Below are 51463 nucleotides of genomic sequence, written 5' to 3' on the forward strand. Positions count from 1 at the left end.
TCTTGTCTTATTATTCTTATTGTCTTGTTTATTGTGGTTATTTGCGCGTTTTCGCGTCTTATTCTCTGAACATTCCTGTTCTTGCTTTCACGTCCTTGTGTGGTAGATTTTGCCACAATACTAAAGTGAAAGAAGTCGTATTTCTCGTATCTGTTTGTAAGCTTTTTCTTACAACAGGTAAGCATTGTCAGCATTTTGCAAATCACCCAAACTTACAGGCATAAAAAAGCCCTGTAGTCTCTCCCAAAACTACAAGGCTTAGCGGCTGTAAGTTTCCTCTTCTCACTCACGTCCTGTCAGTTCGCTGTCTTTCAACATTTATCGTTATTATTCTGCGATTATGCTCAACTATCCCTATTGAGCTTTTTATGTGAAGTCATCTTCTCAAAAAGATCTTGAAATCTCTATGCGCAAATTTCTCGAATCAATGTAAGCCATTTCGTACAAAACCATCTCTTATTCAGTTTTACTTAACAATCCAAAGCGTCATTAATTCTGGCTAATAAACCACTGCTGCGACGGGTACGAATCATCAAAGCTTGCTGCAAAGCTTGCACATCAACCAACAAACTTACGACTTTTTTAGCACGGGTAATGGCAGTGTAGATCAGCTCCTTACTCAGCAAGTTTTTTGCCGCAGCATCCAACACCACAGCTGTATGAGTAAATTCAGAACCTTGCGATTTATGAATAGTAAGTACAAATGCGGTTTCAATATTTTTAGGTAAGCGTGTTGCAGGCACCCACTTATTTAAACTTGGAAAATATACTTCAAACTGGCGCTGATCATTCTGCTCTCGCATAAAACAGATGCCAATATCACCATTCGACAACCCCAGTTGATAATCGTTATAGGTCATCATGACGGGGCGTCCTGCATACCAATCGCCATGTTTGGTTTGTTTTAACTGTTGCAACAAGCGTTTTTCAATCTGCAAATTCAGTTGTTGTAAACCCAAATGACCATGACGAATTGCGGTTAAAATACGGTAATCATCAAATACATTCACCACATTCTCAACATGCGCTTGAAATGCTGTACTTGATTGTTCCAAGCCCAAAGTATGTGCTTTTAATACCGCTACATAAGCCTGATAACCATACATCAGCTGATCATAATAATGCGCTAAATTTTCCGCTGAAATTTGCCCATTTTGCTGAGGTAAATATTGCAGTTGTAGGGCATCTATTTCGACTTGCTTAAATTGAATTGGCTTTAATTCACCTGCTGCCACGACTTGCTGTTCAAACTCAGCCAAAACCTGTGCAGGAGAATGTTCTTGCTGAATAAACTTCGCCATTGCGCCAATTTTTGCACCTTCAGCAAAACGACGTGTGGTCACTAAATTGACACGGTTATTTGCGAGTTCAGGCACTTGCTGTAAATCGGCCAATACTGTACCGACATCGACTGAAGCCAATTGATTGGCATCGCCCAACAGAATTAAACGTGCCTGCGCAGGAATGGCAGCCAATAACATCTGTGACAGGCTTAAATCCAGCATCGAAGCTTCATCGACTACAATCACATCGTAAGGTAAAGGTTGTTTGGCGTGAAAACGTGGCTTGCCTGTATTGCCCAGACCCAATAAACGATGCAACGTCACAGGTTGTAATTGACGCAAGGCATCGACATTAAACGCTTGTAAAGCTTGACTATTCAAAGCATTTTGCAAGGCTTCCTGCATCCGCTGTGCTGCCTTGCCTGTCGGTGCAGCCATCGCAATTCGAATATTGGGTAAAGCTTGATTGAGCACCGCAATAATATGCGCCAAAGTATAGGTTTTTCCTGTACCTGGCCCGCCTGTAATAATGCTCAAACTTTGAGTTGCCGCAGTCTGTAATGCTTTTTGCTGCTGGGGATCTTGCAACAAATTAAGCTGTTCAGCTTGTAATCCAAAGGACAAAGGTGACTGCGCCTGAATCCGTAAAATATCGCTAGCAACCTGATGTTCCAGTTTCCAGTAGCGATACAAATACAAACGCTGCCCATCAAATACAAACGGCGCAATTTGTGGATCAGGATTTAAAGCGCTACGCTGCAAGTTCATGTACAAATGCTGCAATGCCGCCACTTGTTCTGCAGTTGCAGGAATACAGCTATCGCCTTGCTGAATGGCATCGAGCACCTGTTGCATCAAAATTTGCGCTGAAGCATGAAAAGTGACATTGCTAAATGGCGGCTGACACAGGTAATCCATCCACGCCTGCATTGGCGTTTGAGCTGAATTTAAGTGAATATGCTTGTTTTCCACACAGTTATCCTCAAAGTTATCCACAGGATAAGCAATTGTTTTATTAAGTCGATGAGCTGACTTAGCGTTATTTTTTAAGTTCAAAGTAACCCAATATTTGATCTAATTGCAGAATAAATTCCGCATCTGGCCGCCAATGACAAACCCCTTGCCCTGCTTGTCCCTGCATGCCACGCAAATACAAATAGCTGGCTCCACCCAAATGTTGCCGAATATCATAATCTTGCAAACGACTGCCTAAATAACGGTGCAACGCCACCAAGTACAATGCCGCTTGTAACCAATAACTCGATTGAGTCATGTTGTGTTCAAGATTGGTTTTCTCATAATCGCGCTGATCGCCGCCCAAATAATTACTCTTATAATCGGCAATGTGATAACGCTGTCCATCAAAATAAACTAAGTCAATTGAGCCTGTCAGATAACGTGCAGTAGCGGCTTCATTTAAATCTTGAATAGGATGACCCACATCTTCAAACAATTGCTGAATCGCTTGAATAAATAAACGCTGATCTGCCAACGCCAAATAGAATGGAAACTCTGATAAATAATGTGCTGTAGATAAAGCCGAGAGCTGGAAAGTATCGTGCAAAGGCGTATTCAACACATCCTTCAGCCACTCGGTCATGTGCGCAAAAATATCTGCTTCCTGTACAGTCGCGCTGCCTTTGGCAGTGTCGAGTTTTGCAATCAAGTCTGCCAATAACACATCTGAATTAAACTCTTTATCGTTATGAAAACGGCGTTTAACTTCTTCTAAAATGTCGTCATGACTGGCTTGAAAGTCGATATATTCAAAGAGTTTATGTAAAAAACTTCCCGCTTGAGTACCACGCTGAAAATTAGCTTTGATCCATGCAATCGGCTGAGCCACCTGTACAACTTCCTGTTCCACGTCAACAGGTTCCTGATTGATTTCATCGGCAGCGGTAGCCTGTTCCTCGCTTACTAATGCCAAAGTGTCGCTACGCATGGCGGCAGGTAAATGTTGTGCCAAGCCACTAAAACTGGTTTTGGTCCGTGGATAAAAGCGACGCTGCGGAAAATCTGCAGCATCAATCTTAATTTCTTGCACTTGTTCAAGTTGTAATGCTGCCGCCAATTGTGTCAGAGGTGCTTCATCACAGCTCCACGCTGCAGCAATTTCTGCTGAACTTGGCGCTTGTAAACGCCAAACATTTAAACCATTTGATTTTAAGCTTTGATCTTTTTTCGTAGGATCAATTTGCTTCAGCATCGCATAGACCCGATAACTGGCGCGGGTGAGTGCCACATACCAAAGCCGATTCAACTCTGCCAAACGGCGCTCACTGTGCTGCTGCATTGCTGTGGCATCGATGTCTTTATGTTTAATGGCAATTACACGTTGTTCAATGCCTTGCGCTTCCTGTGTTGCAAACACCAAAGCAGACTTGTCAGATTTGGGGGACTGATCTGCCGACATCAAAAACACGACTTTAAATTCTAAGCCTTTGGACTGGTGAATGGTCATCAGTTTCACGCCTGCCGCATTGGAAAGCTTTCGCTCAATTTCCCAGTCGCGTTTAGCAGGAGATTCGACTTGCTGTAAATACCAGTAATACAGCATATAAGCCCCTTGATGACGCTCACTTTGACGACTCAGTAATTCGGTTAAATGGCGTAAATTCACCACATGCCGTTCATTGTCAAAACTGCGTTTTGCCACCAAGTTTTCCCAAACTTTAAATAAGTTCAGACAGTAATTCCATGCGGTTAAAAAGCCTTTATTGACCCACATTTCACGAATGCAATCGAAGTCATAAATAAACTGACCCAAACCTTGTTGCTCAAGCTCAATCAACTGTTGCAGGTTATAGCCCAACAAACGTGTCAGCAAGGCACGCTTGACCTTGGCTTCATCATAAGGATGTAAAATTGCAGTTAAAATTGCCGCCACATCTTTGGCTAAAAAGCCTGTAAAAACACTGCGCTGACTACTTCTATTAACCTGAATTCCAATCCGTTCAAGCTCGTATTGGGCTTGGTCAAGCTTTTTATGACTGGTCGATAAAATGGCAATATCATCGGCTTGCAAAGCAACTTTGCCTGCAGCATGATCAAAATATAAATCACCTGCAATACCTTGATTTAATAACGCGCGAATTTTCCATGCAATTTGAATGGATTCATCCTGATCATGTTCCACCGTCACCCAACGCAGCGGTGCAGGATTGACCTGTTGCCGATCCATTAAAGCAGGATGAGGACGTGAACCTGCAATCACTGGTTCATAAATCACCTTCTCACCAAAAGCGGGTTGGCGTTGAAATAGCTCGTCCACCACACAGACTAACTCTTTCACTGAACGATGATTTTGTCTGAGTGAGTAAATGCGACCTTGTTTTTTCAGCACGTCATCACGGGCATTGTTATAGGTCAGCATATCGCCACCGCGAAAACCATAAATCGCCTGCTTAGGATCGCCCACCATAATCATACAACCGCGCATATACCACTTCGGATTACGCCAAATTTGCGCCAGCATGTCGTCTTGGTCTTGGTTGGTGTCCTGAAATTCATCCACCAAAATTAGTGGATAACGGGTATGCACAAACTGTGCAAAACGCTGCCCGCGCTCTCCCTGCAAAGCTTCGGCTAAACTGCGAATTTGTTGGGCAAAAGTGGTTTCTCCTTTTTGCTGTAAAAGTTGCGGTAAACGCTGTTTGACGTGTTGTACCAAATAGAATTTTAAATTGGTATCCACCAATTCAATTTGACGCTCAAAATTAAGTTTGGCATCCACCACTGCTTTAATTTTACGGATCACAGGATGATCAAAAAAAGCATCTTGCACCTCTTGCGTACAGGCTGGATCTGTCTTTTTAAAATGTGGGGTTGCTCTTAGTTTCCTCTCTTTGGTGAGATAAAGTGCAAAGACTGCATTAAATAATGCAGCAAGATGTGAATTAAAATAATGTTCTAAAGGGTTGTGCTTAATTTTTTCAATCAGTTTTGGCAAAGCATCAGTAAACATTTGATGTAATACCGCCCCTCCATCACCTGCCACATTCTTATAAAAACCAGAAGTATATTTACCCTTATAATATTCTTTTAATTCTTCAATTTGCGTGATGTTGATACTGGCTAAATTCTGCAACGCCTCTGCTAAATCCTGAACCTCCAACTGTGCCTGATCTATACCTTGAATCTCTGCCGATGCAAAATTCAAACTGGTATTGACCAGATCTTCATATTCGGCTGCCGATTTCAACCGCCCACATAACAGCATATAGTCCACAACATGCTGGGGCTGTGCCTGAATCCATTCACGCAGGACATCATGCAGCAATTGTTCGGTATAAACCGATGCTTGTTCGGTAATATTGGCGCGCTCAATTTTGCCGCTTTCAAAGGAAAATTCACGCAATAATTTTTGGCTAAAGCTATCCAGCGTTCCGACAAATAACTCATCGAGTTGTGCAATCACCAACTTCAAACGTGAACTGGCATAGTCCAGTTTTAAGCAATATTCTTGCACAACATGTTTGAGTAAAGGGTCTTGTAGTTGTGCAATTTTCTCTGCAAGGGCGCGCTGATCTAAAGACTGGTTTAAACACAGGTCGATATATTGTTGGGTTTCAAGCAAGCGTGCACGAATACGACTTTTTAGCTCGGCTGCGGCGGCACGGGTAAATGTGGTTGCAATCACTTGATTAGGCAAATAATCTTTCAGGAAAATCCGCACCATTAAACTCGATAAAGTATAGGTTTTGCCTGTACCTGCCGATGCTTCAATCCAATGCAAACCTTTAAATTGCATCTCTTGAATTGGGTCATAACAAATTGGGAATGGGCTAGATGAGTTCACGCAGATTCCCCTTGTTTTTGAAGATTTTTCGCAGACTCATAATTTTCAATGATGGGCTGATACAGTCGATGGCTATATTGCTTAAACGCCTCAATCAACAACGGTTCAGTTTCACTGTCTTGAAAAATAAATGCCCAGTCTGGGTGGTTTTTCTCACTTTCATCAATAAAACCTCCCCAAGCACCGTCATGCCAATGTTTTACGAAGCTTTCCATATTCAAAACCTGATCGGACTGAGCTTCATCCCATTGGATTTCAAATTCTTTTTTATCTTTCATTTTTAAAACTAAAGCCGCAGGCAATAACACAGGATATTGCTGTGCGTGTTTCCAGAACTCAAACCACTGGGCTAAATACTCGTGTGCTTGCTGTGCATTGATATTGGCAAAATGAATCACCGCATCTTTACACACCACAATCCGCTCTAAATCTTGTTGTTCTGTATTCTGATAGGCCACCCAGAACAGATATTCCAACCACACTTCGGCATATTTACTTGGTCTGGCACTCGCTGCCACCACGCTACACCAAAGCTTTGTCGGCTGTTCAGGCACTTGAATACGGATATGCAAATGTGGATTTATTTTCCATAGCTGTTGCGTTGTTGCGGTTGCTTCATCTGCAAATTGCTGCAGTGTGTCACGTAAATATTGCTGTTCTTGCAGTCCCGTTTGAAACGTGGCATTTAAGGTTTTGCCCACAGGCAAGGTATCTTGCAACAAGCTTTCTGCATCTTGCTCGCCATGTTGCAGTAAAAAATCACGCACACTATATTTTTCCAAGCCATTTAAAATCAGCGGCTCGTGGTTCATTGCAGCAGTGTCGGATTGTAAATTTTCGACCCCAATCGCTTTTAAATAGGCACGCGCAGGGAAACACACATCTCGAATCCATTGCATACTGTCTAAGACCACCACATCTTGCGGCAATAATGGATATTCTCCAAACCATGCTTCACGTGGTGTGGTTTCTTGCTGCATTTGTTTAGCCACCCGATACCATTGATCTTTAAAGCGAACTTCACGGCTTTCAGCAAAACGCAGCTGATCGAAAGGTTGCAAACTATGTAAATAATAAAGAGATTTCAATTGCGCAGGAATTTCGACACCATTCAAGTTTAAGCGTGAATCGCTAGCGCCATCAGGATGTTTCACAATCAATGCCAAATGCTGCACAAATTCCTGCACCACCACGGATGGATCACGTACCTCACCATCGCTGACATCAAAACCGTTATAAAATAGCCAAACACTGTCTTGCGCCAACAATAAACTGTCTAAAAATGCCCCCTGATCATCCTCAATCCGTGAACGATCTCCCAGTTGTGGTTTTAATAATTGCATCAAATCAAAAGCCAATTGCTGATCACGACTTGGGAACACGCCATTGTCCAAGTTCAACATCACAATCAACTTATATGGCAGCGGACGAATTGCACCAATTTGGCTAAAGGTAATAGCGCCCGATGGACTGGCTTGTTCGAGTTGGGTTTCGAGCTGGGCAGAAATTTCTTGCAGAATATAATCCAGCGGTAAACTTAAATGACGCAAATCTTGACCCGACTGCACATCAAAATAACTGGCTAAAGTCAGCATACGGTCATGTTTTTGCACCAAACTAAACACCGATGCCAACACATCTACTCCTGCATCCTGAAACTCACTCAAGTCTTGCATCAGTTGTTTGAGCCAATATTCCACCGTTTTAGCTTGCCCCAATTCATGCTGAATCAGCCAATCACGGCGCTGTGCAAAATCCTGATAAATTTGAATCAGTTTAAAGATCAATTCAAAATCGCTACTTTGCACATCGGCATAACTTAAAGTATGCTGAACCACGCAATGCTCTGGCACTGCAACACCCAAAGCCAAACGATCTAAAGCAAACTTCAGGCTAAACCGATAATCTTGATCATCTGCACTCAGGCTGCGTTTTAAATGCTCGGCATCTAAACCACGTTTAAAACCTGCATTGGCCAACAACTCATTCATGCGCTCAATATTGTTTAAATTCAAGGCATAACGCTGTTGTGTGGCAGCTAAACTCAACCAGTCACCAAACTCCTCAAAGCTAAAACGTCCTTGTACCAACGCTATACGCCCAACCACCGCACGCCAAGCATTGTGAATATCTAAAGAGCTGATACCTGCTATTTGAATAGGCAAATACACACTATCTTGACTGAGTTGATGCCCTAAAGTAGCTTGATTCTGCTGTGCTTTTTGTTGTCCTTTCTGATAGAGATCACGCTCACTTGGCGGTGCAGCAAATACGCTGCGAATTAAAGACTCTTGTTCTTTGAGTTTCGGACTCAATACCAAAATATCACTGGCTTGGCGGCTGTCATCTTGTCCTAGCCATGCAATTAAACGATCTTTGAGTACCTCAAGCTGACGTAAACTTGAATGACACACATGAATTTGCAATGACTCATCGGCAGGATCTAAGTCATACGCCTGCGCGACTGGCTCAACCAAATTCAATACATCCGATTGAATTTTGCCAAGTAAATGTTGCGGCTCTTCTTCAGGGAAAAGATCATACCACTCGCCTTCATCACCACTCGACAACGCCGCCAATAAAGAAAAGTGATCGCGTGCCTGCTTACCAAAGCGTGTCAGCAAGGGATGATGTGACTCGCGCATATCGGCATTAAATTCGCCATTATATTTTTTGATATATGCAGCAATATCATCATCACTTACGGTTTTATTTTGACTTTCCATCTCACGAATAAAACGACTTTTGATTCGCGCATCCATGTTTAATTTCCACTTAGGATCGACCATGTCTGCCCAATATTCTTGCGATGGGTTGTAATGCAGAATAAAAATATCCATATACTGCGCCAAACGGCGGATAAACAGCAACTGACTTGGCGGCAAATCCAATAAGGTAAAAATCACCAACTGTTTGGGTAACTTGTTAATACACGAATTTGGATTTTCAGGCTCGCCCAAAGCTTGCCAAAATTGCAGATCAATCTCCTGCATTTTTTCAAAATCTGCATGAAAAATATGCAACCACAACCAACTTTGCCATTGCTCTAATTCTTCGGCTTGCTCTTGAGTAAATGCGGCTATTTCCAATGCCGCTTGTTTTTCTTCTTCGCTCTCAAAGTTTTTAGGGATATAAATTTGCTGCTTTAAGTTCAGGCGTTTCTGCTGTCCCCAAACCGCTAACCAATTGCTTTGACATTGGCAGACACCCTCGCAGCCTTTTTGGCAAAAACCACGATAAACCATGTAATTGCTAAATAAACGTGAAACTTTATCTGCCACCCAATACAGCATGTTTTGCTTTTTGAGCTGCTTTTCTAAACCCTGTGACAATTGCTCTGCGCTGTCATAAATTCGCTGAATCAAACGATGTAAAGCATGCTCGGCAGGAAGTGGGTTTTGTTCGTGTTGTATCCACGGTTGTAAGTCATAAAACACACGCCATTGCATCACAATACGCGGAATATTTGCCTGACGCACCCGATCTTTATCGTCTAAAACTGCCTGATAAGCGGCCCATTGAAAGGCACGAATACGATGATGAAATTCAGTATTGGCACTAATGCCTTTTTGCTCGGCTATTTTTTCCGTCAGCCACTTTTCTACTGCCACTGAAGGCACAATAAAATGCTGGGTTTGTAGCACCTGAAGCGGATTCGATGTCGGTTGACGTATGGTTTTCAGCATTTCATTGACTAAAACTTCTATACGTTGGCTTTGTATGACATGAATCGCCATAAGGTATCCTTTAATTTATTTTGAATAAGAATGTATTAAATGTACTAGAAGGCCGTTGATCTATCATTTGCCTCAAGCACAACAAAAGAATAAAGATTATTGGCTATACACTTACAACGGTGTATGCCACTTTACAAGCATACTTTTATTGCCTACTTTATTCAAAAAGTGCTTTGAATAAAGTGGTTTAATTTACCAAACAGCATACGATTATCCGCCATTTTAAGGTTGTACTTATGATAAAAAGAGAGACAATTCCAGACAGTATTGATCCAAGCCTAGACTTGGAAATGATTCGTGCAGAATGCCTAGAACTGGTCAAAAAACGTGCCTATTTTTCTGCAGGTGCAGCCGTCATTCCTGTGCCGTTCTTAGACGTTGTCATTGATGTGGGCATCTTGTCGCAACTGGTTCCAGAAATTAATGCACGTTTTGGCTTATCTCCTGAGCAAATCAGTGTGTACGACCCTGAAACCCGAAAAGTCCACTGGAGCGAATTGCGTAAACGCGGTGTAGAATTTTCAGGTTTAGTCGTAGCGCGCACTGCAGTAAAAAAATCCCTGAATAATGTTGCAGCCAAATACATTGCCAAACAAGTCACCAAGTTTATTCCATTGGGTGGTCAAATGGTGGCTGCAGGGTTAGGTTATTTTATTATGAAAAAAATTGCCGAAACGCATGTTGAAGAAAGCTACAAACTAGCAAAAAGCATTCAGCTTAAACAAGCCAAAGTTGTGAATGCTTAATTCTTAAATCAAGCTGACTCAACACACAGACTTTACATCCTCAAGGCAGATTATTCTGCCTTGAGTTGTTTTAAGATAGTTCTTAAAATTTCCAAACGTGCTGCATTTTTGTCATTACTTGGAATGATGTGCCACGGTGCATATTCAGTACTGGTACGCTGCAGCATATCTGCCGCAGCCACCAAATAATCATCCCATCGGCTACGGTTACGCCAATCTTCATCTGTAATTTTAAAACGCTTATGTGGGGTTTCCTGACGTGCTTTAAAACGCAGCTCTTGCTCATCTTTACTAATGGCTAACCAAAATTTAATCACGACAGTTTGATGGTCATTTAAGTCTTGTTCAAATCGGTTGATTTCGTCATAGGCACGCTGCCATTCCAGTGGACTAATCAAACTTTCTACACGTTCCACCAATACCCGCCCATACCAAGAACGGTCAAAAATATTGATTTTTTCTTCAGGCAGAATTTTCGTCCAAAAACGCCACAAATAAGGACGGCTGATTTCAAAGGCTTCAGGGGCGCTAATGGTATAAATTTCGTATTCACGCGGATCCAGTTTTTTTACAATCCGCTTAATCGCGCCGCCTTTGCCTGCTGCGTCCATCCCTTCAAAAACCAGGCTGACATTACGGTTATCAAAACGCAGTGCATCTGCCACTTTTTTAGTGAGTTTCTTTAACTCTGTTTTATACTCATCATCACTGACCGATTCAGATACGGGGTTGAGCAAAACTTCAGGAATTTCTGCAGCTTGCCAAGTACCCCCCGAACTGGTCGGATGCACAGGACAATGCTCTAAAGCACGTAAAATATGCTGTGCAAATTGTTGATCGCGGATGGTTTCATCTTCGCAATCAATCATAATCCAGTCATCGGTAAAGCGTTGGCGCAGCTTTTGCAAGCTGTCATATTGCTTTTTATTGCGCCAATCCAAGCCGTGCAATTTATGCCAATGCACTTCGCTCGGTTCCATATCATCTAGTCGTTTTTGTAGTGATTTCCACGATAAATCGAACCAGATTTTAATGACATCCACATGGTTATTTTTTAAGTCTTCTTCATAGGCACGCATTTTTTCGACATAGTTATCAAACATGGTGTCATCAATTTGTTTAGACACATGCATGGCTGTGCTTAATAAGTCACTATACCAATTGCCAAACATCACCATAATTTGACCTTCGGCAGGAATAAAACGTGCATAAGGCTGCCAAAGTGTCTGTTTGGGATTAAACGGGTGTGGCGCATCGGCTTTTACCCTTAAATAACGCGGATCGACCCATTCCCTAAGTTGTTTGACCGACTCTCCTTTCCCCGCCAATTCAATGCCGCTCACTAAAATCAGCAAACTTTTGGCATTTTTTTCACCTTTGGTATTTTTTAAAGCATATTGGGCTTCAATTAGCTCGACTGAAAGTTGTTCTTCTTCCATGAGTTTAAATTCAGTATGTGCTTGTGACATCATCTACCCTATTGTTGTGTTATTTAAGCTCTGCTGATCATTCGTCTATATTTACGATATTAGAATGAGCGACAGACTTTGATCAGTATACGAATATCGACCCATTTTTTAACAACTTTTCGCGTATTTTTGTAGATTAATCTCACACACTGACCTTTGCCGTTTGGAATTCTGTGTAATTTGTCATAGCGACGAGATCAAACTCACATTAAGATTTGCCCATTCAACTCAATAATGAGACACCCTATGTCTAAACTTGCTGCTTTAGATGAGCTGTTAGAACTGTATTATCAATTTAAATATCATAAAAATCCTATGCTTTTTCAACGCTTACAAGATGTTCAAGCATGGCAAAAACAGCGTATGCAACGCACCCATGCCACACAGTTTGCCGAAAAGCACAATGTCTTGATGGCTGAATATTTTTTAAACCGCTTATATGGCGGTCCAGATTTTGACGCTTTGGCAGGTCAAATTGCTCGCCTACTGAAATATGCACACAAAGCTGAAAAAATCATCCCTGAAAATGCAATAAAAACAGGGACTTCTGGGGTAAGTCTGGCGATTTTGGCAGTGCAGTTAGATGAACAAGTCGCGATACAATTGCTACAGGACTATCCTGAAAATATGCCTTTAAATGATGAGATGATGCGTCTGACTTATTTAAAGCTCGATCAGGGCGAAGCACGCTTAAAACAATTAAATATGTTGGATGAACTGGGTAAAAACCTAGATAAATATATGCGCTCTTTTGTGGTCTATACCGCTTTTAAAATGTGTAAAGGCGCGGCGCAAAAATACAGTTTTCAAATTATGTATGAGTTTATGCAAGATGGCTTTTTAGCCATGAAACCATTAAAGTCTGCAGAGAAATTTGTGAAGCAATTTACTACCACAGAACGGGAAATTATTGCCAAAGTACATGCAGGTGATTTACATCCATTTTCATAATCCCAATGTGTGAAATAACCAACACTTATTCAGCACACTTACGCTATCTTTGGTTTTTTCTGTATATTATTCATAACAATTGCATGATGATTACTGTACAAGTGCTTAGAATCTGTCATCATGCATACACTGCAGCCTTAAGCCTTTTTATCCTGAGGAGTGACTCCAATGTCGAATGAAAATCAAACGCCTACCGCTACTCCCGAGTCGGCACAACCAACAGACAAAGTGAGTCCATTCTTAACCGAACCTCTACCGCAAGGCGCTCCACAAGGTCAGCAACAATCTTTAGAACAAAAATTAACGGATACACCTGTTACGGGTTCAGTGCCAAAATATAATTTGCCGCGCGGTGCCAACACAGGCAATGTCGGTGCAACCACACACTTCGGCTACCAAACCGTCAGCAGTGAAGATAAAGCCCAGAAAGTCGCAGAAGTCTTCCACTCGGTTGCAAGCAAATACGACATTATGAACGACTTAATGTCATTTGGTATTCACCGCTTATGGAAACGCTTTGCGATTAATATGTCAGGTGTACGTCGTGGTCAGCGCGTACTGGACATTGCAGGCGGTACGGGTGACTTAGCCAAAGTCTTTAGCCGTGAAGTTGGCCCTACAGGTCATGTGGTACTGTCAGATATTAACGAATCTATGCTGAATGTTGGCCGTGACCGTCTAATTGATGCAGGCTGTACCAATGTCGATTTCGTGTTGGCGAATGCCGAAACTTTAGAACCATTTGAAGACAACAGCTTTGACTTACTGACTATTTCATTTGGTTTACGTAACGTGACCGATAAAGATGCAGCTTTGGCAGCGATGTACCGCGTACTCAAGCCGGGTGGTCGTTTATTGATTTTAGAATTTTCAAAACCAGTATTTGAACCGTTCTCAAAACTCTACGATTTATATTCATTCACAGCATTGCCATTGATGGGTAAAATTGTCGCAAACGACTCAGAAAGCTACAAATACTTGGCTGAATCTATTCGTATGCACCCAGATCAACGCACTTTAAAAGGCATGATGGAACAGGCAGGCTTCCAAAACTGTGATTACCACAACCTGACTGGTGGTATTGTTGCCGTTCACCGTGGTTTTAAACTCTAAGGCGTACCGCAATGTGGTCAATTCTCGCCCTTGGTGCAGTTGAGAAACTGATTCATCATGTTATTGATTTGGATGCGATTACTCGCATCCAGCTCAACCAACTACACGGCAAAATGTTGCGTGTGGTGCTCGATTCGCCACAGCTTTCTGTAGATGTCTTTTTTGATGACAACAAAGTTCGTTTAGAACCTACTGCAACAGGTCACAGCGAGCAGCCTTCTATTTTTGAGCATGAGAAGCGCTCTAGCTTCGCAAGGTTTGATCAAGCGCAAAATATCAGCCCCGCAACGGCCACTTTGCATGTTAAAAATGTGGTGCAATTGCTTAAACTGTTGCTATCCGATGAAGTGGGCAATATTCCCCTACAAGGTGACTATCATCTTTTACAAGATATTCAGCGCATTATGCAGCAGGCTGAACTAGACTTGGCCGCACATTTAAGCCCTTGGATTGGTCCTGCTTTGGCTCATGAAGTTGGCAAAATTCAGCTTGCACCCAAGCATTTAAAACGCAGTCTACACAGCCATTTGTTCTTTGCTGAAGATGCCCTAAAAGAAGACAGTGGTTTATTTGCCCCACGCTGGCAAATGGATGACTTACAACAAGATACGCGCATTTTTCAACAAAATTTAGACCGTGCCGAAGCCAAAATCCAACAGCTACAAACGCAGCTTGATGCACAGCCAGATACCGCTTCTAACACCTTAAACTCCACTCAGCCCTAGGGAATAAGTCTTTATGATTCCGCACGTTTCACGTTTACTCGAACTTTGGCGCATTGCCGCGCACTATAGACTCGACACGTTGTTTCCTGCGGAAGAACTACCAGAAAAGGCACGTCATGCGCTCAGTTTTATTCGCATGCACCCTGCGGCTTGGTCAAGTAAAGAACGTAAAAACCCGCTGAAGCTCAAAGAAGCTTTAGAAGAAATGGGACCATTGGCAATTAAACTTGGGCAATTGCTGTCTACGCGTCGTGACCTGATTCCGCCTGAAGTTTTACAGCAATTGGTATTGCTACAAGACCGTGTCAAACCGTTCGGTTCTGACGTGGCACAAATGCGAATTCAGCAATCCCTTAAGGCAGACATCAACACCCTGTTTGCCCGTTTTGATGAACAGCCTTTGGCAGCAGCCTCTATTGCGCAAGTCCATACCGCTGCCTTGCATGATGGTCGTGAAGTCGTGGTTAAAGTCACCCGCCCCGATATTCGCCAGCAAATTCTACAAGATTTTGAAATTTTGGAATGGCTCGGCGCAGCACTGGAAAAACGTCTGGAAGCGGCACGTGCTCTACATTTATCTGAAATTATTCAGGACTATCGTCAAATTATTCTCAACGAACTGGATTTGACCTTAGAAGCGGATAACACCCGCCGCATGCGTCACTACTTTACAGGCTCAAGCATGATGTATGTGCCTGAAGTCTATATGGACAGTAAAGATGTGATGGTGGCAGAGCGCATTACAGGTGTGCCAATTTCCGACACGGCAACCTTTGATCGTTTGGGGATGAATCGTGCCGATTTGGCAGAAAAAGGCCTCACGATTTTCTTTACCCAAGTGTTCCGTGACAACTTTTTCCATGCCGATATGCATCCTGGCAACGTCTTTGTGGAAACCATCAATCCGAATAATCCGCGTTTTATTGCGCTAGATTGTGCGATTATGGGCGAGCTGTCCAAGCATGACCAAATGACCGTAGCACGTATGTTGCTGGCGGTGATGAACAGCAACTTTATGCAGCTGATTCAAGTGGTACACCAAGCTGGCTGGATTCCACCGGGCACAGATCAAGATGCTCTCGCCCGTGAAATGCGCCGTACTGTCGGGCCAATGGTGTCTAAACCGATGCACGAATTGGACTTTGCAGGCATTCTGATTCAGGTCATGGATATTGCACGTCGTTTCCATTTGGAAATTCCACCGCAATTGATGCTACTCCTGAAAACATTGGTGCATGTTGAAGGCTTGGGCACAGACTTATATCCAGAACTGGATATCTGGAAACTGGCAAAACCAATTTTAACGGATTGGATTAAAGCCAATATGAATCCAGTCAAAAATGTCAAAGAAATTGGGCAGCAAATTCCCGACCTGTTACTGGGTGCGCAAGACTTACCAAGTTTAATGATTGACAGTTTAAATGGTTTAAAAAACCAATCGGCTTGGCATTCCAAACAATTGCATGAATTACAAAGCATGCGTCTACAAATGGAACATCAGCAAAAACGCAGCTGGATTTTTGGCAGCATTATGGCCATTTTCCTCTCCATTGCGATTATTGCACCGTGGTATGTCTCTATTGTTTTAATCGCGTTGGCAAGTTTCTTGGCGATTTGGCGTATAGCTAAATAAAGCCACATTGCTTGATAACAAACTGATTAGACGATAAAAAAATTAGAAAGCCTGTTTTAAAGCAGGCTTTTTTATCACGCTGATTTTCTCTAACTCATCCTAAAAACTACCGCATGACTCATCAGTCACCAAGTGATGCCTCTCGCCATTGTTGTAAATATCACCACACCTACAATTAATGCACATTTGTAGCGTTATAGATCAAGCATGACTCAGATTTTGCATAAACGTGCCCCTGCACTCAATATTCGCGCAGGACATCTGGCACGCCAACTGATTGAACAAGAAGGCTTACATGCCCAACACGTCGATATTATTCCAGGTGCAGCAGGCGGCCCCAAAGGTATTGGCATTCAAGGCTTAGACCAAGCTATTTTTGGCGAGTTTTTTGCCCAAGCCCCAAAGCGTCGTACTGTGGTCGGTTCTTCAATTGGCAGTTGGCGCTTTGCCAGTATTTTGGCGTGGGGCGCAAAACAAGGCACTGAACGCCTGTCCGATTTATATACCAACTTGTATTTTCATAAAAAAATGTCGCGCCAAGAAGTCGCTGAGATTTGTCAAAATATGCTGTTTGAACTGATTCAGGGACAGCAACAACAACTGATTCAGCACCCTGACTATCACCTCACGGTCATTTCCGTCAAAGCTCAGCATATTTTCCAAAGTGACCAAGCCTTGCCTTTGCTAGCATCTGTGGCTGGAATTATTGGTAGCAATGCCATTGCGCGCAAACATAACCGCTTATTTATGCAACGCGTCATCAGCCAACCTGCGCAAGGTCAGCAGTTTATGGTAGAGGATGATTTTGTCACCCATTACCAAGCCCTGAATGAGCAGAATGTCGCACCGTGGCTGCTCGCCTCAGCGTCTATTCCCGGGGTGATGTCTGCTATTCGTGACATTCCTGATGCGCCCGTGGGCAGTTATCGGGATGGTGGCTTAATTGACTACCATCTAGATTTACCTTACCAAAGTCAGGGCATTGTGCTGTACCCACACTTTACCGACAGCATTACCCCTGGCTGGTTTGATAAAATGTTGAAGCATCGTAAAGCCAATCCTGAAAATCAGGCCCGGACACTCTTGCTATCACCTTCGGCAGAATATTTAAGCAGCTTGCCTTTAGGCCGTTTGCCCGATCGTAAAGACTTCACCTTAAAAGGTTTAGATCAGGCACAGCGCATTCGCTTATGGAAACAATCGGTGGCAGAAAGTCAGCGTTTGGGCGATGAATTTCTGGAAATGGTGGAAAAACAAAACTTCCCTCAATTTATGCAAACGCTTTGACAGTACAAATCTGGCAAGATAATTTAGGTAAATTGTCTTGAATCACGTACACTATAGGGACGATGCAAAATCGTGCGCTCAGAAAATAGCGTCCATACAATTTAAATTAATTTTGGTGAACAACTCATGAATAACTTGCAATGGCTCGATGAAGTAAAATTTAACGAACAAGGATTAGTGCCTGCCATTGCACAGCATCATCAAACAGGACGTGTGTTGATGGTGGCGTGGATGAACCGTGAAGCCTTGGCACTGACTGCCGAAAAAAATCAGGCGGTGTATTTTTCACGTTCACGCAATAAATTGTGGCACAAGGGTGAAGAATCTGGACACTTTCAAACTGTGCACGAGATTCGTCTGGACTGCGATGCCGATGTGATTATCCTGCAAATTGAACAACATGGTGGAATTGCTTGCCACACAGGGCGTGAATCTTGTTTCTATCGCAAACTCACCGCCAATGGTTGGGAAATTGTAGATGCACAGCTGAAAGACCCGAATCAAATTTATGGTGAACAAGCCGCCAATGCTCACACCTTAGCCATGAGCCAATCAAAGGCACAAGCTGAACAGGTTGAAGTTTTGGCTTATTTAGGGCAAATGATGAGCGAGCGCAAAACCGCTAATCCTGACTCATCTTATGTAGCCAAGCTATACCATAAAGGCTTGAATAAAATTTTGGAAAAAGTCGGTGAAGAAACCGTGGAAGCAATTATTGCCGCCAAAGATTTCAACACCGAAGCCAATGCCAACAACAAAAATGACCTGATTTATGAAGTGGCCGATTTATGGTTCCACAGCATTGTCATGTTGGGTTATTTCGATATTGAACCGCAAGTGGTACTGAATGAATTGGCTCGTCGTCAAGGTTTATCAGGCTTGGTTGAAAAAGCCAACCGTAGCCATTAACGCGAAAAGCCAACCCTGATCTGTGTCTGTAATCACCAAGCCTCGCCCGACCTATGAGCAAGCCACTGCTATAGATAATGCACGTCTGGGCAAATCTTTTAAAGTGATTGCCTATGCAGGTACAGGTAAAACCACGACCTTACAAATGATCAGTGATGCCATGCCAGAACGGCGTGGCATGTACTTGGCATTTAACAAAGCCATTGCCGCAGAAGCACAAAGTAAATTTCATCGTCAGGTCGATTGTCGTACATTTCACTCGCTTGCATATCGCAGCGTTCCACGTGGAGTCACCGACAAATTACGCCTACCCCGTTTAAGTCCAAGTTTTATTGCCAAAGAGTATCGTTTAGAACCGATTACCCTTAGACGTATGATGGGCGGACGCTATGAAAAATATGTGTTGATGCCAAGTCGTTTAGCCAGTTTGGTGGCCAATGCCGTGAGTCATTTCTGCTCGACCAGTTCGCAATACCCTGCCCCACGACATTTACAAGCACCCAGTTGGTTGCATCCAGATGACATCGACACCTTACAAAAACATCTTTATCCTGCGGTAGAACGACGCTGGTTGGAGTCAATTGACCCGAATCATCAGGCAGGCATTGGACACGATATTTATCTGAAACTTTGGGCCTTGTCTGAACCCAACATTCCTGCCGATTATGTGCTGTTTGACGAAGCTCAAGATGCCGACCCGCTCATGCTGGGCATTTTACTCAAGCAACGTAATACTCAAGTGATTTATGTGGGCGATGCGCATCAGCAAATCTATGCTTGGCGTGGTGCAATCAATGCCATGCAGCAATTACCTTTGCCTGAATCACGACTGACCACATCGTTCCGTTTTGGTGAAGAAATTGCCCTGACCGCCAATGCCATTTTAGGTGGGCTGAATGAAACCGTGCCACTCTTGGGCAATCCAGAATTACATTCCAAAGTGGTCAACAAACCGCATACCAAAATGCGTGATGCGATTTTATGCCGTACCAACGCCCGTGCCATGGAACTGCTACTGGCAGGTTTAGTGCATGGCGATAAAGTCAGTCTGCAAGCCGACCATGTGCGCTTAAACCGTTTTGTGGATGCTGCCGCGATGCTCAAACAAGGCAAACGTGTGACCGACGTTCCGGAACTGGCATGGTTTAACTCTTGGCATGATGTACATGAATATTGTGAAACCAACGATGGCAGCGACATTAAACCTTTGGTCAAACTGGTGGATGATCATGGTACTAATCCACTCAAACGGGCGTTGGCAAAAATCACCCCAATTGACCAAGCCGACTATATTATTTCGACAGCGCATAAAGCCAAAGGTTTAGAATGGAATCGGGTACATATTGAAGACGACTACCAATTTAAACTGAACGACAAAGAGCATAAAATTAGCGATGAAGAATTAAGATTGCTGTACGTGGCATGCACACGTGCTAAAGTCAGTTTAAATATTCATCATATTTACGATTTGGTACAACAACTGAAAATAAAAATGCCGACATCGTTACGCAAAGCGGTGGGGTAATTGCAGCAGGTGCGCTATGAAAATTACATCGGTTCATTTCAGACACATCACCCATTTTGCAGACCTAAAACTCGAACTCAATTATCACGACCTGCCCATTACGCTTATTTTGGCAGACCAAAGTGCGGGTAAAACCTCGCTGTTACGATTTAGTTATCAAGCACTGACTTGGTTTGCCGCTCGCTATAAAGACTTACGCACTGCGGGTTTGGTCATGCAAGATCAAGATATTTTATTCAATCGCTTGCAAGCTAAAATTGATGTTTGTGTGGAAATTCCGGCAGACATAGGCAGTTTGGCAGAATCAAGTAACACGCAAATTGAAAGCACCCAACATTGTGACTGGCAACTATATAAAACCCTAAATAGTAGTGGTGTGGGAGTAAGCAAAGCAGAAACCGCCAAGCTTGAAAAAATGGTGCAGCTTTATCAACACGCCATTAAACACGACCCGATGCAGGGACTACCGCTGATTGCCTACTACCCTGCAGAACGCTTCGTGAATGAAGTCAATTTACTCAATAAAAATAATCCGCTGATTTTACAACCTGGACATGCCTACGAAATTGCCGCGATTCCATTCACGACATTCACTCGTTTTTTTGAATGGCTGCGGGAAATTTCCGATATTGAAAATGCCCAAAGTGCGCAGCTTTTACACAAGCTATATCAGCAACAACAAAGCGAACTCGCACAAACCCTGAATCAGTCCTTATTGCATGCCTATACCCAAATGCATGCACCGAGTTTACAAGCACTGAAAGATGCCATACAAATCGTGCTGCCTGAAATTGAAGACCTATATCTGCAATATCTACCTAAATTACAACTCATGGTGCGCTGTCAGGGCAAAGATATGCTGTATCAACAGTTGTCGAACAGTCAGCGCAACTGGATTGCTCTGGTAGGCGATATTGTACGTCGCCTCTGTTTGCTAAACCCAAACAGTTTGTATCCGTGTCGCGAGGGAGATGGCATTTTGTTGATTGATCAGATTGATCATCAGCTCGATCAACAACAGGCAGCACAAATACTGACCCGTTTACATCAAGCTTTTCCGCGCTTACAAATTATTGCTACAGGCAACCGCAGCGAACTTCTGGAACAAGCGGAACGCTTTCAATGTTTAAAACTGGAACATCAACAGCTGCATCCCATCGCATGGCAAAGTTTACAACCGCAGTTTGCAGAAATTTATGCAGATGTACTAGAAACCACTCACACGACAGAAGACGTCAGCCTACAAGAACAAAATCCAACACAATTAGGCACGGCTGAAATTTTGCAGCAGATTCAAAACCATTTAACTGCCGAACAAAAACAGGAATTGCTGCAACGCTTACAGCAATTGGATAGTGAGCCAACACCTGATCAATTGCCTGAATCTTAATTGCCGAAGTCTTTCAAGGCATACTTGGGCAAAAAGCAAGGAAATACTTTATCCCGCATATAACAGACGGTATATAATGACTTTGCTGTATGCAAAATAAATTGATGTTGTTTTATTCATGTAATAAAATCAGATTAATTTTGAACTTTTATAGTAAAATCCGATTTTGCTGTAGTTTTTAAAGTTGCGCAATACAACTTTTTTTATACCTTGAATAGTGTCTATTGACCTTTCAAACACGGTGAATGCTGTAAAAATGCAGCAGATGCAGATCAACTTCATCCATAGTTCAACTAGGTTGTAGATTGACGCATCTAAATATTTTTAACACAGCTTTAACCAAACCAAGCACAACCTTATTCGCTGCATCGTCAGCGAAAGATCAGCATATTTTTTGCTGCTTGAGCCGCCTAGCCATGTAAAATTATTTTTGCATGATCTTGTTTTGAGTTTAAGTTGCGACAATACGCTCATCAAAACAATAGACTACGTGTTTACTGACACGACTGATTGGCTTTCAAGATTGAATCTTTTGGATGGTGTGTTGCTGTCCTGTAATCCTTGGAAGATAAGATTCATCCTTTAGGTTTTCAACCTATTCACGACAATGGATATGAGTGTGCTACCGATTATTATATTGTTACCGTTAGTACTGGGCACAACCCTTGTCTCGTGGCTGAAACAATTTTCACGCGGGGTAACGGCTTTAGGGGCGATTGGCGTCAGTCTGAGCAGTCTTATTCTGCTCCTGACTCAAGCAAAAGCAGTCTTTAATGGCGAAACGATCATTCAAACATGGTCTTGGCTGCCACAGTTGGGGATTGATTTAAGCTTCCGTCTAGATGCGCTTGGTTTATTATTCTCCTTGCTGATCACGGGGATCGGCACACTCATTTTTATTTATGCCTATTATTATTTAAGTCCACAAAACTCGCTCAGTAAACTCTATGTTCTCCTCATGCTGTTTATGGCTGCCATGTTGGGAATTTCGCTCTCCAATAACCTGATTTTGTTGCTGACTTTTTGGGAACTGACCAGTATTTCCTCTTTCTTATTGGTGGGTTATTGGAGCAATTACGAGGCAGCACAACGCGGCTCACGTATGGCACTGACCATTACAGGCATGGGCGGACTCGCCATGCTCGGTGGTTTTGTGTTATTGGCGCAAATCACAGGCACCTATCAAATTGACCAAATCTTAATGATGACTGAACAAATTCAAAGTCATCATTTATTTGTACCAACTTTATTGCTGATTTTATTGGGTGCATTTACCAAAAGTGCGCAATTTCCGTTTCACTTCTGGCTACCCAATGCCATGGCTGCACCCACGCCTGTTTCTGCCTATCTACATTCGGCAACGATGGTCAAAGCAGGGATTTTCTTGCTGGCGCGCTTATTGCCAATTTTTGCAGGCGCAGCGTTATATCACAACCTAGTCACCTTTATTGGTCTATTTACCCTGTGTATGGCAGCATTCTTTGCCATTTTCAAAGAAGATTTAAAAGGCTTATTGGCGTATTCCACCATCAGTCATTTAGGTCTGATCATGTGCTTACTCGGCATTGGTTCACCGTTAGCAGTAGCTGCTGCAATTTTCCACATCATCAACCACGCCACCTTTAAAGCGGCCCTGTTTATGATTGCAGGAATTATCGACCACGAATCAGGCACACGTGATTTACGCAAACTTAGTGGCTTATGGCAACTATTACCCTTTACCGCCACCCTCACTATGATTACCGCGGCCTCTATGGCTGGCGTACCGTTGACCAACGGCTTTTTGTCCAAAGAAATGTTCTTCACTGAACTGGTAGCAAACTTATCTGGCCCTGTACTGTTGGTTTCTGCAATTGTTGCGACACTGGCGGGTATTTTTGCAGTGGCCTATTCAATACGTTTGGTACACGGCGTTTTCTTTGATGGTCCAATTGGTAAAGATGTCCCAAACAAAGAAGCTCACGAACCTCCGTTTGGCATGCGTGCACCCGCAACTTTATTGGCAGTTTTATGTATTTTAGTCGGCTTGATGCCTGCCTTATTGGTCGAGCATATTGTCAATAGCACGACTCGTGCCAGTACCCAACTGTCGCAGTTTGAAGGCACACATCTGGCAATTTGGCATGGCTTTAATCTTCCCCTGCTGATGAGTGTTATTGCACTGCTTGGCGGGATCATTTTCTATTTCTCGCTCGCCAAAGGTGGAAAAATCCGTGAAATTGACCTCGACCCACATTTAGGTCAATTCCAAGGCAAACTGCTGTTTGAATTATTCTTAAAACATTTGCTACAAGTTTCACGCAAAATCAAACGTAAAACCGAAAATGGTTCACTGCAAAGCTATTTGGTGTGGATCATTGCTTTTACGGTATTCATGGTCGCGCTACCATTATTCAATCAGGGATTAACAACTGGCACACGTGAACTCACACATGCGCCTATGATTGCCATTGTTTTATGGTTATTGCTGTTCTCTGCCTGCTGGATGATGCTGTGGTTCCACCATGAGCGCATCAAAGCTGTCTTAATCAGCGGTGCAGTTGGCTTGGTCGTCACCATGATGTTTGTCGGACTGTCTGCTCCCGACTTGGCACAAACTCAAATCACGGTTGATGTCGTCACCACTGTTTTATTGCTGATGAGTCTATCGCTGCTCCCACAATTGACCCCGTATGAATCTAGCCGTTCACGTCGTTGGCGAGATGCCTTCATTGCGATTGGTGGCGGCATTGGTATCGGCTGGATTGCGTGGCTGGTTATGACTCGCGACCACAATTCAATTTCATGGTTCTTTAATCAGCAATCCATTCCACTCGGTGGCGGAACCAACGTGGTCAACGTCATTTTGGTGGACTTCCGTGGTTTCGATACCTTTGGTGAAATTACCGTCTTGGGCATTGCTGCGATTGGTACGCTGTGTTTAATGGATGGTATGCGTGCGCACGGCACTATCATGACCCAAGGTTTAACCTATCGCTTTAATCCTTCACCGTTGATGTTACGTATTACCGCCTCATGGATTTTACCTATCGCCCTTGTGGTCAGCCTGTATATTTTCTTGCGCGGTCATAACTTACCAGGCGGTGGCTTTATTGCGGGCTTAATTACCGCAATGGCGTTGATCATCCAATACATTGCGCTTGGTCAAGACCACACCGAACAAATGCTCAAAGCTAAATCTGGACGTTTATACGAAATCTGGATTGGCGTGGGTTTAAGTATTGCAGGTCTGACAGGACTTGCCGCATGGTTCTGGGGACGTCCATTCCTCACCAGTGCACATATTTATGTCAATCCTCCGATTATTGGTGAAATGCACCTCGCTTCGGCTGCCTTATTTGATGTAGGCGTGTATGTCACGGTGGTTGGTGCGGTAATGTTGATGATTTCTGTCTTGGGCGACTCACGTCACTCAGGCATGTCTGGCCCACTTCCAAAGGAGTAATGCAATGATTAGTATTGAGTTTTTAATTGCGTCTGCCATTGGAATGTTAGTCGCGACAGGAATCTATTTAATTTTACGTGCCCGTACCTTTCCTGTGGTTTTGGGCTTGGCGATGATTGGTTATGCCGTCAATATTTTCTTATTCAGCATGGGGCGTATTCAGCTCAATGCACCTGCAATTTTGACTGAAGCTTCAAAAGTCACCGACCCATTACCACAAGCCTTGGTATTAACCGCAATTGTGATTGGTTTTGCCACCACCGCATTTATTGTGCAATTGGCGCTGCGTAGCCGTTATGAAACAGGGACAGACCACGTCGATGCCAAAGAAGAACATCCACTGCTTGACCCACGTGAGGATGAGCCATAATGACTGATTTCCTCCAATTTTGGCTACAGCATTCACCTATTTTTAGCATCCTGATTCCAACCTTTACCGCATTTATTTTAGTGCTATTAGGCAATCCGGGCTTTGGTTCACTCTCACATGACTGGCGTCAGCCATGGCGTCGTGGCATTAGCTATCTTTCTGCCACACTCGGTTTAGTCACTGCAATTAGCTATTTAATTCAAGTCAGCAGTGGGCAAATTATTATTTATAATTTGAGCGAATGGGCCGCCCCGTTTGGCATTATTTTAGTGCTAGATCAACTGTCTGCCCTCATGTTGGTACTGACTTATTCACTTGCCTTGCCATTACTGTGGTTTTCCAGCAAAAAATGGGATGAACGTGGTCGCTATTTTCATACCATGGTGCATTTCCTACTCATGGGACTTTGCGGTGCATTCCTCACAGGCGACTTATTTAACCTGTTCGTATTTTTTGAAATCTTGTTGCTCGCCTCGTATGTGTTGTTATTGCACGGTCAAGGCAAAGCACGTTTTCAACTCGGGATTCATTACGTCACCATCAACCTGTTGGCCTCTGCCCTGTTCCTAATTGGTTTGGGGATGATTTACGGTAGTGTCGGCAGTTTAAACATGACCGATGTGGCACGTCTTATTCCGCTACTCGATGCTGATGCACATAAAATTGCGGTGGCAGGTGGCTTACTGCTATTTGTGGTATTTGGTATTAAAGCCGCTATGCTTCCTGTCGGTTTCTGGCTTCCTAAAACCTATGCCGTGGCGACAACCCCTGTGGCAGCCTTATTCACCATCATGACCAAAGTGGGTGTGTATGCCATTTTGCGGGTTAATGGAACCGTATTTGATGATGCACTGAGCCATAAAATCCTACAAGACTGGTTGCTGCCGATTGGTCTAATTACCTCACTGTATGGGGTCATTGGCGCAATTGGTGCAGAGCGCTTACGTCGTTTTGTCGGTTTTATGGTGCTGTCTTCGATTGGTACGATCCTGATCGCCATTTCGATGCTGAACACACAGGCATGGTCAGCCGCACTGTATTACTTAGTACACAGTACCTTAATTGCAGCGGCTTTCTATTTGCTGTGTGGCTGGATTACCTCACAACGTGGCGCATTTAAAGATCACTTCAATATTGCCCCGCAAATGAAGCAACACAAAGTACTGGCAATCACATACTTCATGATCGCCTTAATGATGGCAGGTTTGCCACCGTTTAGTGGCTTTTTGGGCAAGGTCTTTATTTTGCAAGCCACCGCCAATATGGCACATCAAGGCTGGATTATTGGCATTATTCTCTTGGTCAGCTTGCTGAGTATTATTGCATTCACCCGTGTCGGCTTTATTTTATTTTGGCGCGCGACCAAACCTGAAGATGATGCGCAAACTGAAGCCTATTATGAATATCAGGCACTACCTGCGATTGCACCGCCCCGTAATGACCGTGTCATTTATTTTCTCCTAACGGGTTTAGTGCTGTACGTGGTATTTGCCAATCCAATTCAACAATATATGCTGAAGACTGCACAGCAGATTCAACATAATGCGGCCTATGAAGCACTGATTCTGAAAAAAGACCGTGCTGCAAATGTGATTAGCGTACAACCTTATGATCCATTGTACTTACCTGAAACCAAGTACGGTGGCGAAGCAATTGACACCAATGCACATTTAATTCCCTATGTGATTGATCCAAACACCTTGGAAGGCGAGCATATTTCTGACTATAAACAACGTCAGATTCAACAGCAAAATCGTGAGGAAGCACAGCAACCTAGCGATACTCAACTCAAACCTGCGGAGCCCTAAACATGCAAAAAACGAGACCAAAAACTTCGTTTTGGGATAACCTGCTGCCACACCCGTTTGTATCTGTCTTGGTGGCACTGAGTTGGCTGATGTTGGCGCATAGTGTTTCTGCAGGGAATCTGTTGATGGCACTGGTCTTGGCGCTCTTGATTCCCAAACTGATCCAGCCCTTTATTGCGCGTACACCAGACATCAACTGGACTGCGGCAATTCGCTTATTCTTTGTGGTGGTCTGGGACATTATGATTTGTAATATTCGTGTCGCAAAACTGGTACTTGGCCCAACAGACCGTATGCAGCCAAAATGGTTCCGTGTCCCTCTCGAAACACAACACGAACAGGTCAACAGTATTTTGGCGATGATCATTACCACCACACCAGGCACGGTTACAGCAGGTATTGACCAAGACCGTGGCGATATTTTGGTGCATGCCTTAAACACTGCAGATGAAAGTGTAGATATTCAAGACATCAAAAATCGTTATGAAAAACCGCTGATTGAAATTTTTGGTGCACAGTCAGGAGAAAAGCAATGATGATTCTGCCTTATGCACTTGGAATCTGCATGGTTGCGATTACGCTGTCCATGTTTATGTGCCTATATCGCCTGATTATTGGTCCTTCAATTGTAGACCGCCTGTTGGCCTTGGATACCTTGTTTTTAAATGCGACCTGCTTGGTGGTGGTTCTGGGTATCTATTGGACCAGTACTTCATTATTTGAAGGTGCGTTATTGGTGGCGATGCTAGGCTTTGTGTCTACTGCAGCACTGGCGCGTTACTTCACCAGTGGTCATGTGATTGATTAAGGAGAATGAACATGCAATTACTCATGGAAATTTTAGTGTCATTCTTTTTAATTATTGGCGCATTTTTCATGTTGGTGGGCGGCATTGGCATGGTTCGCCTACCCGACTTATTTATGCGACTGCATGCCCCTACAAAATCCAGCACTTTAGGACTAGGCAGTTTCTTAATTGCAGCCATTATTTATGCGGCATTTGAAGGACGATTTGGCTTTGCAGAAGTATTAATCACCCTATTTGCGTTTATTACCGCGCCTGTTTCTGCCAATTTAATGGCACAGGCAGCACTGCATTTACGTTTACGTTCGATGAGTGGCAATGTGCCTGAAACCTTAGATCGTCCATTACCGTGGCAACGCCAACGTCGTAATTTACGTCGATATGAAAAAAAATCTAATGATGATTTGGTGTAGAGCAAAAAAAGCATCGTATCCGATATGATCTTGCTTACATTGCAAAAGCTCAAACATGATAGATAAACATTCATTGATTCTGATAGACAAAAAAATGCCACCCGAAGGTGGCATTTTTTATTACTGAGTTATTCTTCATCTTGCTTAGGTGCTGCAGGAGGTAAATCTTTTACCGCTTCTGCAATCAAACCAAACATATAGTTACCATAGGCATTGGTTTTATCGTAGTGAAAACGCAAACGTGGGGTAATACGTGTCTTAATACGACGGCTTAACTCATGGCGCAAGAAGCCTGATGCTTTATTCAACACATCTAAGGTTTCTTTATTTGCCGTTTCGCTTTGCTCATCGCCTAATTCACGTCCCATGACGGTCACGTACACTTCCGCATATCCTAAGTCTGGGCTCACCTTCACTGCAGAGATGGTCACAAGACCACCTAAGCGTGGATCTTTCAGCTCTTGGCGAATCAGTTCTGACAGCTCACGCTGTACTGTATCCGCCATACGCTTCAGACGTTGACTACCCGCCATTAAAGACTCCGTTTAATCAATTGAACATCGTACACTTCAATCTTATCAAGTGGTTTGATGTCTTTATAGCCTTTTACTGCAAGACCACATTCCATACCTGCGCGAACTTCTTCCACCACGTCTTTATAACGACGAAGTGACTCAAGCTCACCTTGGAATACCACCACGTCATCACGTAATACGCGAATTGGTTTGTTACGGTGAAGTACGCCTTCAAGTACCATACAACCTGCAGCTGCACCAAACTTACTTGAGTGGAACACTTCACGCACTTCTGCAACACCCAAAATAGTTTCACGGTGTTCAGGTGCAAGCTTACCGCTCATCGCATCTTTCACATCATCAATTAATTGATAGATGATGCTGTAGTAACGAATGTCAATACCATCGGCATCGGCTTTTTGACGCGCAGTATTGTCAGCACGTACGTTAAAGCCCAGTAATACGGCTTCTGAAGATTCTGCAAGCGTAACGTCAGACTCGGTGATCGCACCTACGCCTGAACCAATCACACGTACACGTACTTCATCGGTAGACAACTCACCCAATGCAACAATCAAGGCTTCCAAAGTACCACGTACATCGGTCTTCAATACCACATTGACAAATGGAACGTCTTTTTTGCCCATTGATGCCATGATGTTTTCAAGACGCATCGCGCTTTGACGCTCTAGACGTTTTTGACGCTCACGATCCATACGCGCATCGGCAACTTCACGTGCTTTCTTCTCGTCATTTACAACAAGAACTTCGTCACCCGCCATTGGCGCTTCAGGTAAACCTAAAATTTCAACTGGAATTGAAGGACCTGCAGATTTAATACGCTTACCGTTTTCATCGGTCATGGCACGTACGCGACCATAAGATGAACCTGCAAGAACCAAGTCACCTACATTCAAAGTACCGTTTTGTACCAGAATTGAAGTCACTGCACCGCGACCTTTATCTACACGCGCTTCAATCACCACACCTTGCGCTGCACCTTCTTCAGATGCTTTCAATTCCATCATTTCTGCTTGAATTGAAATTAAATCAAGAAGTTCATCAATACCTTGACCTGAATGCGCTGAAACCATTGCAACAGGTACGTCACCGCCCCATTGTTCAGGTACGATTTCTTTGGTGGTCAATTCATTCAATACGCGGTCTGGATCAGCCGATTCTTTGTCCATTTTGTTAATGGCAACAATGATTGGCGTACCCGCTGCACGCGCATGGTCAATCGCTTCTGCAGTTTGTGGCATTACACCATCATCTGCCGCAACGACCAATACCACGATATCTGTTGCTTTCGCACCACGTGAACGCATTGCAGTAAACGCTGCGTGTCCCGGTGTATCTAAGAAGGTGATAATGCCTTTGTCGGTTTGTACGTGGTATGCACCAATGTGCTGGGTAATACCACCTGCTTCGCCTGCAGCCACTTTGGCACGACGAATACGGTCAAGTAATGATGTCTTACCATGGTCAACGTGACCCATGATGGTCACCACTGGTGGACGTGTCGTTTGAACACCACGTGCCTCTTCAGCCGCTTCGAGTAAGTTATCTTCAGCTTGCGTATCCGATACTAGAACTGGGTTGTGGCCCATTTCTTCAACTACAAGTGCCGCAACTTCTTGCTCAATCGCTTGGTTTTGCGTAACTAACTCACCCATTTTCATGAGTGATTTAATAACTTCGCGTACTTTAACTGCCATTTTTGCAGCCAAGTCCGCAACCACAATCGTTGCACCAATTTCAACATCATAAACTTGTTTTTTAACTGGTTTTTCAAAGCCGTGCTTGTTGGCTTGGCTCGTTTTCAAACCGCGTTTATGTGAGTTTTGGCTGAAAGACTGTTCTTCCTGACCACGACGACCACCTTTTTTCGGTGAACGTGTATTGGTGCTACTGGTACCACGCTTGATTTCACGGTCTTCTTTGGCAAATGAATCTTCATAAGCCTGACCCACAAGACCAGCCGCCAATGGAGAATCATCTACCACGCGAATAGTAGCTGTTGCATCTTCATTTGAGTATTTAGATGCCATCTGACGCATTTGCTCAAGCGTACGTTGCTGCGCTTCTTCAGCCGCTTTACGACGTGCTGCTTCTTCAGTCGCTTTCAATTGAGCTGCTTGCGCTTCACGTGCTTTCTTTTGCTCAGGCGTTTCAGTGACCTTCACTGCTTGCTTCACAATTGGCTTGTTGGTTGACTTACGTTTCACCACAACCGCAGCTTTCGCAACTTCTTGCTTGGCTGTTTCTTGCTTCGCTGCTGCACGCATTGCATCTAAAGCTTGTTTCGCTTTTGCAGCACCTGCTTGAGGCGCGTCTGCTTTCGCTTTGCTCTTTTCTGCCACGTCACGTGCTTGCTGTTCTGCTTGCGCTTTTTCAGCTGCTTCCGCCTGTGCTTTTGCCAGTGCTTCCGCTTTAATCTGTTCAGGATCAGGCTTTACAAATGTATGCTTCTTACGAACTTCTACATTAATCGTTTTCGCTTTGCCCGAAGTACTTGCCACTTTAGCGGTACTGGTGGTTTTACGTTTCAACGTGATTTGTCCTGCATTACCCTCTTGACCGTGAACCTTTTTTAAATGGTTCACTAGGGTACTTTGTTGTTCAGTGGAAATAATATCGTCAGCGTTACGCTGTGGTAAACCTGCGTCACGAACCTGTTCCAGGAGTTTCTCAACTGGACGACCTACACTGAGCGCTAACTCTTTAATCGACTTGTCCGTCATATATTACCTCCTAGTTAAACCATGATTCGCGCGCTTTCATAATCAATTGACCCGCTTTTTCTGTACCTAAACCTTCAATATCTTCGATATCGTCAGTCGCTTGGTCAGCTAAATCATCAACTGTGATGACACCACGAGCGGCAAGCGCATAAGCGATCTCTTGTGTCATGCCTTCCATTGCTAGAAGTTCTGCACTCGGATCTTGGATATTTTCTTGCTGTTGCAATGCGTCTGCCAATGCCACTTCTTTGGCACGACCTTGTAACATTTCAACAATTTCTTCATCTAAATCAATTTCGTCAAATGTTTCCGCAGGAACATACGCAATTTCTTCTAATGAAGTGAAGCCCATTTCTACCAATGCCATCGCCAAATCTTCAGCAATGTCTAGACGTGAAACAAACAAGTCTAAGTATTGTTGCGCTTCATTTTGCTGACGTGCGTGATACTCTTCTTCAAGCATCATGTTCAGCTTGTAACCTGTGAGTTCAGAGGCTAAACGTACGTTTTGACCTTGTGAACCAATGGCACGCGCTAACTGATCGCTAGTGGCGAAAATAATATCAGCAGTACGTTCTTCCTCATCAATCACAATACCCGATACATCGGCTGGCTCTAAAGCACTGGCGATATATTGTGCTGGATCATCAGACCACACCACAACATCAATACGCTCACCATTTAACTCTTGCTGTACCGCTTGGATACGTGTACCACGCATACCAATACATGCACCTACAGGGTCAATACGATGGTCGTTGGTTTTTACTGCAATTTTTGCACGTACACCCGGCTGACGCGCTGCTGCTTTAATTTCGATGATTTCTTCAGAAATTTCTGGAATTTCTTTTTTCATCAATGCAATCAGCATTTCAGGCTTGGCACGTGACAACAACAATTGTGCACCACGACCTTCACGGTTCACGCTGTACAAAATTGCATTCACACGCTGCTTAGGACGCAAAATTTCTTTGGCGATCATTTCTTCACGCGCCAAATATGCTTCTGCATTGTCGCCCAAATCAATAATAAAGCCATCTTTGGTTTGCTTTTTCACTTCACCGTAAATCAGCTCGCCTACTTTGGCTTCATAAGCATCTGCAACCAATGCGCGTTCTGCTTCACGAATTTTTTGCACAATCACTTGCTTGGCAATTTGCGCAGCAATACGACCGAAGTCAATTGACTCAACTTCAAGTTCGCGAATATCGCCAATTGACCACTTTGCAGGGTCTACATCAGAAATTGCATCTTGGCATGCAGGCATTTCATGATCTTCATCTGCCACCACTTCCCACTGACGGAAAGTGCTGTAGTCACCTGTTTTACGATCAATTTCCACACGTAAACGTGCTTCTTCTGAGTTTGTGCCTTCGTAGAATTTCTTTTTCGTCGCAGCAACAAGAGCCTGTTCAAGCGCCTCAAAAATTGCCTCACGACTTACACCTTTTTCGTTACTAACCGTTTCAACGACGGTAAGAATTTCACGTGCCATAAGTCACCTATTCGTTCAGATTCTTATTAATTTGATTAATCTTGGTAAATCAGGTTTGCTTTATCAATATTGTGACTGTCAATCTCCAATACTTGCTGTTTTTCCACTTCGACCTGAATGGTTTCATTTTCCAGATCTACAGCAACCAATTTCGCTTGAAATTTACGACGGTTTTCTACAGCACTGATTAAACGTAACGCAATGGTTTGCCCAATATATGCAGGCAATTGCTCTAATTGGAAAAATGGACGATCCCAACCCGGAGAGGATACTTCAAGTGCATATTCACCTGAAATTGGATCATGCACATCAAGCATTGCACCAACTTGCTGGGTTACACGTACACAATCTTGCACACCAATACCACGACCTTGCTCTAATTCGCCATCTTCATTTAAGACAGGTTCTGCATTTTCATCGACAGCTTTGTCGATATAAATACGTAACAAAGAACGCTTACCTTGTGGAATAAACTCGATTCCCCAAAGATCCACATCACATGCTTGCACTGCTGGCGCAATTAAGTCCTGAAGTGCTTGAGTTTTATTTGATAGCTTCATTTACTCTCGTCATTCTGCTGCGGTTCAATGGTCTTATTTGACCACTACACATTCATACAAACTATAGTAGTAGTGAAACATGACACTTTGACTTTAGGCCGCGCACGGCTTGTATCGACACTACACGATAGCCAATAAAAAAGGGCGTAATCGCCCCTATTCTTGCACAGTAAAACCAATATCCACTGTGCAAAAAGGCCCACCTAGTTGTGAGCCTCTTTAGAAACTTGGTTGCGGGGATTAGACTAAATCTAACCATCTTTGCTAGTTTATTATGCTGAATTCAATCAACTAAAACTAACGTACCACACCATTAGAAACTTGGTAGCGGGAGCTGGATTTGAACCAACGACCTTCGGGTTATGAGCCCGACGAGCTACCAGACTGCTCCATCCCGCATCAACGTGCAAAAATTATATACAAATATGAATAAGTTTTCAATCAAACTTAGCATTTTTGCCTGACTTAAGTTGCACCTTAGTCATATTTTGGTAGCGGAGCTGGTTTTGAACCAACGACCTTCGCCAAGTGATCAAGAGTTGAGCCCGACGGACAATCAACTAATCAAAACAGGCATTACCAAACCATTAAAAATGGTAGCGGGAGCTGGATTTGAACCAACGACCTTCGGGTTATGAGCCCGACGAGCTACCAGACTGCTCCATCCCGCAACAACATGTAAATACTTATCTCAACCTAAAATAATTTAAGTTGCCTACGCTTAATTCACGATAAGCTTAGGATTGATTGGTAGCGGGAGCTGGATTTGAACCAACGACCTTCGGGTTATGAGCCCGACGAGCTACCAGACTGCTCCATCCCGCATCAACAGATTTGCTGCTTAACACCAACTTATGTTTTCTGGATTATAAGTTGGTGCGGAAGGGGGGACTTGAACCCCCACGCCCGAAAGCACTACCACCTCAAGGTAGCGTGTCTACCAATTCCACCACCACCGCAGCTGTGACGCATTCTAGTCGCATCATGCGAAAAAAGAAAGTGCTAAATAAAATTATTCAGCGCTTTTAGGCGCAGTTGGTGAAGTTTCAGGCGATACTGGCTGTGCAGGGGCAGTCGTTTGCACAGTCTGCAAACTATATGCACCTGTGGTTTGTTTCTTGGCAAACACCGCTAAAGTTAAACTCGTTGCAAAAAACAACGCTGTCAAAATTGCAGTTAAACGCGTTAAAAAGTTGCCTGAGCCTGACGCACCAAATACGGTTGCCGCACCACCGCCACCAAAAGAAGCGCCTGCATCTGCACCTTTACCATGCTGAACCAAAATTAGTCCAATCATTAAAATGGCTAAGATAATATGTACTACCAGCACAAATGTTTGCATGCTGAACTCCTCATTATTGTGTATTTGCAAAGGCTTGCGCAATTTGATGGAACGATGCTGCATTTAAAGATGCACCACCGACCAAAGCACCATTAATGTCTGGGCAGGCTGCTAACTCTACGGCATTTTCTGGTTTTACACTACCACCATATAAAATCGGTAGAGTCACAGCATAAGCGGTGATTTGACTTAAACCTTCACGAATTTTTGCATGCATGGTTTGCGCATCTTCAGGTGATGCTGTCTTGCCTGTGCCAATTGCCCAAATAGGTTCATAGGCAATTACAATCTGTTGCCATTGCTCAGCGTCAACCACGGCAGCAATATCACAAATTTGTTGCAAAACAACTTGCTCTGCCTGACCACTTTCACGTTGTTGCAGACTTTCCCCCACACAATAAATAACAGTCAAACCACCCTGCAAGGCATTTTTAACTTTTTCATTCAAAATGCTTGGTGTGTCTGCAAATAGTTCACGACGTTCTGAATGCCCAACCAATACATAATCAATTTGACTGTCTTTTAGCAATTCTGCACTGACTTCGCCCGTATATGCACCCAAACCCGCAATACGAGACAGGTCTTGTGCAACGGTATAGACAGGACGTACTGCTTCACTCAAAGCAGCTTGAGTTTGTGTCAAAGCCAAAGTGACAGGTGCAATCCCCAAATGACACTTTTCAGCCTCTACAGGGCTGTCTTGTAATAATTTTTTAAATTCAGAAATAAGTTGCTGAGCATCGGCACGCATCGGATTCATCTTCCAATTGCCAACCACCCAAGGCTTAATCGTCGTAGCCGACATAGAATAACCTGCAAAAACAATTCATTTAATCGCGCACATTCTACACGCAAATCACATTTCTGCTGAGTTTTTTGTGCAAGCTTTGCATCAAACTGCTGCATGAAGTATCTTTTCATGGCAGGACTTACAATTTTTTTAGCAGATTAATGTAACTGGTTCATGCTTTTAGGCGATACTTAGGTGGTGACAGCACTTTCAGATATGGTATTTTTGTGCAACAAAAGTATAATTTTAAAGATACCAATTATAAACAATCTTGATTTTGAGGACGTTGGGGAATGTCAGTACAACAAGCTACACCTAAATTCACAGGTTTTATTCGACGTTTGGTCGAAGACGGGCTCGTTTCTGCTGAGACTATGCAAACCGCCATTATGGCTGCTCACAAAGAAAAAGTAGATATTGTTCCCTATCTAATTCAGAACTTAAATATTTCACCTCTGCTGATTGCTGAAAAAATTTCCAATGAGTTTGGTGAACCTATTTTTGACTTGAGTGTCTATGATTCCGCTTTAATTGTGCGTGAAGGCATCGATGAAAAGCTGTTCAGCAAATATTGTCTACTGCCTATTTTTAAGCGCAATCACCTGCTTTACGTTGCGACCAGTAACCCGACCAATATCGAAGCAATGGATGCCATTCGTTTCAACAGTAAAATGAATATTGAAGCCATTGTGGTCGAACACGATAAATTGGTAAAACTGATTGAACAAAACTTTGCGAGTGAGTCTGCTTTTGAATTTGAAGATGATGACTTCGATCTCAACTTTGAAGATGGTAACAGCGAACCAGAACAAGCTGCAGAAGATGAACCGCAGAATGATGAATCCCCAATTGTTAAATACATCAACAAATTACTGATTGATGCAATTCGCATGGGTGCTTCGGACTTACACTTTGAACCGTATGAAAAAACCTATCGAGTGCGTTACCGTGTCGATGGTGTATTACGTCAAATTGCCACCCCACCCTTACAGTTAGCTAACCGCTTGGCATCACGTTTAAAAGTGATGTCCCAAATGGACATTTCTGAAAAGCGTGTCCCACAAGATGGTCGTATTAAATTAAAACTATCTAAAAATAAATCCATCGACTTCCGTGTGAACTCGTTGCCAACATTGTTCGGTGAAAAAATCGTACTGCGTATTCTTGACCCATCTAGCGCGATGCTTGGGATTGACGCTTTGGGCTATGAACCAGAACAAAAAGAATTGTTCATGGAAGCCTTAGAAAAACCGCAAGGCATGTTACTGATTACAGGTCCAACGGGTTCGGGTAAAACGGTATCGCTATATACAGGCTTAAATATCTTAAACAGAGAAGATACCAACATTTCCACTGCCGAAGACCCTGTGGAAATTAACTTAGAAGGCATCAACCAGGTTAACGTCAACAATAAAGTGGGCTTAACCTTCGCTGCCGCTCTGAAATCTTTCTTACGTCAAGACCCTGATATTGTCATGGTGGGTGAGATTCGTGACCTTGAAACTGCAGAAATTGCAATTAAAGCAGCCCAAACAGGTCACATGGTTTTATCTACCCTCCACACCAACAGTGCGCCAGAAACTTTAACGCGTTTACGCAATATGGGCGTTCCTTCCTTTAACATCGCAACTTCGGTAAACCTCGTCATTGCACAGCGTTTGGCACGACGCCTATGCCCGCATTGCAAAGCTCCTTCCGATATTCCAAAACAAAGCTTATTGGAAATGGGCTTTACTGAAGCCGATTTGAGCAATCCAGAATTTCAGGTCTATCAACCTGTAGGCTGTTCTGAATGCCGTGAAGGTTATAAAGGACGTGTTGGTGTTTATGAAGTGATGAAAGTCACACCAGAAATTTCTAGAATTATTATGGAGGATGGTAATGCCATCCAAATTGCTGATGCGTCAGCAAAATCGGGGTTTAACAATCTGCGTCGTTCGGGGTTACTTAAGGTCATGCAGGGGGTGACTTCATTGCAAGAAGTCAATCGTGTGACCAGTGAATAGTTGTAAAATTTAAAATAAGGATAAATACGCATGGCTGTCAAAAAAGCACAGATGATGCCCACCTTCGTTTATGAAGGGATTGACCGCAAAGGGGCTAAGTTAAAAGGGGAAATTCCAGCGCGTAATATGGCCTTGGCAAAGGTCACATTGCGTAAACAAGGGATTACCATCAAGACGATTCGCCAAAAGAAAAAGAATATTCTTGAAGGCTTAATGAAAAAACGGGTGTCGACCTTAGACATCACTATTTTCACGCGTCAGCTTGCCACTATGATGAAAGCAGGTGTGCCTTTGGTACAAAGCTTTGAGATTGTTGCCGAAGGTCTTGAAAACCCCGCCATGCGTGAAGTGGTTTTAGGCATTAAAGGTGAAGTGGAAGGCGGGAATACCTTTGCTGGCGCATTGCGTAAATATCCTCAATATTTTGACAACCTATTTTGTTCTTTGGTCGAATCTGGTGAACAATCGGGTGCCCTAGAAACCATGCTAGATCGTGTCGCGATCTATAAAGAAAAGAGTGAGTTACTCAAACAAAAAATTAAAAAAGCCATGAAATACCCTGCAACGGTCATTGTGGTGGCCGTGATTGTGACCATTATTTTGATGGTGAAAGTCGTACCTGTGTTTGAAGAGTTGTTTAGCTCTTTTGGTGCGGACTTGCCTGCCTTCACTAAAATGGTGGTGAACATGTCACAATGGATGCAGAAATACTGGTTTATTCTGATTATTGTGATTGGGGTCATCATTGCAGGTTTCTTGGAAACTAAAAAACGCAGTAAAAAATTCCGTGACTTCTTAGACAAAGCGGCACTGAAAGCGCCTATTTTTGGTGACTTGGTCTATAAAGCGATTATTGCACGTTATAGCCGTACTTTAGCCACTACTTTTGCTGCTGGTGTACCCTTAATTGATGCCTTGGAATCTACCGCTGGGGCAACCAATAATGTGGTCTATGAAGAAGCCGTGATGAAAATTCGTGATGATGTTGCGACAGGTCAACAGCTACAATTCGCCATGCGTGTCACCAATAAATTCCCGTCTATGGCAGTGCAAATGGTAGCCATTGGTGAAGAATCAGGTGCGCTAGATGCCATGCTAGATAAAGTCGCAACCCACTATGAAAACGAAGTCGACAACGCAGTAGATGGCTTAACCTCAATGATGGAGCCGTTGATTATGTCTGTCTTGGGTATTTTAGTGGGTGGTTTAGTTGTCGCCATGTACCTTCCAATCTTCCAAATGGGTTCTGTGGTTTAATGCAAGAATTAATCGCGTACTTTATCCAAAATCCAACTGCGCTCTATATCGCAGTTGGACTTTTTAGTTTATGTATTGGCAGTTTTTTGAATGTGGTGATTTACCGCACCCCAAAAATGATGGAACAGGAGTGGCGTAATGACTGCCAAATGTTATTACATCCTGAACAAGCCATTATTGATGAAAGTAAAATCACCCTGAGCAAACCTGCATCGACCTGCCCCAAATGTCACAACCCAATTCGTTGGTATCAAAATATTCCTGTGCTGAGTTGGTTGGTATTACGCGGTAAATGTGGCAACTGCCAAAACCTGATCAGCGTACGTTATCCAATGATTGAAGTATTAACCGCTGTTTGCGCCCTGATTGTGCTTGCGGTATTTGGCCCAACTGTACAAATGCTGTTTGGTTTGCTGCTCACTTATACCTTGATTGCACTCACCTTCATTGATTTTGATACACAACTCTTGCCAGACCGTTACACCCTGCCTTTGGCTGCACTGGGTTTGGCAGTCAACAGCTATGCCATCTATACCTCACCGACATCGGCAATTTGGGGTTATGTAATTGGCTTCCTATGTCTATGGGTGGTGTATTACCTGTTTAAAATCGTCACAGGCAAAGAAGGCATGGGCTATGGTGACTTCAAGCTCCTTGCCGCTTTAGGTGCATGGATGGGGCCGATGATGTTACCCCTGATTGTGCTGCTATCGTCCTTAGTTGGGGCTATTATTGGCATTATTCTGTTAAAAGTGCGTAAAGAAAACCAACCCTTTGCATTTGGTCCGTATATCGCCATTGCGGGCTGGATTGCCTTTTTATGGGGCGAGCAAATCATGAAAGTATATTTGGGACAATAAGGACAGCACATGCGTTTTGTTTTGGGTCTAACAGGAGGAATTGGCAGTGGCAAGTCTGCAGCCAGTGCGTGGTTCGAGACCCAAGGCATTGTTGTGGTCGATGCGGATGTTGTTGCACGTGAAGTGGTTGAAAAAGGACAGCCTGCCTTAAAGCAAATTCGACAACACTTTGGCGATTGGGTTTTACTTGAAAATGGCGAACTAGATCGTCGCGCATTACGTGAACACATTTTCAAAGAACCAAGTGCACGACAAGCACTTGAAAAAATCACCCACCCTGCAATTCGTGAATCGATTATTCAACAATTAGATACTGCCGACAGTCCCTATGTGGTTTTGGTTTCACCACTCTTGTTTGAAACCAATCAACATCAATTGACCCGACATACATTATTGATTGATGCTACTGAAGCCCTACAAATTCACCGTGCTTCACAACGTGATGGTCAAACGGTTGAGCAAATTCATAAAATTATTCAAGCACAAATGCCACGTGCTGAAAAACAACGCCTAGCCGATGACATTGTGCTAAATGATGGGCATTTAGATCATTTGTATAGCAAACTTGAAGTATTGCATCAGCAGTATTTAAAGCGAGCGATGCAGTAAGCAAATTAATCTGACTGTTGTTTTTGCTGTTCAAGTTGAGCTTTTAAGCTGTCAGGTCGGGCCCACCAACGCCAAGGTTGCAAAGCACCAATCCCCATACCCACCAAGCCACATAAAATTGCTAAACTCAAAGGTTCACCCAATAAAGGGACAGCAAGAATCGCAGCGATAAACGGCGCCAAGGTCACAATACTGCCAGTTTTGAATGCTCCCAAACGCTTAATTGCCTCGACATAGCTAAGTGTTGCGATGATCACCACAAACACTCCATGAAAAATAGTTTGCAGCAATAAATGAATCGGTTCAGGTGTGCTGAGTTGTTTCGGGAAAAACAGTACGTAAATCGGGACATAGACGATTGCCGACCAAATTGCGACACCCGCCATAGCATGCCAAGCGGAAAGCTTCCATTGTCTTAATAAAACCGTAAACACACCCCACCAAATAGCGCTGATAAAAAACAGTCCATCCCCAAGTCCAAAGGCAACACCTGTTTCTTGATACATCAGCGCACTCATACCCGCAATGGCGGTCAGCATAATTACAATACTGATCCATGTATGGCGGTCAAAAGGCACTCGAAATAACATCCAAGCAGCAATGGCGGTACAAACAGGAATACAGCCATTCAAAAAAATGGCAGCATGCGCAGCAGGTACATAATGAAAAGCACTATACGCAGTCAGGCAATAGCCCACTCCACCAATCATTGCCAAAATAAAAGGCTCTTTTTTCCATAAAAATGCCGTATCTTTTTTCCAGATAAGAATCGGCATTAAAATACAAAAAGCCAAAGCAAAGCGTAAGGCGGTAATATCCCAAGCACTGATCTGCCATTGTGCATTCAGCCGAGCAGTTAGGGTAAAACCACCCCAAATGCACATGGTAACAAGCACCAAAGCATAACCTTGCTTTTGGGGAGATAGACGAATCACGGTGTTGAAAGCATCAATAAAATAGCAAATACAAAATCAGCAATTAAGCCTGACGCTGACGACAAGCTTCATACAAGGCCATACCTGTTGCAACACTGACATTCAGACTTTGCAGATTTCCTGCCATTGGAATAAATACGGTTTGATCACATTGTGACTGGGTAATTGGGCGTAAACCTGTATCTTCTGCGCCCATCACCACGCATACTGCTGTGCCTGTAAAGTCAAATTGCTGAATTGGCAAAGCTTTTTCATCCAGCATCGTACCCACCACGCGCACATTAAACTCTTGTTTCAAATGCGCCAAAGTACGTGCCAAATTGGTCACTTGGATAAATTTGACTTTTTCTGCACCACCTGCAGCTACTTTGCGTGCAGTTGGGGTCAAACTTGCTGAACGATCACGCGGCACAATCACGGCAGTAACCCCCATCGCAGCGGCAGTACGGATACACGCACCCAAGTTATGCGGGTCGGTGACTTGGTCGAGCGCCAAAAGTAAAGGCTTGCTATCAGCCTGCAACAAGGCATCCAAGTCTTTTTCATTCAGAGTTGGATGTGGGCGTACTGCAGCCACCACTCCTTGGTGAAAAGGCAAACCTGCCAGTTTTTCCAAGCTGTCACGGCTGGCTTTTTGCACACTAATGCCAAATGGTTCGGCAAGTTCTAAAATCTTTTGTAAACGCTGATCATCACGCCCTTTTAAGGTAAAAAGAGTTAAGACGCGCTCTGGCTCAAGCTCCAATAATGACTCCACCGAGTGAACGCCATAATAATATTCAGGTTTTGCCATGAACGACCTCTAATTAATGCACCAATAAACCAGCGAAAACGAAAAATCCTGCAAAGCTGACTTTACAGGATTTCAATAAGATCTAGTTTAACCGATTCGGGTGAAAATTTCTTGATTCAATTCCGCTTGATTGGGTGCTCAAGCAGGAGAAAAATGAAATCTTAATTCAATACCCTATTATCGGCTGATTAGCCTTCTAAGTGGCACACGTAATCGAGCACTTCATCGGTTTCGATGCTGAAACGGCTATTGCCAGGCACATAGAACGATTGACCCGCGCGGAATAATTCACTTTCTTCGCTATCGGCAATTTTGACACGACATTCACCTGAAATAATTTCCATACGTTCAGGTACATGCGTTTCGAAAGTCAAGGCTTGTTCAGTCGGTAAAATTACCCCTAAGGTTTTTTTGGTACCGTCTTCAAACTGCACAGTATGACTGATGCATAGACCACCAAAATAGACATTCGATTTTTTTACAACTGATACATGATCAAACTGAGCTGACATGCGTAATCTCCAGGTAACGCGTTTTTATATTTTTGACTGATGTAGTTTAATTCTGTCCTCAGAACTAATCAATCTGTGTTTACAAAGGGGCTAGCGTAAAGTTGACCATCCCCCAGACAATGCAGAGCACGCTATACATGCTGTCTAAGGTCTTGCCGCTCCTATCCACAAATATGCACCAAGCTCCCGCGACTAAAGTGCTAAAGCTGAATGTGAAATAGTTCACCCATTCTGCCTAGACAGGCACATCTTCCCCACCCAAACTGCACTTAAAACTCCCCAAGTAAAGCATGCCCTGATTCAATGACCATAAGATGAAATGATCTGGACTTTGCTGCATTTTTTGTTGTTTGCGCTGTAATTTAAGCTAGAATTAAATAGACTCGAAGATGCTTTGATTGAAAATAACAGCCGCAATGTGGCATATCAAAAAACTTGACTCTTTTTAACTGCCACTTTTCGCAGCTTGGATGCGTTTATGCTGACTCACTTAACACTGATTAACTTTGCCCTTGCCGATCACCTAGCCTTGGATATTGAAACTGGGTTTAACGTCCTAACTGGGGAAACTGGTGCAGGTAAATCCTTACTTTTAGATGCGCTTTCTGCCTGTTTAGGTGAACGTACCGATACCAATTATGTACGTTTTGGTGCAGATAAGGCTGATGTGACCGCGAGTTTCAGTTATCAGGACAATAGCCCTGAAGCACAATGGCTAAAAGAACATGAATTAGATGATGAGTCTGGTGAAATCCATTTACGTCGGGTGATTTTTGCTACAGGACGCAGCAAAGCATGGATTAATGGACGCCCAAGCAGTTTGTCAGAGCTGAAAGAAATTGGACGCTTACTAGTACAGCTATATAGCCAACACAGCCAACAACAATTGTTGGAACCGCCTTATCCAAAGCACTGGCTTGATCGTTATTATAATTTTTATACCCCTGCCCAAGCAGTACGTGATGCTTATAGTACCTGGCAAAAAAATATCCGACAGCATCAGGCGGCGCTGGATGCACAGGCAACTCGCAAGCAGCGCATCGAAACTCTAAACTTACAGCTCGAAGAACTCGAAGAACTGGTACAAATCGATTATAAGGAGATTGAACAAGAGTTTGATCGCCTAAGCCATCATGAACATATCATGCAGGACTGCAGTTATAGCTTAAATGCCTTAGACGAAGCCGAGCAAAACATCACACAGGAAATTGCTTCAATTATTCGCCGCTTGGAATCGCATGCGGGGCGCAGTGAGCAATTATCGGAAATTTATAATTCATTGTTAAATGCGCAAAGTGAATTAGATGATGCGACAGCCAATTTACGTCAGTTTATTGATCGTCAAAGCTTTGATCCAGAGCGCATGGAAGAACTGAATCAGAAGCTGGAAGTTTTTCATCGTTTGGCACGTAAATACCGCACTCAGCCTGAATTACTGAAACAAGAGTTCGATACTTGGCAAGCCGAACTCACGGCTTTACATGAACTGGAAGATCCTGAAACTTTGGCAGAACAAGTCGAAGTGGCACATCAGGACTTTTTAGCCAAAGCACAACATTTAGATGATATCCGTCGTGAAGCAGCTGCACCGCTCGCTAAACAACTAACCGAGCAAGTTAAACAATTGGCACTGCCTGAGGCACATTTTGAATTTAAATTTGAACCTTTAGAACAAGTTTCTGCGGAAGGGTTAAGTTTTATTCAATTATTGTTTACCGCCAACAAAGGTATTCCTGCACAGCCATTGGCACGCGTGGCTTCTGGTGGTGAATTATCGCGGATTGCCTTGGTTATGCAAGTCATGAATGCCGAAAAAACCGAAGCCGAAGTCTTGGTTTTTGATGAAATTGATGTCGGGATTAGTGGTGGTACCGCAGAAATTGTGGGGCGCTTACTCGCAGGTTTGGCGCAACACGTTCAAATTTTATGTATTACCCACCAAGCACAAGTGGCAGCACAGTCTGATCAACACCTTTTAGTGAAAAAGCGTCAGACCGACCCTGCCAGCAGCACCATTGTTGAATTAGAAGAAGATGCGCGTATTTTAGAATTGGCACGCATGACAGGCGGCGTTGAAATTAATGACACCACCCTGCAACACGCCAAACAATTACGCCAATTGAAGTTTCAACAGGCTTAAAAACCAACGCTGTCACAAAAAGAGCTTGGTGAAATCACAAAGCTCAAGTAACGTGTATCCTAAAGGAATAGGTTTTTCTAGAAGCAACTGTTTTTAAGGAGAATTGCTTAGGTGACTAAACAATATCTGACGCATCGCTGTCTCATAGCCCCGCCCGATATGAATGATGAGTTTTTTGCAAACACCGTCATCTATTTGGCACGTCATGATGAAGACGGTGCGCAAGGCATTATTATCAACCGTCCATCGGGTATCCAAATCAAAGAATTACTCAATGATTTAGATATAGACGCAGATAATGTGCATCCTCACGAAGTTCTACAAGGTGGTCCATTACGACCTGAGGCAGGTTTTGTTTTACACACAGGGCAGCCAACTTGGCATTCATCTATCGCTGTTGGTGAAAATGTCTGTATCACCACCTCTAAAGATATTTTAGATGCGATTGCCCACAACGAAGGCGTTGGACGTTACCAAATTGCCTTGGGCTATGCCAGTTGGGGCAAACAGCAACTGGAACAAGAAATTGCCCGTGGCGATTGGCTCATTTGTGAATCGGACATGGACTTGATTTTCAATTTACCTTATGACGACCGTTGGGATGCCGCTTATCGTAAAATGGGCGTAGATCCAACATGGTTATCTTCCGAGATTGGTCATGCCTGAAACAACACAAGCCCAAACCATTATGGCATTTGACTTCGGTACGCAAAAAATGGGCATGGCTGTGGGGCAGGCACTGATTGAAAGTGCGACCCCTCTCGCCCTCTTCCCCATGAAAGATGGCATTCCGCAATGGGAAAACTTGCTAAAAATTATCAAGCAACATCAGCCACAATTATTTCTAGTGGGCTTACCTTTAAATATGGATGATAGCGAGTCAGAACTGTCTACCCGTGCGCGTAAGTTTGCTAGACGCTTACGCCATCAAAGCAATATCAACACCCTAATGGTCGATGAACGCCTAACCACACGTGAAGCACGTGATGAGCTTGATCATTATCAAGCCCAAGGGCGTGGTAAAAAACTCGCTGCCGATAGTCTTGCCGCAGCACTATTGATTGAAAGCTGGTATCGTGACCCTCACGGCGTTCAGCCTTAAATCCTATTTCTGAATAGATAACATCGACAAATGCAAAAGAATTGGGACATTGATCGTTAGAATGCCTAAGACCATCTGTAAAAAGTCTATTGGTCTGGCGATTTTTTGATATAAAGTGACACCATCCTTTTGGTGTGAATGGGTAAATCCGCATGGCACTGTCTAGCTTTGGCAAGATTCTCACAGTCTTAGACTTATTTTCAACCGCACGTCCTGTCATTAATGTAGATACCATTAGTGAGGAACTCGGTTTATCTAAGCCCACCAGTTACCGCTATTTAAAAGAGTTGGTTTCAGCAGAGTTGTTGCAGCGCATGAGTGGCACATCGGGAGATTACACCCTAGGGCCAAAAATTGCGGTATTGGATTTTATCTCTCGCACGACCGATCCATTGGTCACCATCAGTATTCCGTTTATGAAAAAAATTGCGGAACGTACTGAATTTTGCTGTTTGCTGACCCAACTCAATCAAGATTCCTGCATTGATGTGCATCACGAAATCTTTAAAGATACGCCTTTGCTGTCTTATGGTCGCGGCTGCCCACGTCCTGTTTATGTCGGCTCATCGCCAAAAATTATTATGGCACATCTGCCTAAAGCTAAAATTTTAGACTATTACCAACGTTTTTCTAACGAATTGGCACAAGTCAATTTTGCACAAGATGAAGATGACTTTTTGCAGCAAATGCGCAAAATCAAAAAACAAGGCTATTATTTTTCTAACGGCGAACTCGATGCAGAAATTGCAGGCTTATCTGTACCGATTCGTTTTTCATCTAAAGATGCACCTTATGCATTGACGCTGCTGGCATCTAAAAACCGTTTTGAATTTGTCAATTTGCAAAAACTGATTGAAATTTTGCAGGATAATGCAGAACAAATTGAAAAACAGGTGGAAGTACTGAATACCAGTTTTAGTATAGAACTCACTTAAAGATTTAGGTTATTGATACCTTAAAGAACTGAATTTAAATACAATTAAAATTTATTCCTGAATAAGGATTTAGAGTGCTAAATCAAGTTTTATTCAATAGCCGTGTGAAAATAGCGAAAGGTCAGATTAATTCTGGGTTGTATAATTCTATTGGACTTCATTAAGGCATGTTTCCAATAGTGTTGTGTCGTGCCACGCATGACCAACAACTGACCGCTGTGCAACAGTAGCTCAACCTTGTTGGCGCGGTGTTTATGCTGAAAACAAAATTTACGGGTTGCCCCCAAACTCAAAGATGCAATGACAGCGTGTCTGCCTAAATTCGGCTCATCATCACTGTGCCAACCCAAGCCCTGCGTACCATCTTGATATAAATTGGCCAAACATGAATTAAAGGGATGCCCGACCCATTGTTCAATTTGCTGTTTCAATCGCCACAAAGCAGGCTGCCATAGCAGTGCCTGCTTAACTGCTCCCGAATAACGATATTGATACTGCTCATCGCCATACCATGCCACTTGGCGCTGTGTCCGATAATACTGACCAAAGAGCAGACCTTCATCAGGCTGCCATGCCAAATGTTGCAGAAAATACTGCAAATAACGCTCACTATGCTCCGCACTCAGCACCAAACCATAGTCCTGCACAATGCCGTCATAAGGCAGTACGTTGTCACAACGCTCAGGTGCAAACAATTCTAGATTCATGGTCATTCCTATGCTGAATAGCTTATTGTTTAATCTAAAACAAGGATCAGGACTGCTCACAAAATGACACAGCTTTTTGGCTTGTGAGTCGTGAAGTTCATCCTTAGACTTAAAATCATCGTTCTTATAACAATAATAGCTTATGAATTTATGGCATTTATTTCAAAAATTGTGTCCCTTCGTTCGACCTTATCAGCTCTTGGTGATTGCTACCTTAGTTTTAACGCTCATCGGCTCATTAACAGCTCAAGTCAATGCACTAACTTTACAATACGCTGTTGACCGTATTAACGCCTTAATTGAGGCAGGACAAGGTCTGTCTGCAGGCTGGCACATTTTAATCACCATTTCAGCCATTTTGCTGGGTAAAGAAATCATCAATGCCTTTGTGCAGTTTGGACAGAAGTTTTATGGTGAAAAACTATGCATTTTTGTGTCACAAGATTTGGCACAGGGCATTATTGAGAAATTTTTGCGTTATCGACTGGCCTTTTTTAATCAGGACAACAACCAAGCAGGTAAATTACAAACACGTATAGATCGTGGCATTGGTTCGCTCACCCGCTTAGTGCAAATTTTCTTTATTGATATTTTGCCACTCTTTACCAGTGCAATTGTGGCTTTGGGCTTAATGTATTATGCCAATTTTTATGTGGGTTTGGTCGCGACACTCATTGTGCCTATTTATTTTTGGCTGACCTATCAGCAGGCACAAAAACTAGGAAGCTGGCGACGTAATTTACGTGATGGACGTGAGAAAAAAAGCCAAGGGATTCTCAGCATCATCAACTCAATTACCGTGATTAAATCATTTAACAGAGAAAGCATCGAAGCAGAAAAACAACTCACCCTGCAGAAAAAACTGACCCACAATCAAATGCAGACTCGCCAAACCAGTTTTTTATTTGATGGTTTAAAAAGCTTTATTGAACAAATTGGCGTGGTGCTGATTATTATTTTAACTGCTTATTTTGTGTTAGATAGACAAATGAGCATCGGCATGATCATGTATCACGTGTTACTGTTTGGCAATGTTTCTGCCCCAATTCGCTCATTGCATCGTATTTATGATGAAGTCAATGATGCAATGATCTATTCAGAAAGCTTCTTTCAAATTTTGGAAGCCGAGCATGAAATTGAGCCAAGTGGTACGCTTAAACCAGTTATTCGAGGGCAGTTTGATCTGCAACAGGTAAACTTTTTTTATCCGAATGGACATCATGCACTCAAAGACATTCAAATGCAGATTCAGCCCAATAAAATTACCGCATTGGTGGGATTGTCGGGAGCAGGAAAATCTACCCTGATCAGTTTATTAGATAAATTCTATGAACCACAACAGGGAACAATTCAGCTCGATGGGATTGATATTAACCACATCGACACTCAATATTTGCGTGACCATATCGGCTTGGTTTTGCAAAAAAATCATATTTTCCAAGGCTCTATTTTTGAAAATATTCGTTATGGCAAAACTGATGCAAGCTTGGAAGATGTGATTCTGGCAGCCCAAAAAGCCTCTATTCACGAACAAATTTTGCAATTGCCTCAGGCTTATGACGCAGATGCCCTCATGCTTTCAGGCGGTCAACAACAACGGATTGCCCTTGCACGTATGTTCCTGAAAAATCCACCTATTATTTTTTTAGATGAACCGACTGCTAGTCTGGATGCCATTGCAACCGAACAAATCAAACAAAGCCTCGATGAAATTAAACAAGGGCGTACGGTCATCATCATTTCACATAGCTTATCGCAAATTATTGATGCCGATTACACCTATGTCATGAAAGATGGCAGGATTGCGGAACATGGCGAACATGATGCGCTTTATCATCAAAATGGGGTTTATAAAGAAATTTTTGATGCGATGGCAAAAAGTTTAAATATTGAAAAAATTGCCAAAACTTATGAGGATGATGCCGAGGAAGAAACCCATAGTTAATCAAAAAGTGCTTCAATCAGAAGCACTTTTTAATGAAGAATCACGATATTTAAGGTTGTTTCAAATATGGCCATGCCGCTTTTAAATAAATAAACATCGACCAAAGCGTTAGAATTACAGCAGTATAGAGCAACAAATAAGCCACCATTTCCAATGGTTGCCAGTTCAATAAGAACACTGAAATCGCAATCATTTGGAATGCTGTTTTATATTTCCCCACTGTAGACACCGCCACACTGGTACGTGCGCCGAGTTCAGCCATCCACTCTCGTAAGGCAGATACGGTAATTTCACGGGAAATAATTACAATCGCGGCAAAAGCCATAGAAATAGTCGGTTGCCATTGCACTAAAACAATCAATGCCGCAGCGACCATAAGTTTATCGGCCACAGGGTCTAAAAAGCGCCCAAATGCAGAGGTCTGATTCAAAGTACGTGCCAAATAGCCATCAAACCAGTCGGTCACAGCAGCAATCACAAAAATAGACGTCAAAATAATATGACGCGTCATGCCACCATCATAACCATTTACGCCCATTGCAGGCGGCCAATACGCCACCAACAAAAAAACAGGAATCAAGGCGATTCGAGCCAAAGTTAATATATTTGGAATGTTCAGGATACGACCTGTTGTCATAGACACCGCCAATGTTTCCCCTCTTTACGCTGCATATTCACAAGTTTTTTGAGGATTTGTCATCGTGAATAGGCTTCACTTTATACGAAATGCTAGTAGGTGTCACTAGGCAAACACGGTGATGGTCTGTCGGGCAATCGCTATTAGCCGATCCTGATCATCCCATAAGTGCGCATATTCTGTGGCATAACCACCGCTAGCATGATCGGTAAAAACTTTATATTTCATCCAATCTTGCAGCTGATTTTGCAAAGGATTGACATAGGTCACATGCCAAGTCAGTGAACTGGCAGGAGCGAGCTGCTCAAACATCGGCAGTACTCCAGGCGGCCACATATCAAAAGCCACCATCAAATCGGCAATGGTCATGGCACGATTCGTATGCTGTTTTGGGTTAAAACGCATCCAGCCTGCAAAATCAGGTTTATGACTAGCAGTAAACGGATATTGTCCTTCAGACCAAACCAAATCCATCTGCTGAAAACATTCAGGTGCTAAAGGATGATGCTGTGTAACAGGCAATTCCGTTGCAGGTGGAAAATTGGGCGCAGTACGTTCTTGTTGCACCACAATGCTGGATTCACGTGCCGCACCAAAACTGGCAATTAAAATGCTTTGTACTGCATCATCCTGCCATAAACGAACTTCGACACTGGTCACAGATTTGCCTTCACGCAGAATTTCCGCCGTGAGCCGTGCCCGACCTTGTTGCACAGGTCCGACAAACGTGACACTGCTGCTTAGCAAGCGCTTTTTCGGATCGGCAATACAAAGCTGGGCTTTTTGCATCATCAAACCTGCCACCAATCCACCATAAATAGTGCGCCCCTGTAACCACCCAAGCGGGATGTCTATCCATTCTTGCTCGGCAATGGCTTGATAGGTCTGTAGCAACGACATAGCTTTTCCTTAAACAATGTTGTGGTTGATATTACAGGGTTTCGATCTGATGTGAATGTTCAATGACGACAGAGTCAATGCACTTTTTTGCTATTTACCTTTGTAGAAAATACTGCTTTTTATGCAGTAAATAGGGTCTGTTGACAATTCGTCTATGTTTGCGACGTGAGAGATATATCTCGCAAGATTTTTAGCTAACCCCAGTTACGGATAAGCCAAAGATTTAATCACATGAATTTTAGGCTTATTCTTTTGGCAAAGTTGATACG

At 43.3% G+C, this 51463-nt stretch carries 40 protein-coding genes and 4 tRNA genes; 24 read left to right on the forward strand and 20 right to left on the reverse strand.

Annotation, left to right across the window (positions count from 1 at the left end; genetic code table 11):
- Positions 1-470: 470 nt before the first annotated feature.
- From recD to CF596_RS04120, 3 genes are all read right to left on the reverse strand, one after another.
- Complete coding sequence (recD, locus tag CF596_RS04110) at positions 471-2255, reverse strand: exodeoxyribonuclease V subunit alpha (protein WP_096901353.1); 1785 nt, start codon at positions 2253-2255, stop codon at positions 471-473.
- A 67-nt stretch (positions 2256-2322) separates the two neighbouring features.
- Positions 2323-6036, reverse strand: a complete 3714-nt coding sequence (locus CF596_RS04115) for a UvrD-helicase domain-containing protein (protein ID WP_096901354.1) — start codon at positions 6034-6036, stop codon at positions 2323-2325.
- 44 nt (positions 6037-6080) lie between these two features.
- Positions 6081-9821: an exodeoxyribonuclease V subunit gamma gene (locus CF596_RS04120; protein ID WP_096901333.1), complete on the reverse strand. Its 3741-nt coding sequence runs from the start codon at positions 9819-9821 to the stop codon at positions 6081-6083.
- 239 nt (positions 9822-10060) lie between these two features.
- Between CF596_RS04120 and CF596_RS04125 the strand changes: the two genes are divergently transcribed.
- Positions 10061-10567 carry a hypothetical protein gene (locus CF596_RS04125; protein ID WP_096901355.1) on the forward strand — a complete coding sequence of 169 codons (507 nt, stop codon included), beginning with the start codon at positions 10061-10063 and terminating at the stop codon, positions 10565-10567.
- A gap of 50 nt (positions 10568-10617) precedes the next feature.
- On the opposite strand, the gene CF596_RS04130 is transcribed toward CF596_RS04125, so the two are convergent.
- Entirely contained in the window at positions 10618-12036 is a 1419-nt protein-coding gene (locus CF596_RS04130; RefSeq protein ID WP_096901334.1) for a phosphate--AMP phosphotransferase, read from the reverse strand.
- Positions 12037-12282: 246 nt separating this feature from the next.
- Between CF596_RS04130 and CF596_RS04135 the strand changes: the two genes are divergently transcribed.
- The 14 genes from CF596_RS04135 to CF596_RS04200 all read left to right on the forward strand — a co-directional run bounded on the left by CF596_RS04135 (position 12283) and on the right by CF596_RS04200 (position 28410).
- Complete coding sequence (locus CF596_RS04135; RefSeq protein ID WP_004975910.1) at positions 12283-12987, forward strand: hypothetical protein; 705 nt, start codon at positions 12283-12285, stop codon at positions 12985-12987.
- Between the two features lie 168 nt (positions 12988-13155).
- A complete protein-coding gene (gene ubiE, locus CF596_RS04140) occupies positions 13156-14100 on the forward strand; it encodes a bifunctional demethylmenaquinone methyltransferase/2-methoxy-6-polyprenyl-1,4-benzoquinol methylase UbiE (RefSeq protein ID WP_004975907.1) in 945 nt (314 codons plus the stop codon).
- Positions 14101-14111: 11 nt separating this feature from the next.
- Positions 14112-14825 (forward strand): hypothetical protein, encoded by a 714-nt coding sequence (locus tag CF596_RS04145; protein WP_096901335.1) that lies wholly within the window; start codon positions 14112-14114, stop codon positions 14823-14825.
- 13 nt (positions 14826-14838) lie between these two features.
- On the forward strand, positions 14839-16458 hold the full coding sequence (locus tag CF596_RS04150) for an AarF/UbiB family protein (protein ID WP_096901336.1): 1620 nt from the start codon (positions 14839-14841) through the stop codon (positions 16456-16458).
- Between the two features lie 207 nt (positions 16459-16665).
- Positions 16666-17745: a patatin-like phospholipase family protein gene (locus CF596_RS04155; RefSeq protein WP_004975897.1), complete on the forward strand. Its 1080-nt coding sequence runs from the start codon at positions 16666-16668 to the stop codon at positions 17743-17745.
- Positions 17746-17871: 126 nt separating this feature from the next.
- Entirely contained in the window at positions 17872-18654 is a 783-nt protein-coding gene (hisIE, locus tag CF596_RS04160; RefSeq protein WP_004975893.1) for a bifunctional phosphoribosyl-AMP cyclohydrolase/phosphoribosyl-ATP diphosphatase HisIE, read from the forward strand.
- Between the two features lie 22 nt (positions 18655-18676).
- Positions 18677-20179, forward strand: a complete 1503-nt coding sequence (locus tag CF596_RS04165; protein WP_004975892.1) for a UvrD-helicase domain-containing protein — start codon at positions 18677-18679, stop codon at positions 20177-20179.
- 16 nt (positions 20180-20195) lie between these two features.
- Positions 20196-21569 (forward strand): AAA family ATPase, encoded by a 1374-nt coding sequence (locus CF596_RS04170; RefSeq protein WP_096901337.1) that lies wholly within the window; start codon positions 20196-20198, stop codon positions 21567-21569.
- Positions 21570-22176: 607 nt separating this feature from the next.
- Entirely contained in the window at positions 22177-25014 is a 2838-nt protein-coding gene (locus CF596_RS04175) for a monovalent cation/H+ antiporter subunit A (protein WP_096901338.1), read from the forward strand.
- A gap of 4 nt (positions 25015-25018) precedes the next feature.
- A complete protein-coding gene (locus CF596_RS04180) occupies positions 25019-25384 on the forward strand; it encodes a Na+/H+ antiporter subunit C (RefSeq protein ID WP_004975886.1) in 366 nt (121 codons plus the stop codon).
- The gene (locus tag CF596_RS04185) at positions 25384-27192 is read left to right on the forward strand and encodes a monovalent cation/H+ antiporter subunit D (protein WP_096901339.1); all 1809 of its coding nucleotides are present in this window, start codon (positions 25384-25386) and stop codon (positions 27190-27192) included. The genes CF596_RS04180 and CF596_RS04185 overlap by 1 nt, the downstream gene beginning before the upstream one ends.
- 2 nt (positions 27193-27194) lie before the next feature.
- On the forward strand, positions 27195-27728 hold the full coding sequence (locus tag CF596_RS04190) for a Na+/H+ antiporter subunit E (protein ID WP_004975882.1): 534 nt from the start codon (positions 27195-27197) through the stop codon (positions 27726-27728).
- A complete protein-coding gene (locus tag CF596_RS04195) occupies positions 27725-28000 on the forward strand; it encodes a monovalent cation/H+ antiporter subunit F (RefSeq protein ID WP_004975880.1) in 276 nt (91 codons plus the stop codon). Before CF596_RS04190 ends, CF596_RS04195 begins: the two co-directional genes overlap by 4 nt.
- Before the next feature lie 11 nt (positions 28001-28011).
- Positions 28012-28410 carry a Na+/H+ antiporter subunit G gene (locus CF596_RS04200; RefSeq protein WP_019836076.1) on the forward strand — a complete coding sequence of 133 codons (399 nt, stop codon included), beginning with the start codon at positions 28012-28014 and terminating at the stop codon, positions 28408-28410.
- 128 nt (positions 28411-28538) lie between these two features.
- Here the strand turns inward: CF596_RS04200 and CF596_RS04205 are convergent, their stop codons facing one another.
- The 10 genes from CF596_RS04205 to tpiA all read right to left on the reverse strand — a co-directional run bounded on the left by CF596_RS04205 (position 28539) and on the right by tpiA (position 35871).
- The gene (locus CF596_RS04205; protein WP_004975876.1) at positions 28539-28943 is read right to left on the reverse strand and encodes a ribosome-binding factor A; all 405 of its coding nucleotides are present in this window, start codon (positions 28941-28943) and stop codon (positions 28539-28541) included.
- Positions 28943-31669 carry a translation initiation factor IF-2 gene (gene infB / locus CF596_RS04210; RefSeq protein ID WP_096901340.1) on the reverse strand — a complete coding sequence of 909 codons (2727 nt, stop codon included), beginning with the start codon at positions 31667-31669 and terminating at the stop codon, positions 28943-28945. The genes CF596_RS04205 and infB overlap by 1 nt, the downstream gene beginning before the upstream one ends.
- A 10-nt stretch (positions 31670-31679) precedes the next feature.
- Positions 31680-33164, reverse strand: a complete 1485-nt coding sequence (nusA, locus tag CF596_RS04215) for a transcription termination factor NusA (protein WP_096901341.1) — start codon at positions 33162-33164, stop codon at positions 31680-31682.
- A 35-nt stretch (positions 33165-33199) separates the two neighbouring features.
- Positions 33200-33724, reverse strand: a complete 525-nt coding sequence (rimP, locus tag CF596_RS04220) for a ribosome maturation factor RimP (protein ID WP_004975871.1) — start codon at positions 33722-33724, stop codon at positions 33200-33202.
- A gap of 322 nt (positions 33725-34046) precedes the next feature.
- Positions 34047-34123, reverse strand: a tRNA-Met gene (locus CF596_RS04225).
- 195 nt (positions 34124-34318) lie between these two features.
- Positions 34319-34395: transfer RNA gene (locus tag CF596_RS04230), tRNA-Met, on the reverse strand.
- Positions 34396-34472: 77 nt separating this feature from the next.
- Positions 34473-34549: transfer RNA gene (locus CF596_RS04235), tRNA-Met, on the reverse strand.
- Between the two features lie 49 nt (positions 34550-34598).
- Positions 34599-34683, reverse strand: a tRNA-Leu gene (locus tag CF596_RS04240).
- A gap of 53 nt (positions 34684-34736) precedes the next feature.
- Positions 34737-35066 carry a preprotein translocase subunit SecG gene (secG, locus tag CF596_RS04245; RefSeq protein WP_004975868.1) on the reverse strand — a complete coding sequence of 110 codons (330 nt, stop codon included), beginning with the start codon at positions 35064-35066 and terminating at the stop codon, positions 34737-34739.
- Between the two features lie 13 nt (positions 35067-35079).
- Positions 35080-35871 (reverse strand): triose-phosphate isomerase, encoded by a 792-nt coding sequence (gene tpiA / locus CF596_RS04250; RefSeq protein ID WP_096901342.1) that lies wholly within the window; start codon positions 35869-35871, stop codon positions 35080-35082.
- Positions 35872-36149: 278 nt separating this feature from the next.
- Between tpiA and pilB the strand changes: the two genes are divergently transcribed.
- From pilB to coaE, 4 genes are read left to right on the forward strand one after another with little or no spacing between them, the layout of a single operon-like run.
- Complete coding sequence (pilB, locus tag CF596_RS04255; RefSeq protein WP_096901343.1) at positions 36150-37862, forward strand: type IV-A pilus assembly ATPase PilB; 1713 nt, start codon at positions 36150-36152, stop codon at positions 37860-37862.
- Positions 37863-37892: 30 nt separating this feature from the next.
- Entirely contained in the window at positions 37893-39119 is a 1227-nt protein-coding gene (locus CF596_RS04260) for a type II secretion system F family protein (protein WP_004975864.1), read from the forward strand.
- Entirely contained in the window at positions 39119-39979 is an 861-nt protein-coding gene (locus CF596_RS14990; RefSeq protein ID WP_096901344.1) for an A24 family peptidase, read from the forward strand. Before CF596_RS04260 ends, CF596_RS14990 begins: the two co-directional genes overlap by 1 nt.
- A 9-nt stretch (positions 39980-39988) precedes the next feature.
- Positions 39989-40588: a dephospho-CoA kinase gene (gene coaE, locus CF596_RS04270; RefSeq protein ID WP_096901345.1), complete on the forward strand. Its 600-nt coding sequence runs from the start codon at positions 39989-39991 to the stop codon at positions 40586-40588.
- Between the two features lie 5 nt (positions 40589-40593).
- On the opposite strand, the gene CF596_RS04275 is transcribed toward coaE, so the two are convergent.
- From CF596_RS04275 to CF596_RS04285, 3 genes are all read right to left on the reverse strand, one after another.
- A complete protein-coding gene (locus tag CF596_RS04275) occupies positions 40594-41523 on the reverse strand; it encodes a DMT family transporter (RefSeq protein ID WP_004975858.1) in 930 nt (309 codons plus the stop codon).
- A gap of 43 nt (positions 41524-41566) precedes the next feature.
- The gene (gene rlmB, locus CF596_RS04280; protein WP_004975856.1) at positions 41567-42316 is read right to left on the reverse strand and encodes a 23S rRNA (guanosine(2251)-2'-O)-methyltransferase RlmB; all 750 of its coding nucleotides are present in this window, start codon (positions 42314-42316) and stop codon (positions 41567-41569) included.
- 188 nt (positions 42317-42504) lie between these two features.
- On the reverse strand, positions 42505-42828 hold the full coding sequence (locus CF596_RS04285) for a pyrimidine/purine nucleoside phosphorylase (protein ID WP_096901346.1): 324 nt from the start codon (positions 42826-42828) through the stop codon (positions 42505-42507).
- A 478-nt stretch (positions 42829-43306) separates the two neighbouring features.
- Between CF596_RS04285 and recN the strand changes: the two genes are divergently transcribed.
- From recN to CF596_RS04305, 4 genes are all read left to right on the forward strand, one after another.
- Positions 43307-44968, forward strand: coding sequence for a DNA repair protein RecN (gene recN / locus CF596_RS04290; protein WP_096901347.1), 1662 nt, complete (start codon positions 43307-43309; stop codon positions 44966-44968).
- Positions 44969-45079: 111 nt separating this feature from the next.
- Positions 45080-45634 carry a YqgE/AlgH family protein gene (locus tag CF596_RS04295; protein ID WP_004975844.1) on the forward strand — a complete coding sequence of 185 codons (555 nt, stop codon included), beginning with the start codon at positions 45080-45082 and terminating at the stop codon, positions 45632-45634.
- On the forward strand, positions 45627-46070 hold the full coding sequence (gene ruvX / locus CF596_RS04300) for a Holliday junction resolvase RuvX (RefSeq protein WP_096901348.1): 444 nt from the start codon (positions 45627-45629) through the stop codon (positions 46068-46070). The genes CF596_RS04295 and ruvX overlap by 8 nt, the downstream gene beginning before the upstream one ends.
- Before the next feature lie 152 nt (positions 46071-46222).
- Positions 46223-47005 (forward strand): IclR family transcriptional regulator C-terminal domain-containing protein, encoded by a 783-nt coding sequence (locus CF596_RS04305; RefSeq protein WP_004975841.1) that lies wholly within the window; start codon positions 46223-46225, stop codon positions 47003-47005.
- A gap of 89 nt (positions 47006-47094) precedes the next feature.
- Here the strand turns inward: CF596_RS04305 and CF596_RS04310 are convergent, their stop codons facing one another.
- Positions 47095-47712: an alpha-ketoglutarate-dependent dioxygenase AlkB gene (locus CF596_RS04310; RefSeq protein WP_096901349.1), complete on the reverse strand. Its 618-nt coding sequence runs from the start codon at positions 47710-47712 to the stop codon at positions 47095-47097.
- A 142-nt stretch (positions 47713-47854) separates the two neighbouring features.
- On the opposite strand from CF596_RS04310, the gene CF596_RS04315 reads away from it, so the two are divergent.
- Positions 47855-49657 carry an ABC transporter ATP-binding protein gene (locus CF596_RS04315; RefSeq protein ID WP_096901350.1) on the forward strand — a complete coding sequence of 601 codons (1803 nt, stop codon included), beginning with the start codon at positions 47855-47857 and terminating at the stop codon, positions 49655-49657.
- Between the two features lie 49 nt (positions 49658-49706).
- On the opposite strand, the gene pgsA is transcribed toward CF596_RS04315, so the two are convergent.
- Positions 49707-50294, reverse strand: coding sequence for a CDP-diacylglycerol--glycerol-3-phosphate 3-phosphatidyltransferase (pgsA, locus tag CF596_RS04320; protein WP_004975835.1), 588 nt, complete (start codon positions 50292-50294; stop codon positions 49707-49709).
- 105 nt (positions 50295-50399) lie between these two features.
- Positions 50400-51194: a thioesterase family protein gene (locus CF596_RS04325; RefSeq protein WP_096901351.1), complete on the reverse strand. Its 795-nt coding sequence runs from the start codon at positions 51192-51194 to the stop codon at positions 50400-50402.
- Positions 51195-51463: the final 269 nt, after the last annotated feature.

The sequence above is a fragment of the Acinetobacter sp. YT-02 genome, assembly GCF_002412355.1.
Taxonomy (GTDB): domain Bacteria; phylum Pseudomonadota; class Gammaproteobacteria; order Pseudomonadales; family Moraxellaceae; genus Acinetobacter; species Acinetobacter towneri.

Bases quoted from the DNA above. Each gene is read 5' to 3' on its own strand.
- CF596_RS04115 (WP_096901354.1), bottom strand. From the start codon at position 6,036: ATGCAATTTAAAGGTTTGCATTGGATTGAAGCATCGGCAGGTACAGGC.
- CF596_RS04120 (WP_096901333.1), bottom strand. From the start codon at position 9,821: ATGGCGATTCATGTCATACAAAGCCAACGTATAGAAGTTTTAGTCAAT.
- CF596_RS04130 (WP_096901334.1), bottom strand. From the start codon at position 12,036: ATGTCACAAGCACATACTGAATTTAAACTCATGGAAGAAGAACAACTT.
- CF596_RS04135 (WP_004975910.1), top strand. From the start codon at position 12,283: ATGTCTAAACTTGCTGCTTTAGATGAGCTGTTAGAACTGTATTATCAA.
- ubiE (WP_004975907.1), top strand. From the start codon at position 13,156: ATGTCGAATGAAAATCAAACGCCTACCGCTACTCCCGAGTCGGCACAA.
- CF596_RS04145 (WP_096901335.1), top strand. From the start codon at position 14,112: ATGTGGTCAATTCTCGCCCTTGGTGCAGTTGAGAAACTGATTCATCAT.
- CF596_RS04150 (WP_096901336.1), top strand. From the start codon at position 14,839: ATGATTCCGCACGTTTCACGTTTACTCGAACTTTGGCGCATTGCCGCG.
- CF596_RS04155 (WP_004975897.1), top strand. From the start codon at position 16,666: ATGACTCAGATTTTGCATAAACGTGCCCCTGCACTCAATATTCGCGCA.
- hisIE (WP_004975893.1), top strand. From the start codon at position 17,872: ATGAATAACTTGCAATGGCTCGATGAAGTAAAATTTAACGAACAAGGA.
- CF596_RS04170 (WP_096901337.1), top strand. From the start codon at position 20,196: ATGAAAATTACATCGGTTCATTTCAGACACATCACCCATTTTGCAGAC.
- CF596_RS04175 (WP_096901338.1), top strand. From the start codon at position 22,177: ATGGATATGAGTGTGCTACCGATTATTATATTGTTACCGTTAGTACTG.
- CF596_RS04180 (WP_004975886.1), top strand. From the start codon at position 25,019: ATGATTAGTATTGAGTTTTTAATTGCGTCTGCCATTGGAATGTTAGTC.
- CF596_RS04185 (WP_096901339.1), top strand. From the start codon at position 25,384: ATGACTGATTTCCTCCAATTTTGGCTACAGCATTCACCTATTTTTAGC.
- CF596_RS04190 (WP_004975882.1), top strand. From the start codon at position 27,195: ATGCAAAAAACGAGACCAAAAACTTCGTTTTGGGATAACCTGCTGCCA.
- CF596_RS04195 (WP_004975880.1), top strand. From the start codon at position 27,725: ATGATGATTCTGCCTTATGCACTTGGAATCTGCATGGTTGCGATTACG.
- CF596_RS04200 (WP_019836076.1), top strand. From the start codon at position 28,012: ATGCAATTACTCATGGAAATTTTAGTGTCATTCTTTTTAATTATTGGC.
- CF596_RS04205 (WP_004975876.1), bottom strand. From the start codon at position 28,943: ATGGCGGGTAGTCAACGTCTGAAGCGTATGGCGGATACAGTACAGCGT.
- infB (WP_096901340.1), bottom strand. From the start codon at position 31,669: ATGACGGACAAGTCGATTAAAGAGTTAGCGCTCAGTGTAGGTCGTCCA.
- nusA (WP_096901341.1), bottom strand. From the start codon at position 33,164: ATGGCACGTGAAATTCTTACCGTCGTTGAAACGGTTAGTAACGAAAAA.
- rimP (WP_004975871.1), bottom strand. From the start codon at position 33,724: ATGAAGCTATCAAATAAAACTCAAGCACTTCAGGACTTAATTGCGCCA.
- secG (WP_004975868.1), bottom strand. From the start codon at position 35,066: ATGCAAACATTTGTGCTGGTAGTACATATTATCTTAGCCATTTTAATG.
- tpiA (WP_096901342.1), bottom strand. From the start codon at position 35,871: ATGTCGGCTACGACGATTAAGCCTTGGGTGGTTGGCAATTGGAAGATG.
- pilB (WP_096901343.1), top strand. From the start codon at position 36,150: ATGTCAGTACAACAAGCTACACCTAAATTCACAGGTTTTATTCGACGT.
- CF596_RS04260 (WP_004975864.1), top strand. From the start codon at position 37,893: ATGGCTGTCAAAAAAGCACAGATGATGCCCACCTTCGTTTATGAAGGG.
- CF596_RS14990 (WP_096901344.1), top strand. From the start codon at position 39,119: ATGCAAGAATTAATCGCGTACTTTATCCAAAATCCAACTGCGCTCTAT.
- coaE (WP_096901345.1), top strand. From the start codon at position 39,989: ATGCGTTTTGTTTTGGGTCTAACAGGAGGAATTGGCAGTGGCAAGTCT.
- rlmB (WP_004975856.1), bottom strand. From the start codon at position 42,316: ATGGCAAAACCTGAATATTATTATGGCGTTCACTCGGTGGAGTCATTA.
- CF596_RS04285 (WP_096901346.1), bottom strand. From the start codon at position 42,828: ATGTCAGCTCAGTTTGATCATGTATCAGTTGTAAAAAAATCGAATGTC.
- recN (WP_096901347.1), top strand. From the start codon at position 43,307: ATGCTGACTCACTTAACACTGATTAACTTTGCCCTTGCCGATCACCTA.
- ruvX (WP_096901348.1), top strand. From the start codon at position 45,627: ATGCCTGAAACAACACAAGCCCAAACCATTATGGCATTTGACTTCGGT.
- CF596_RS04305 (WP_004975841.1), top strand. From the start codon at position 46,223: ATGGCACTGTCTAGCTTTGGCAAGATTCTCACAGTCTTAGACTTATTT.
- CF596_RS04310 (WP_096901349.1), bottom strand. From the start codon at position 47,712: ATGAATCTAGAATTGTTTGCACCTGAGCGTTGTGACAACGTACTGCCT.
- CF596_RS04315 (WP_096901350.1), top strand. From the start codon at position 47,855: ATGAATTTATGGCATTTATTTCAAAAATTGTGTCCCTTCGTTCGACCT.
- pgsA (WP_004975835.1), bottom strand. From the start codon at position 50,294: ATGACAACAGGTCGTATCCTGAACATTCCAAATATATTAACTTTGGCT.
- CF596_RS04325 (WP_096901351.1), bottom strand. From the start codon at position 51,194: ATGTCGTTGCTACAGACCTATCAAGCCATTGCCGAGCAAGAATGGATA.